This is a genomic window from Mycobacterium gordonae (assembly GCF_001417955.2).
GTDB lineage: Bacteria > Actinomycetota > Actinomycetes > Mycobacteriales > Mycobacteriaceae > Mycobacterium > Mycobacterium gordonae_B.
Map to the genome: position 1 here is coordinate 1 of NZ_LKTM01000341.1, position 41,586 is coordinate 41,586.

At 68.0% G+C, this 41,586-nt stretch carries 35 protein-coding genes and 2 pseudogenes; 15 read left to right on the plus strand and 22 right to left on the minus strand.

Annotation, left to right across the window (positions count from 1 at the left end; translation table 11 throughout):
- On the minus strand, positions 1-1,569 hold a 1,569-nt coding region (locus AO501_RS24535), incomplete at its 3' end, for an Hsp70 family protein (protein ID WP_055580188.1).
- A gap of 173 nt (positions 1,570-1,742) precedes the next feature.
- Between AO501_RS24535 and AO501_RS24540 the strand changes: the two genes are divergently transcribed.
- On the plus strand, positions 1,743-2,282 hold the full coding sequence (locus AO501_RS24540; protein WP_231752599.1) for a nuclear transport factor 2 family protein: 540 nt from the start codon (positions 1,743-1,745) through the stop codon (positions 2,280-2,282).
- A 7-nt stretch (positions 2,283-2,289) separates the two neighbouring features.
- Here the strand turns inward: AO501_RS24540 and AO501_RS24545 are convergent, their stop codons facing one another.
- Both AO501_RS24545 and AO501_RS24550 read right to left on the minus strand, forming a co-directional pair.
- The gene (locus tag AO501_RS24545) at positions 2,290-2,946 is read right to left on the minus strand and encodes a L,D-transpeptidase family protein (protein ID WP_055580190.1); all 657 of its coding nucleotides are present in this window, start codon (positions 2,944-2,946) and stop codon (positions 2,290-2,292) included.
- 43 nt (positions 2,947-2,989) lie between these two features.
- Positions 2,990-3,655, minus strand: coding sequence for a phosphatase PAP2 family protein (locus tag AO501_RS24550; protein WP_055580191.1), 666 nt, complete (start codon positions 3,653-3,655; stop codon positions 2,990-2,992).
- Between the two features lie 58 nt (positions 3,656-3,713).
- On the opposite strand from AO501_RS24550, the gene AO501_RS24555 reads away from it, so the two are divergent.
- Genes AO501_RS24555 through AO501_RS24565 form a run of 3 tightly spaced genes read left to right on the plus strand, consistent with a single transcriptional unit; the run spans position 3,714 to position 6,289 of the window.
- Entirely contained in the window at positions 3,714-4,196 is a 483-nt protein-coding gene (locus AO501_RS24555; RefSeq protein ID WP_055580192.1) for a hypothetical protein, read from the plus strand.
- A 25-nt stretch (positions 4,197-4,221) separates the two neighbouring features.
- Complete coding sequence (bluB, locus tag AO501_RS24560; RefSeq protein WP_055580193.1) at positions 4,222-4,899, plus strand: 5,6-dimethylbenzimidazole synthase; 678 nt, start codon at positions 4,222-4,224, stop codon at positions 4,897-4,899.
- Positions 4,892-6,289, plus strand: coding sequence for a sulfatase (locus AO501_RS24565; protein ID WP_055580194.1), 1,398 nt, complete (start codon positions 4,892-4,894; stop codon positions 6,287-6,289). The genes bluB and AO501_RS24565 overlap by 8 nt, the downstream gene beginning before the upstream one ends.
- On the opposite strand, the gene AO501_RS24570 is transcribed toward AO501_RS24565, so the two are convergent.
- Positions 6,278-7,060 carry a trans-aconitate 2-methyltransferase gene (locus AO501_RS24570; RefSeq protein ID WP_055580195.1) on the minus strand — a complete coding sequence of 261 codons (783 nt, stop codon included), beginning with the start codon at positions 7,058-7,060 and terminating at the stop codon, positions 6,278-6,280. The two genes, AO501_RS24565 and AO501_RS24570, sit on opposite strands and share 12 nt — an antisense overlap.
- A 154-nt stretch (positions 7,061-7,214) precedes the next feature.
- Here AO501_RS24570 and AO501_RS24575 point away from each other — a divergent pair, with 154 nt between their 5' ends.
- The gene (locus AO501_RS24575) at positions 7,215-8,429 is read left to right on the plus strand and encodes an alpha/beta hydrolase family protein (protein ID WP_055580196.1); all 1,215 of its coding nucleotides are present in this window, start codon (positions 7,215-7,217) and stop codon (positions 8,427-8,429) included.
- Here AO501_RS24575 and eccE read toward each other — a convergent pair.
- From eccE to AO501_RS24645, 14 genes are all read right to left on the minus strand, one after another.
- A complete protein-coding gene (gene eccE, locus AO501_RS24580) occupies positions 8,416-9,399 on the minus strand; it encodes a type VII secretion protein EccE (RefSeq protein WP_055580197.1) in 984 nt (327 codons plus the stop codon). The genes AO501_RS24575 and eccE overlap by 14 nt on opposite strands.
- Positions 9,396-10,760 carry a type VII secretion-associated serine protease mycosin gene (mycP, locus tag AO501_RS24585; RefSeq protein ID WP_231752600.1) on the minus strand — a complete coding sequence of 455 codons (1,365 nt, stop codon included), beginning with the start codon at positions 10,758-10,760 and terminating at the stop codon, positions 9,396-9,398. Before mycP ends, eccE begins: the two co-directional genes overlap by 4 nt.
- A gap of 44 nt (positions 10,761-10,804) precedes the next feature.
- Entirely contained in the window at positions 10,805-12,196 is a 1,392-nt protein-coding gene (gene eccD / locus AO501_RS24590) for a type VII secretion integral membrane protein EccD (RefSeq protein ID WP_156452764.1), read from the minus strand.
- 75 nt (positions 12,197-12,271) lie between these two features.
- On the minus strand, positions 12,272-13,141 hold the full coding sequence (locus AO501_RS24595; RefSeq protein WP_055580200.1) for an ESX secretion-associated protein EspG: 870 nt from the start codon (positions 13,139-13,141) through the stop codon (positions 12,272-12,274).
- 10 nt (positions 13,142-13,151) lie between these two features.
- Positions 13,152-13,442: a WXG100 family type VII secretion target gene (locus AO501_RS24600; protein ID WP_055580201.1), complete on the minus strand. Its 291-nt coding sequence runs from the start codon at positions 13,440-13,442 to the stop codon at positions 13,152-13,154.
- A 26-nt stretch (positions 13,443-13,468) separates the two neighbouring features.
- On the minus strand, positions 13,469-13,762 hold the full coding sequence (esxG, locus tag AO501_RS24605) for a type VII secretion system protein EsxG (RefSeq protein ID WP_055580202.1): 294 nt from the start codon (positions 13,760-13,762) through the stop codon (positions 13,469-13,471).
- A gap of 102 nt (positions 13,763-13,864) precedes the next feature.
- Positions 13,865-14,173, minus strand: a complete 309-nt coding sequence (locus AO501_RS24610) for a PE family protein (RefSeq protein WP_055580203.1) — start codon at positions 14,171-14,173, stop codon at positions 13,865-13,867.
- Positions 14,170-18,162: a type VII secretion protein EccCa gene (gene eccCa / locus AO501_RS24615; protein WP_055580204.1), complete on the minus strand. Its 3,993-nt coding sequence runs from the start codon at positions 18,160-18,162 to the stop codon at positions 14,170-14,172. The genes AO501_RS24610 and eccCa overlap by 4 nt, the downstream gene beginning before the upstream one ends.
- Positions 18,159-19,769: a type VII secretion protein EccB gene (eccB, locus tag AO501_RS24620; RefSeq protein WP_055580205.1), complete on the minus strand. Its 1,611-nt coding sequence runs from the start codon at positions 19,767-19,769 to the stop codon at positions 18,159-18,161. Before eccB ends, eccCa begins: the two co-directional genes overlap by 4 nt.
- Positions 19,766-21,661 (minus strand): type VII secretion AAA-ATPase EccA, encoded by a 1,896-nt coding sequence (gene eccA / locus AO501_RS24625; RefSeq protein ID WP_156452762.1) that lies wholly within the window; start codon positions 21,659-21,661, stop codon positions 19,766-19,768. The genes eccB and eccA overlap by 4 nt, the downstream gene beginning before the upstream one ends.
- Before the next feature lie 181 nt (positions 21,662-21,842).
- Complete coding sequence (locus AO501_RS24630; protein ID WP_055580207.1) at positions 21,843-23,276, minus strand: PPE family protein; 1,434 nt, start codon at positions 23,274-23,276, stop codon at positions 21,843-21,845.
- A gap of 107 nt (positions 23,277-23,383) precedes the next feature.
- Positions 23,384-24,280: a class I SAM-dependent methyltransferase gene (locus tag AO501_RS24635; RefSeq protein ID WP_055580208.1), complete on the minus strand. Its 897-nt coding sequence runs from the start codon at positions 24,278-24,280 to the stop codon at positions 23,384-23,386.
- Between the two features lie 199 nt (positions 24,281-24,479).
- Positions 24,480-26,099 carry a PPE family protein gene (locus tag AO501_RS24640; protein WP_055580221.1) on the minus strand — a complete coding sequence of 540 codons (1,620 nt, stop codon included), beginning with the start codon at positions 26,097-26,099 and terminating at the stop codon, positions 24,480-24,482.
- Positions 26,100-26,186: 87 nt separating this feature from the next.
- Positions 26,187-27,092 carry an oxygenase MpaB family protein gene (locus tag AO501_RS24645; RefSeq protein ID WP_055580209.1) on the minus strand — a complete coding sequence of 302 codons (906 nt, stop codon included), beginning with the start codon at positions 27,090-27,092 and terminating at the stop codon, positions 26,187-26,189.
- A gap of 80 nt (positions 27,093-27,172) precedes the next feature.
- On the opposite strand from AO501_RS24645, the gene AO501_RS24650 reads away from it, so the two are divergent.
- Positions 27,173-27,877, plus strand: coding sequence for a TetR/AcrR family transcriptional regulator (locus tag AO501_RS24650; protein WP_055580210.1), 705 nt, complete (start codon positions 27,173-27,175; stop codon positions 27,875-27,877).
- Here AO501_RS24650 and AO501_RS24655 read toward each other — a convergent pair.
- Positions 27,804-28,349 (minus strand): hypothetical protein, encoded by a 546-nt coding sequence (locus AO501_RS24655; RefSeq protein ID WP_055580211.1) that lies wholly within the window; start codon positions 28,347-28,349, stop codon positions 27,804-27,806. The two genes, AO501_RS24650 and AO501_RS24655, sit on opposite strands and share 74 nt — an antisense overlap.
- Positions 28,350-28,366: 17 nt before the next feature.
- Positions 28,367-28,948 carry a VOC family protein gene (locus AO501_RS24660; RefSeq protein WP_055580212.1) on the minus strand — a complete coding sequence of 194 codons (582 nt, stop codon included), beginning with the start codon at positions 28,946-28,948 and terminating at the stop codon, positions 28,367-28,369.
- 74 nt (positions 28,949-29,022) lie between these two features.
- Between AO501_RS24660 and AO501_RS24665 the strand changes: the two genes are divergently transcribed.
- The 3 genes from AO501_RS24665 (at position 29,023) to AO501_RS24675 (ending at position 33,004) form a co-directional block, all read left to right on the plus strand.
- Positions 29,023-29,649 carry a TetR/AcrR family transcriptional regulator gene (locus tag AO501_RS24665; protein WP_156452763.1) on the plus strand — a complete coding sequence of 209 codons (627 nt, stop codon included), beginning with the start codon at positions 29,023-29,025 and terminating at the stop codon, positions 29,647-29,649.
- Positions 29,646-30,761, plus strand: a complete 1,116-nt coding sequence (locus AO501_RS24670; protein WP_197419942.1) for an alpha/beta hydrolase — start codon at positions 29,646-29,648, stop codon at positions 30,759-30,761. Before AO501_RS24665 ends, AO501_RS24670 begins: the two co-directional genes overlap by 4 nt.
- Positions 30,762-30,829: 68 nt before the next feature.
- The gene (locus AO501_RS24675; RefSeq protein WP_055580214.1) at positions 30,830-33,004 is read left to right on the plus strand and encodes an acyl-CoA dehydrogenase; all 2,175 of its coding nucleotides are present in this window, start codon (positions 30,830-30,832) and stop codon (positions 33,002-33,004) included.
- A 212-nt stretch (positions 33,005-33,216) separates the two neighbouring features.
- On the opposite strand, the pseudogene fadD2 reads toward AO501_RS24675, so the two are convergent.
- Positions 33,217-34,884: pseudogene (fadD2, locus tag AO501_RS24680) on the minus strand (long-chain-fatty-acid--CoA ligase FadD2); the annotation flags it as partial.
- A 69-nt stretch (positions 34,885-34,953) separates the two neighbouring features.
- On the opposite strand from fadD2, the gene ligD reads away from it, so the two are divergent.
- The 6 genes from ligD (at position 34,954) to AO501_RS24710 (ending at position 40,945) form a co-directional block, all read left to right on the plus strand.
- A complete protein-coding gene (gene ligD, locus AO501_RS24685) occupies positions 34,954-36,201 on the plus strand; it encodes a non-homologous end-joining DNA ligase (RefSeq protein WP_055580215.1) in 1,248 nt (415 codons plus the stop codon).
- Positions 36,202-36,233: 32 nt separating this feature from the next.
- Positions 36,234-37,223 (plus strand): ABC transporter substrate-binding protein, encoded by a 990-nt coding sequence (locus AO501_RS24690; RefSeq protein ID WP_055580216.1) that lies wholly within the window; start codon positions 36,234-36,236, stop codon positions 37,221-37,223.
- Positions 37,224-37,308: 85 nt separating this feature from the next.
- Entirely contained in the window at positions 37,309-37,977 is a 669-nt protein-coding gene (locus AO501_RS24695) for a 5-oxoprolinase subunit B family protein (protein WP_055580217.1), read from the plus strand.
- A gap of 10 nt (positions 37,978-37,987) precedes the next feature.
- A complete protein-coding gene (locus tag AO501_RS24700) occupies positions 37,988-38,866 on the plus strand; it encodes a 5-oxoprolinase/urea amidolyase family protein (RefSeq protein WP_055580218.1) in 879 nt (292 codons plus the stop codon).
- Positions 38,867-38,890: 24 nt separating this feature from the next.
- Positions 38,891-39,424, plus strand: a complete 534-nt coding sequence (locus AO501_RS24705) for a GNAT family N-acetyltransferase (protein ID WP_055580219.1) — start codon at positions 38,891-38,893, stop codon at positions 39,422-39,424.
- Between the two features lie 123 nt (positions 39,425-39,547).
- Positions 39,548-40,945 carry a nitrate/nitrite transporter gene (locus AO501_RS24710; protein ID WP_055580220.1) on the plus strand — a complete coding sequence of 466 codons (1,398 nt, stop codon included), beginning with the start codon at positions 39,548-39,550 and terminating at the stop codon, positions 40,943-40,945.
- A gap of 1 nt (position 40,946) precedes the next feature.
- Here the strand turns inward: AO501_RS24710 and AO501_RS38430 are convergent.
- A pseudogene (locus AO501_RS38430) lies at positions 40,947-41,586 on the minus strand (PE family protein); the annotation flags it as partial.

Here is a 41,586-nt window from a genome sequence, read left to right on the forward strand (position 1 = left end):
GGGTGTCTCGACGCTGGTGGGCGCTGCCGCGCTGGGCGCCATCGCCTCGCTGGGCGGCGGCGGCAGCGGGCTGGGTGCCGCCGGACTGGTCGGAATCGGGTTCGGCAACTTGGCGCTGGGCGACACCGGTGGCGGCGCGACGCTGGGCACGATCGGAGCGGGATGGTGGGTGTGACGCTGCTCGACGGCGGTCAGCGTGATCGCCACCCCGCCGACCGCGGTCATCGCGACCGCGGCGCACAGGCCGATCAGCAGCTGCGACACCCGGATGCGGCGCTTCGGCGCCTTCGGGGGGTCGATGATGTTGAGCCGCATCGAGAAGCACGGGCCGTCTTCGTTGTAGGAGTCGCCCTCGAAGCGGGTCGGCACCTCGGGGAACTCGGTCTGCGACCAGGCCAGTTCGCGGTCGGTCAACGCGTCCTGGTCGATCATCAGCACGTCCCCGGCCGGCAGGTCGATGACGCCGACGCCGGACGCTCCGGCAGCGTGGGCCCCGCCGACCAGCAGCCCGACGGAGGTGCGGGTCCGCAGGTCCATCAGCTCACTGCGGGTCGCCAGCAGCAACGCACCTTTGGCGGCCGCGCTCACCGGATCGGACGCGGTCAGCACCGGCAACCGGGTGTGGAATGAAAGACGTTGGCTGACAAGCGGAATGCTGGCGCCGCCGCCGACGGTGACCACCGCTGCCAGGTCGGCGAAACTCGAATTGTTGCGCGCCAGCATGTCGTCGAAGGCGTAGATGAGACCGGTCAGCCGGTCAGCGATCAGATCGTCGAACTTCTCCCGGGTGAGTTCCAGCGCGATGCTGGTGCCCGAGAGCTCGGCCGCCAGTTCGGTGACGGCATCGGTGGACAATCGCTCCTTGGCCTCCCGGCACTGCTCGCGCAGCGTGCCGAGCTGACCCAGCATGGCGGTGCCGGTCGCATCGATGTCTGTATGGCCAAGTTCTTCGATCACGTGCAGCAGCAACGCCTGGTCGATCTGGTTTCCCGAGAAATCGTCGTAACGCATTGTGGCGCTAACGGGTTCGAACTCATCCTTGGTTTCCAGCAGGGTGACATAGGTGCCGGAGCCGCCGAAGTCCAGCAACCCCACCACGCCCCCGGTGGGAACACCCACTTCGGCGTTCACCGCCGTCAATGCCGCGAGCGCGTCCGGGACCAGGCGGGGCGGCAGACCGCTGCGGACGAACCCGACATGGGTGCGCAGTGCATTGCGCAACGCCTGCACGGCACCCGGTTTCCAGTGTGCGGGAACGGCAATCGTGATGTCCGCGGAACTCGCATCGGCGCCGGCGGCAACCACCATCGCGTCCAGGGCCTCGACCGTCAGCAGGTCCGGGTCATGCGCGGATCCGTCCGGCGAGATCAGCGCGACCGAGTCGCCGATTCGTTCCACAAAGGCACTCATCAGAGTGCCAGGATCGGCCGAATTCTCGCCGAACACACCAAGTTTCGGGGCGCAGTGCGGATACAGGGTGAGCACAGCGCGACGGATGACCGGAGAACTTCCGCTCGCCGCCGCAACCAGGTTCATGGTCCCGATCGACAACCCCAGCGGGTCGTACATATAGCCATGCTTTCGTCGATAGGGGGTCGGTAGCCAGGGATTACCTTAGCCGCCGCGTCGGTGAATATGGTTCGGCGGCAATGTCATTGGTATCCGGTCGATGCCGTGTCGTCATCGAAAAGGTATGTTGGGCACCATTGACAAATCGAGCCGGCAGGAGTGCGGCCCTGGTTTTGTCCCGGCCCTCCCGCGCCGCGGCCGGCCCGGTATGCTGCAATGAGCCGGTGAGCCTCTCCGAATACCCCGTGGCAGATGTCGAAGCGATCAAGCAAGTCAAGTACCGCTACCTGCGCGCGATGGATACCAAGCACTGGGACGACTTCGCCGAGACGATGACCGAGGACATCGTCGGGGCCTACGGCTCGTCGCTGGGCAAGGAACTGCACTTCGACAATCGCAAGGACCTGGTGGAGTACCTGAGCTCAGCCATGGGGCCCGGTGTCGTCACCGAGCACCGGGTGACTCACCCGGAGATCACCGTCAGCGGCGATACCGCTTCGGGCATCTGGTATCTGCAAGACCGGGTGATCGTCGCTGAGTTCAATTTCATGCTGATCGGTGCGGCGTTCTACCGCGACCAGTACCGGCGCACCCCGGACGGGTGGCGGATCAGCGCAACCGGCTACGACCGCACCTACGAGGCGACGATGTCGGTGGCGGATCTCAAGTTCAACGTCAAGCCCGGCCGTGCCCGTGCCGACGTGAGCGAATAGCGTTCGTCTACTTGGCGATCGCGATGACCGCGCCGGGCCGCAACCATTTGATGATCGACACCAGCGTGGCGTCATCGATTGCCACGCAGCCTTCGGTGGGCCCGCCGTCGGTGGTGTGAAAGAAGAACGCGGCGCCGCCTCCGGGGACCTTGTTCTTGTTGACGCCCATCACCACAGCATGCTTGTACTGCGGGATCTGCAGATTCTCGCTGTCGGCGGTGTTGAAGGGGCACTGGGCTTTCTGGCACACCTGCATGCTGTTGAAGGTGGGGCTGTGATCGTCACCGCTCCACCAGTGGTTCGGTCCGACCTGCGTGTACGGCAGTCCCCCACCGGGATTCGGCGCGGTGCCGAACGCCGAGTCCAGGCTGTACACCCCCATCGGAGTGGCCGGGTAGCCGCTCTTGGCCTGCGGCGCCATGCCCGCCGAGCCGACATGGGTGGGTATCCCGGTTTTGAGTGGTTGCCAGCCGGCCGCGGTGCGCTGGTAGATGTCCATCTTCGCGTTCGACCCACCGGTCGAGACCACCGAAACCACCTGTGTCGCATTGCCGACCGAGTTCGCGAACCAGGGATTACCCGCGGCCCCGGCGTCCGGTGCGAACAGGGCGGCCATCACGAACGCGCACACGACAGCACAAAGCTGAGCGAGCAGTCGGCGCATGGGTCAATCGTCAGACCCGCCGTAGCCGAGGGTCAAGTAAAGGTTAAGAACCAGTTGAGTCACGGGGCTGTGACTCGGGCCGAAAAGCCCAGAGACACACCATGAAATACACATAGCCCAGCGCCCAGCCGGCGATCACGTCAGAGGGGTGGTGCACGTTCAGCGCGACCCGGGCCACGCCGACGATGAAGACGCCGAAGGCGGCCGACACCATCGCGGCCACCCGCGCCGGCCTCCTGGTCAGCATCGGCAGGCACAAAGCCAGCAGGGCCAGCAGACTGCACATCGCCTCCAGCGCGTGCCCGGACGGAAACGACGTCTCGGTCGCATAGACAAGCGCGGTCACCGGTCGCGGGCGCCCGGCCAGATTTTTGGCAACCAGCGTGATGAACCCGTTCAGGGGTCCACAGGCCATCAGCAGCAGCCCCATCCGCACCCGCCGTCGCACCAGCGCGTACACCATCGCCGCCAGGCCCAGCAGTCGCAGGGGAATCGGGCCCAGCACGAATGACACCACGACCCAGAACCGCACCCACCCCGCATGCTTGATGCCGATCTCGTGCGCCGGGTTCAGCAACGCCCAGTCGAAGGCGTGCAGCCAGCCCCAGTGTTCCCGATGCCCCACCCACAGCAGGGCGTAGAGCGCGACCGCGGCCGCTATGAGGCCCGCAGACCACGAAAGTCGGGAGGCAATTCGTGGGCTGCTCATCGGCTACATCGATACCAGCCTCGATGCACCGAACGCCAAACCGACCCATACTGGCGTCATGCCCGTGATTCTTCGGAGATTGTTCGGCGTCGGTAGGTTGCCCGCGGAGCTACATGCCCAGGTGGAATCCGAGGGCCTGATCCACCTCGCCGAATTCGTCGCGGTCACCAGGCGGTTCAGTGGGTCCATCCCGGGCCTTCGGTCTCAGGGCAGCGTCGCCAGTTACGTGGGTTCGCTGGCGCTGACCCAGCAGCGGGTGCTGGCCACGCTGTCGGTGGTGCCCAAGTTGGCCGGGCGGGTGGTGGACGTGCGCTGGGACGAGGCGCAGGGCGGGGCGGCCACCGCGGAGATTTCCGCGACGGGATTGCAAGTCGACGTGGACACGGCCGCGGTTGACGAGCGCTTCCACGGTCACCTCTCCCTGCATTTCAAGGACACCATCGACGAGGATGTGCTGGCCCGCCTGCCGCGGCGATCGGTGTCCTTCGATGTGCCACCCGAGTACGTGTTCCGGGCGGTGGGCGTCACCTACAGCCCGTGACCGCCGCGTTTCTACGATTGACCGGATGACCGATCACGCGTACACCGCTGCCGAGCGCGGCGCCGTCTACCGCGTGATTTCGGAGCGACGGGACATGCGCCGCTTCTCCCCGGACGCCCGCGTGCCCGAGGAGGTGCTGGCGCGTCTGCTGCACGCCGCGCACGCCGCGCCGAGCGTGGGTCTGATGCAGCCTTGGCGTTTCATCCGGATCACCGACCCGGACCTGCGACGGCGTATTCACGCGCTGGTCGACGCCGAACGCCTGCTGACCGGGGCGGCCCTGGGAGCACGGGAGGCCGAATTCCTGGCACTGAAGGTCGAGGGCGTTCTCGAGTGCGCGGAGCTACTGGTGGTGGCGCTGTGTGACGACCGGGAATCGCATATCTTCGGCCGGCGCACGCTGCCGCAGATGGATCTCGCGTCGGTCTCCTGCGCGATCCAGAACCTCTGGCTGGCGGCGCGCTGCGAGGGTCTGGGCGTGGGCTGGGTGTCCCTGTTCGACCCGCACCGGTTGGCGGCGCTGCTGGGGATGCCCGACGGTGCCGAACCGGTGGCGATTCTCTGTGTGGGGCCGGTCCCGGAGTTCCCGGACCGACCCGCCCTCGAGTTGGACGGCTGGACCTCGGCGCGACCGCTGCGGGAGTTCGTCTCGGAGAATCAGTGGCAGACTCCTGGAAGCGAAAGGGACGGTGTGAATGGGTGACGCGGGAACAGCTGCGCAGAATGTCCTGCTCGTGCACTGGCACGACCTCGGGCGCTACCTCGGCGTCTACGGCCACCCGGATGTGTCGAGCCCACGGCTGGACCGCCTCGCCGCCGAGGGCATCCTGTTCACCCGGGCCCATGCCACCGCGCCGCTGTGTTCGCCGTCGCGGGGTTCGCTGTTCACCGGGCGCTACCCGCAGACCAACGGGCTGCTCGGGTTGGCCCACCACGGCTGGGAGTACCGCACCGATGTGCGCACCCTGCCTCAGTTGCTTTCCGAATCAGGCTATTACTCGGCCCTTTTCGGGATGCAGCACGAAACGTCCTATCCGAAGCGGCTGGGGTTCGACGAGTTCGACGTCTCGAATTCGTATTGCGAATACGTGGTGGAGAAGGTCGAGGAATGGCTGCAAGACAGTGCGGCTGACCTGTCCGGCCAGCCGTTCCTGCTGACCGCCGGATTCTTCGAAACGCACCGGCCCTATCCCCACGACCGCTACGAACCGGCCGACAGCGCGACCGTGCAGCTGCCGGACTACCTGCCGGACACCCCCGAGGTGCGCGGCGACCTCGCCGACTTCTACGGTTCCATCACCACCGCGGACGCAGCGGTGGGGAGGTTGCTGGACCGGCTTTCCGAGACCGGTCTGGATGCCAGCACCTGGGTGGTGTTCTTCACCGACCACGGCCCGGCGTTCCCCCGGGCGAAGTCCACTCTGTATGACGCCGGGACCGGCATCGCGCTGATCGTCCGCCCGCCGACCGGCCTCGGCATGTCGCCCCGCGTGTACGACGAGTTGTTCAGCGGCGTGGACCTGTTGCCCACGCTGCTGGGTCTGTTGGGCATCGAGGTGCCTCCCGACGTCGACGGCGTCTCGCACGCCGATGCGCTGTTCGCGCCGGAGCCGATCGCGCCGGTGCGTGACCACGTGTACACCACGAAGACCTATCACGACTCCTTCGACCCGATCCGGGCCATCCGCACCAAGGACTACAGCTACATCGAGAACTACGTGCCGCGACCGCTGTTGGACCTGCCGTGGGACATCGAGGAGAGCCCCTCGGGAATCGCCGTAGCCCCCTATGTCACAGCGCCGCGGCCGCAGCGCGAACTCTATGACCTGCGGGCCGACCCCACCGAGACCAGCAATCTGCTCGATGCCGCCACCGGGGACTCCGACGCCATTGCGGCCGATCTCGCCGTGCGGCTGCATGATTGGCGTCAGCGCACCGGCGACGTTATTCCGTCCGACTTCGCCGGCACCCGGATTGCGGTGCGCTACACCGAGACATATCTGCAGATCCACCGCGCGACGCCGACCAGCCGCTCGGCGATCGCCGTGGACCGCGGCATCGAAGAAGAGGCCGAGCCCGGGTTAACCAGCTGAACGGCGCCCGTCGACCTGCGCCACGATGAACAGCCGGCGGAACGGGAAGATCGTCGTACCGTCGGCCCGGGGCGGGTAGGCGTCGTCCAGCAGGGGAATCAGCTCCTGACGGAACTGGTCGAAGCCGTCGTCGTCGAGGCGCTCGCGCACCGGCACCAGCGCGGTCCCGGTGATCCATTCCAGCACCGGGTGCTCGCCGGTCAGCTGGTGCAGATAGGTGGTTTCCCACGCGTCGACCCGGCAGCCGGCGTCCATCAGCAGGTCCGCGTAATGCGCGGGCGGGTGCACCACGGCGCCTACGCGAAACGGTATGTCCCGCATGATTTTTGCGTAGGGCTCGCGGCGTGCCAGCGCGCGCACGGCGGCATGCGACGGCGTGTCGAAGTTGCCGGGGATCTGAACGGCGATCCACGATCCGCCGGGCAGCTGGCCGACCCACTTGAGTAGCAGGTCGGAGTGCTCGGGAACCCAGTGCAGCGCCGCGTTGCTGACCACGACGTCGGTGTCAGGCTGCGGCTTCCAGTTCCGCAGGTCTCCGGTGGCGGCGTCGATCCCGCGTTCGCGGGCCGCCGCGACCATCTCCGGAGAGCTGTCGATCGCCTCGATCACCGCCTCCGGCCAGCGCTTGGCCAGGTACCGGGTCAGGTGGCCGGGGCCGCAACCCAGGTCCACCACCCGGCGCGCCCGGTCGGCACCCACCCGCGACAACAAGTCGTAGAACGGACGGCTGCGATGATCCGCAAAAGCCAGGTAGACGTCCGGATCCCACATGTCGGTCCTCCTGATCGACACCTGAACTGGGGGTGTCATCAACAAACCGTATTACCGGACGGCCCCGCAATGCGCGTCCACCGGGTGCCAAATTATTGACGAGCCTGTCGAAAGGCCCGGCATTCGCCACAATCAGCGCGTTACCATCAAGAGGATGTCTGAGATTTCGGACCTGGTTGGTGACGCTGACCCGATCAGCCCTCCCCTGCCCATTCCCGACGTACCCGGCGGCGACGTCGGCGTCGAGGGACTGCCCGCCCGCTCCGCCCTGTCTCCCCGCCAGCGCCTGGTGGTGGAAGCCTCGGCGATCAGCGATGTCGCACTGCGCACCACCGCATCGGCGCTGCTGGCCGCCACGGTGGCGCCGGTGGTCGTCAGCAGCAACCTGCGGCGTGGTGATTCCGGCAGCGAGCGCGACAAGCTGAGGTTCTACGCCGAACTCGGCGCCGAGCGCGACCCGCGCCTGTCCTTCCCGGCTCCGCTGGAACCGCCGAAAAAGGTGACCCGGCACGCCAGTCCGCTCGCGCAGCGTGTCGCCCTGGCCACCATCGACAACATTTCGTTCCCGAGCAGCTTCCGGGCGGTCAACCCCGCCATGCGCAAGCGGTGGAGTTCGCTGTCGGCCAACAATGTGGTGCGGGCCCAACATTGGCGCCATGACGACGGGCCCCGCCCCACCCTGTGCGTGATCCACGGCTTCATGGGGTCCTCGTATCTCTTCAACGGCCTGTTCTTCTCGCTGCCCTGGTACTTCCGCTCGGGCTACGACGTGTTGTTGTACACGTTGCCGTTTCATGGCAAAAGAGCCGAAAAACATTCGCCGTTCAGCGGTTTCGGCTACTTCGCCAGCGGGCTGAGCGGTTTCGCCGAGGCGATGGCCCAGGCCGTGCACGACTTCCGGTCCGTGGTGGACTATCTGCACGGCACCGGCGTGGAACGCATTGCGCTGACCGGACTTTCACTCGGCGGGTACACATCGGCGCTGATCGCCTCCGTCGACAACCGGCTCGAGGCAGTCATCCCAAACTGTCCCGTCATCACGCCCGGCGATCTGTTCGACGAGTGGTTCCCGGCCAGCACGTTCATCAAGTTCGGCCGGTGGCTGACCAGCATCAGCAACGATGAGTTGCAGGCCGGGCTGGCCTACCACGGCCCGCTGAACTATCAGCCACTGCTGTCCAAGGATCGCCGGATGATCATCACCGGTCTCGGCGACCGGATGGCCCCACCGGAGCATGCGGTGGCCCTGTGGAAGCACTGGGACCACTGCGCGCTGCACTGGTTCCCCGGCAGCCACGTGCTGCACGTGAGCCAGTTGGACTACCTACGCCGGATGACGCCGTTCCTGCACCAGTTCATGTACGACTGAGGGTCGCTGAGGGGCCTTGCGCAGTCGGCCAGTCCAACCGCTGCAGCAGGTCCGCAGGCGCTTGCGCATGACCGTCGAGGCGGCGGGTGGACAACGGGTCCAGCGCCTGCAACGCCGGTCGCTGGTTGCCTCGCTCCAGGGTCAGGCCAGCCACCGGGGCGGTGCCGGCCGGGGCGGCGTCGGTGCGCAGCGCGCAGGCCGCCGCAACCGTGTAGTGAGTTCCCGAGTCCGCGATCTCGAGCGCGGTCCAGATCTCGCGTGCCTGCTGCGCCCGCACCTCGGCGAGTGTTTCCGGCAACCCGGAATCCGCCTTGATCCGGTATGCCGCAACGTAATCCGATTCACCCTGCTGTACCGCTCGCCACGTTTCGCGGCTGCTGTTGCCGGCCTCGATCGCCAGCACCTCCGGAACATCTTCGGCGGCAACGGTGTTTGCGTCAAAGCCGATCTCGCGCAGATGATCGGCGAGTCGGCGGGCAGCGACCTCGGCCGTCTCGTGCAACGGGATCCGGGCCGAACGGGCCTGCAGCGCGGCGAGGTTGTCCACCGCCGACAACGTCAGGCCGACCCAGCTGTCAGCGGCACCGGATCCGTCGTGGCGACTGGTGATTCGAATGCTGTCGGCGCGGATGCCGTAGCAGTCCAAGTAGCGCGCGATCACTGGCAACGGCAGTGTGCCGGTGGCCGAGGACGCCGGCCCCAGCCGCACCACCGCGGTGGTGCGGGTGTTTGCATCCGGTTCCGGAACCGGTCGCCCGCCACGGCGGACGATGGCCAGCCGACGGCGCAGGATCGTGGTGAAGTGCAGCCCGCGCCACCACCCGAAGAGCAGGATCGACGCCGCCACGGCGATGCCGATCAACCAGTAGGCCCTGGTGGACTGCCAGGGGTAGGCCATCACGGCCGGCACGACGGCCAGCAGCGCCAGGGTGATCCTGGCGGCCCCCGGTGCGGGAATCGAGTAGCTCACGAGGTGGGCTCCTTCCGGCGGCGCACTACCGCCACCGTCGCTGCGGTGATGATGACGAGCAGGGTCAGCACGCCGGCTCCGGCCAGTGCGACGTTGCGCGGTGTCGTGTCCTCGGGCGCCCGTGGCGGTGGGAGGGCGACCGGCTTCACCGATGCCGGCGCCGGTGCCCCACCGGCTGCCGCCGGTAGTTGCCAGGTCAGCGCCGCGACGGCATCCAGGGTGCCGGCCCCGATGACGTTCGACGGATCCCGCGGGCCGTTCTGGGCGGTCGCGGTGATGCGGCGCACCACCTCGGCGGCCGGCAGGTCCGGGTACTTGGCGCGGACCAGCGCCGCGACGCCGGAGACATAACCGGCCGCGTAGCTGGTGCCGCTGAGCGGGATCAGCTGCTGGTGGTCGTCGGGCAGGCCATTGGCCAGGCCGCCGCCGTCGGCGTTGCTCACCGACGCGATGTTCTCCCCGGGCGCAGCGATGCCGACCCACGGACCCGCCATGGTGAACTTCGACGGACGGCCGTCGGGAGAGACGGAAGCCGCCGACAGCACGTAAGGCTGCCACCACGACGGGACGGAGACCGACGTGACGCCGGCCCAGTTTCGCGGGTCGCTGGGGCGGCTCAGGTCGGTGAGCGGGTTGGAGTCGCACGACGTGCCACCGGCCACCGATCCGGTCGGGCCGCTGTTGCCGGCGGCGGCGACGATCACCACGTCCTTGTCCACCGCCGCATACTTGATCGCCGCTCCCAGCGCGGACTGATCGACGGTGCGGTCTGCCGGCAGGCAGGTGATCGCGGAGATGTTGATCACCCGGGCGCCGCGATCGGCAGCGTGCACGATGGCGCGGGCCAGCGCCTCGATATCGATGGCCGCCCGCGCCAGTGTCGGGTCACCGCCCGGGGTGCGCGGGGAGAACTTGGCCGACGTCACCCGCAGCGACAGCAGCCGTGCCGCGGGCGCCACACCGGAGAAGCCGTCGTCTCCGGGCTGGCCGGCCACGATGCCGGCGACCAGCGTGCCGTGCCCGTCGCAGTCGGTCAGCCCGTCGGTGGACTCCACGAAGTCACCGCCGGCATCCACGTTGTTCAGCCGCGGACCGGGGCGCACACCGGTGTCGATGATGGCCACCAATTGGCCTTCGCCACGGGAGAACTGCCACGCGGCAGGGAGATTCAGCAGGTTCTGGCTGGGGGTCGGCGTGCCCGGGTCGCTACCCGGGATGACGCCGGAGACGCTGCACGGGCCGCGCTGCTCCATCGTCTGCACCGGTCCCGGCGTCCCGCCGGGCGGTTGCGCCGCAGCGTCCACCACCGGTGGGCTGATCGCGGGCGCCGGCGGCGCCGTCGCGATCACCGGGCCCTGCATCAGCACCAGAAGCGCTGTGCAGCAGCCCAATCCAGCAACACGTCTCATCGATTGAGCACCCAGGCGAACAGACCGACCAAGAACGCCATGACCGGGATCAGTGACGCGTCGAGACCGGCCGCGACAAAACCCACCAACCGGCGCAGCGGCAGCGAGTAGGTGTCCGGCGAAGCGATCGACGGGTTCAGCGCCACCACGATCCAGGCCAGCACGAGCACCGCCAGCACCAGCACCGCGGCGAACGCGCCGGCGAAACGTCCGGTCGCGGCATAGACCACCAGCAGCACACCGGCCACCAGGAACGGCTGGGCCAGGAGCCACGCCTTGCACGCGGCCGAATCCCACACCCGCGCCCGCAGTGCGGCCGCCAGCGAGGCAGCCACCACCACATACCAGCCCGCGATGCTCAACGTCTCGGGGCGCAGCGCGATCGCGACCGATCCAACGACACTCAGCAGCACAGCCGCGGCGATGAACCCGTTCTGGTGGGCGTCGCTGATCCGGACCCGGCGGGGCAGATCCTCCAGCACGCGCATCGACGGCGCCGAAGGCGTGGGATCACCGGGCGCCGGAATCACCGGCAGTGGGAAGCGCGCCCACAGCGCCGACAGCTGAGCCGCCTGGATGGTGATCAACAGCGCTGCGACGATCAGACCGCAACCGAGCGTCAATACCGGCAGCCGCCAGAGCAGTTCGGCGCCGGCCGCCAGCGCGACGGTGAGACCGACCACCGCCGAGGCGGTGAAGAAGCCGACGGCACGCTCTCGTTCGGCGCTCGGGACGATCAGTGCGATCAACGACCAGGCGGCGACGCCGGCCGCGGCCAGCAGCACCTGCGCGGCTCCGAACCTACCCGGCACCGCCAGCGCCAGCGCCGCCGCTATCGGCACCAGCGCCGTGATCGACAATGCGACGCCGGTGCGCGCAGACCGGCCGGTGCTCAGCAACCCGGTGATCGCGACGACCGCCGCGAGCGCACTGACCGCGACCAGTCCGACGAGGGCACCCGTTACTACCCGGTGAGCGACCGACAAGCCGGTGGCCAGCAGCGTCACACCGATCACCGCGGCCAGCGCGCCACGCTGAATGTGCTTGGCATCCCAGGGGTTACGCCGCGACGCCGAGAAGATCATGGCGGCGTCGGCGATGTCCTCGACGATTCCCGGCGCGGCGGGGCCGGTCGGAACCGGCTGCAGCGCAAGCAGATCGCCGTCGACCACGCCGACGGTGTCCAGGCTCGCATCCAGACTGAACGGCGCTCCACCGATCGGGGCCAGGCTCAGGTACGGAGCGCCTTCGGCACTCTCACCGTTGCCGGCGGCGGGGACCACCAGACGCTGCACCGCGGGCAGGATCTCGCGCAGCGGCAACTCGGTGGGCAATGCCATCTCCGTCAGCCGACTGTCCGCGAGAATGGCGACGCGGACGATCGGCATGACGGTGCCGGAGGTCACTGAACCCACCAAAGCTGCTGGGGCCGTTGCTGGAACATCGTGCTCTCTTTCTGCTTGCTATGAACTCTGGGTGGAGAAGTCTCGCGATAACCGGTGGCCGGGGAACCATTCCCCACCCGGCAGCAAGGACGTGAGTTGTTCGATCGCGACGGCGGTCGCGAACGGTGTGCCGGGGCTGAATGTGGACACCCATTCGCCGTCGAACGCCCGGGAGGGACTGACCAGTACCCGCCCGGCGGTGGTGTCGATGATGCTGAGCCCGACCTCGGTGGTGGCGTGCCGGCCATCGCGGTTGCACCCGGCCACGATTTCGACATAGCTGCGCGGACCGGTGAACACGGACTCCACCACCGTGCGCGCCGAGGAGGAAATCCCCAGATAGTCAAGGACTTCCGACAGCGGCTCGCCGGCCCTCAGCCGTTCGTCGGCCCGGGCGCCCACCCGGGTCGGCATGCTGAACTCTTCGAACCGCGCCGGCGGCCGTTGCATCAGCCCGACGCCCAGCACCGGAACCAGCGCCCTGGGGTCGTCGATGTCCATCACGGTGAAGGTGACCAGCTGGGCGCTGCGCAGCGCGACCACGGTGGCGCCCGCACGCTGCGCGACAATGCCGCGCAGCATGTCGCCGGCGTCAGTCCCCGAACCGGGCCCCACGTAACGCAGGTCGAGCCACCGGTCCGGGAAGCACACGACTTTGATCCAGCCGGCGATCACCGGGTTGATGACACCGCCTGAATTGTCCGGCGTCATCACTCCCATCCGGGTCAGCTCCTCGGCCTGACGGTCGAAGAACGCGGTTCGTTCCGCGGCATCGCGGTACGGCGTGGTGATGGCGAGCACCCATGGAAAGCTGCCCGCCCCCGCGGTTTCCGCGATGAACCACGCCTGATCTACCGTCAGCTCAACGGCATTGGGCGAAGCGTCCATCTAGCTGCGGCTAACCGCCCCACTTGGCGGCTTCGGCGGCGTCCCGGGCCATCATCGACATGGTGTTGGCTTCGTGGGTGCTGGCCATCGCCTGGTAGGCACGCACCAGGTCCTCCATCGCCTGATTCCACTGCACCTGCCACGCCTGATACGTCACCCCGGTGTCACCCTGCCAGGCGTTCTGCAGCGCGGCCTGCTCGGCCGAGATATCGGCGCCCAGGCCCTGCAAGGTGCCCGCGTAGCCCGACATGTCCCCGGCGTGCGCGAGCATGGCCGGGTAGTTGTACATGATCTGCGACATGATCAATCCTTTCTTCGAAGCCGGGCTCAGAAACCGGTGTAGGACGACGCGGCCGCGGCATCGGCGGCGACGTAAGTGCCCGCGGCCTCACCCAGGTTGGCCTGCGCGATGTCCAGCAGGGTGTTGACCCGGGCCGCTACTTCCACGAAGCGGGCGTGGGCAGCCTGAAACGCTGCCGAGGACTCGCCCTGGTGGAACGCCTGCGCCGACATCGCCGCTTGCTCGGCCTGACCGATCGTGTGCCGCATCAACCCCGCCTTGGCGCTGAACGCCGACTGCGACGACACCAGTTGCGGAATGTGAGCATCCAACAAACTCATAGATCTTCCTTCCCTTGTCTTGAATCAGAATTCCCTGCTCGGCAAGTCATCTCGCTGACTTCCGGCTCCCCCTTCCTCTCGGCCCCACGTCCCGGGCGCTCATCAGCCACCGGCCATCCCGTACGTCGCCGCGGCCGCCGCGTCACCGGCGAGGTAGCTGGCACCGGCGGTACCGACGCCGACGCCGGCACGCCCCAGCTCCTCGACACCCTGAGCGGCAACGGCTGCGTGTTCCTGGCCCTGCGCGCTGAAACCGGCGGCGGTCTGCAGCGACACCGGGTCGGCAGCCGGCGGAACCACCGCGGTGATCAACGGCGCCGCGCTGGCGTGCGCGGCAGCCAGCCTCGCCGTCAGCGCCTCGACTGCGGCGCTGGCACTGGCCAGTCCCTCCGGAACCACTCGCAACGTCATGACTGACTTCCCTCCTGTTGCGTATCACCAAATAACGCGGCCGCACCGACCATCGGATTGACCAACTGCAGAAATGTCGGGGTGTCGCTGTCGGACAACAAGACTCCGCGGCCCGCCGGCAGCCGGCTGAACCGCTGACCGCGGATCTTGCCGCTGTCCTGCGGATTGCCGGCCAGCATCAGGGTGGTCGCCTGCAGGTCGTTGAATCTGCGCAGCAACGGGTTGGTCATCAACGCGTGCGCCGACCCGGACGCCCGGCCGGTGACGATCACCCGCAACCCCAGATCACTGGCCTGGCCGAGCAGGCCGATCAGCGGGGTCCAGGGGCGCTGTCCCACGTAGGGCCCGCTGACGGCGGCCGAATCCGGTACCTGGTCGACGTCGTCGATGATCAGGTAGTGCGTGTGACCCTGGTAGCTCCACCGCGACAGCTCAGCCGGTGACAGGCCCGCCGGCGGCCGGCGTGACTCGATGATGTTGGCCAGCCCCATCATCGCGGGAGTGATCCGGTCGATGTTGGCGGTGTACTCGTTGTCCGGGAACAGCGGCTCGTCGACCAGATGCAAACGACGGTCGAGCACCGTGAAGGCCACGGTGTCGGCGGTCGAGTTCTCCCGGACGGTGCGGATGATGTGGCGCAACAGGGTGGTCTTGCCGGACTTGCTGTCCCCGAACACCATCAGCAGCGGGTGCTCGGCGAAGTCGTGCACCACCGCCGCCAAATCCTCTTCGCGCTGGCCGATCACGATCTGCTCCGGGCCCCGATACAGCGCGCCAACGGCTTCCGGAGCCAGGCTGGAGGGCAGCAACCGCACCGGCGGCGCCGTCTGGCCCGGATAGCGCGCGTTGATCACGGGTATCTGGTCCAATTCCGGTTCGGCGAACAGGAAGTGCTGGGCGGCCATGGTCAGGCCGCGCCCCGGCTGGTCGTGCGGGATCGCCTCGGCGGGACGGTGCAGGGCTCCCGTCACCCGGACATTGCTGTCGCGGGCGTCGTGCAACTTGAGCTCAAGTCGCAGCCCCAGGCCGTCGCGCATCGCCAGCGGCACCTCCAGCCAACTCGGCGTGGTGATCACCACGTGGATGCCGTAGGCGAGACCGCCGTTGACAAGTTCGGTCACCCTCGCCAACAACGGGTTCCGGGTGTTGAACTGGTCGACGTTGTCGCGGCCGAAGCCGTAGAGGTTGTCGATGACCAGGAACACCTCACCGAAGCCGTCGTTGGTGACCGACCCGTTGCCGTGCCCGTTGCCTTCCCGGTCCCGGAACGCCTCCCGGCGCTGGCGGGCCAGCAGCAACTGCTCCAGCTCGCCGAACGTGCGGCGGATGCGTTCGGGCTCGAGTGCCGTTGCCACGCCGCCGACGTGCGCCAGCCCCTCCAGCGCGCGGAGCTGACCTCCGCCGTAGTCCAGGCAGTAGAACGTGACGTCGCGCGGCGAGTGCAGGCTGGCGGCAGACAGGATGAATGTCTGCAGCGCAGTCGTTTTCCCGGACTTGGGGCCACCGTGGATCACCATGTTGCCAGCCGAGGACGTGGCGTCGAACACCAACGGGTCGCGGCGCATCTCGAACGGCTTGTCCACCTCACCGAGCGGCCAGCGCCATTGCCGGGGCGGCACACCGGCGCGCGCCAGCGCCCCCGTCAACGGGATCGGCTCATCCAGCGGCGGCAGCCACAGCTGCGGCGCCCGCGGCCCGTAGCCGGCCAGCTGTTCGCCGATGGTCGCGATCAGCTTGCGTGGCGGCCCGATGGGCTCGTCCTCGTCGACTCCGGAGACAACAGTGCCCGGATCCGGCTCGACGGCTCCGGCGGGGAACAGCTTGGGCTCCGGAATGGATTGCACCACCATGGTTTTCGCAGCCTGAGGCGGTTCGTAGATGCCGTCGACGTAGGTAGACCGGAACTTGATCGGGGCCGCGCCCGGGGCCGGCACCAGGAACCCGATGCCTTTGTGCTCCTTGCCCGACTCGATGTGATAGGCATCCTCCACACCGATGATCTGGCGAGAGACGCTGGGACTGGCCACCTTCAGACCGATCCGGTAAGAGGTGTTCTTGTCGATGTCCTTGATCTTCCCGACGTCCAGCGTCTGCGAGGCGAACAGGATGTGGATGCGGAACGAGCGGCCCTTGCGGGCCACATAGTCGAACAGCTCGGCATATTCCGGATGGTCGGCGAGCATCAAGGTGAACTCGTCGGCCACCACGAAAAGCGTCGGGATGGGTGCCAGGTCATGCCCGTTGGCGATCGCGGCCTCGTACTCGGTGACCGAGTTGAAAGCGCTGCCCTGCACCTTGCGGCCGGCCTCGCGCAGCAGCATCTCGCGCCGGGCCACCTCGCCGCGCAGGGTGTCGGCGAACCGGTCGGCCAGCGACTTCTTCTCGGCCATGTTCGAGATGACGGCAACGACCTGCGGGAAGTTGCGGAAGCTGTCGGCCCCGGCCTCGCCCTTGAAGTCGGCGTAGATGACGATCAGCCGGTCTGCCGAGTGAGTGGTCAACAGCGACAACAGAATCGACATCAGGGTCTGCGACTTGCCGGAACCCGTCATACCGATCATCAGGCCGTGCGGGCCCATACCGCCCTCGGCCTCGTCCTTCAGGTCGAACATCAGCGGCTCACCGGTGGCGGTGACGCCGATCGGGACGCGCAACTCGTCGTCGCGGTTTCGTGGCGCCCACAACGCGGGCACATCCAGCTGCGACGCGTCCGAAATGCCCAGCAGCGTCGTGAAGTTGGCGCCGCGGGTAGCCGCGGACCGCAGGCCGGTGTGCGTCGGGTTGGAATCCCAGCGCGACAACCGGCGGGCCAGGTGGGCGGCCTCATGCGCGCTGAATTCGTCGGCGGCATCGATGTACGGTTGCCAGCCACCGGTCTGCCACCGTTCGATGGCGCCGCCCGTGACGCGCAGGATCGGCTTCTCCGGGTCGGAGTACTGCTCCCGGTGCGGCTCCTTGTCCGAGAACTGCACGACGGTGACGCCCGCGCGGCCCGCCCCCAGCGCCGAGACGTTCAGGTCATAGTCGGGGTCGTCCACCACGATCAGCAGGTGCCGCAACGCATCTACCGGCCGGCCGGTGAACACCGGGCGGTCGTCGAGCGCCGGCGCGAGCAGATCTGCCAATAGGTCGGCATCGTCGGTGAGATAGCGGGCCGGCCCCACACCGTCGACCTGGCCGGGGATGTCCACGTGCGGCAACCACTTCAGCCACGACCAGTCGTCGCCCTCCAGGTCGCGGGTGGCCAGCGCCACGCCGAGCACCGTCGGGTCGTGCCAGGTCACCGCCTGAGCTATCCAGGCCCGCACCGCGGCCCGCGTCCGTCCGGCGTCCCCCAGCACGGTGATGCGGGAGACCCTGGTCAGATCGATGCCGGTGGGTATGTCGCGGACCGTGCGCTGGGTGTCCAGCAGACTGCGTAATGCGCTGTGCGACACCGGTTCCAGGTCGATCTCATCGGCCGTGTCGTTGACCCGCAGCGCGGTGGCCAGGGGCGCCGAGTGGCGCCCGGCCCGCAGCACCAGGAAGTCCGGGTCGTGCGGGTCGCGCTCCCACTGGCGACGGGACCCGGGCACCGCGGACAGCGTCTCCGGCGCCGGATGCGACCACTGCGCCGCGGCGCGCTGCTCGGCCGCCTGGGCCCGGATGTTGTCCCGCACCACCGAGAGGTAGCGCAGATAGTCGGCCCGTTCGGCGTCTACCTCCTCGGTGCGCATCTTGTTGTCGTTGCCCCGGTACAGCGCGGTGGCGGCCAACAGGAGCACGAACGGGAAGAACAGCGTCTGCGGGGAGATCACCTTCATGCCGGTGGCGAACAACGCCACGATCATGCCCACGATCAGGATCCCGATCAGGTACGGCATCGCGCGCCGGAACAGCGACGGCGGAATCGCCCGCGGCAATTCCGGCGGCGCCTCGATGGTGATGGTGCCTTTCCGGGCACTCGGCGGCGTCAGCCGCCGACGGGCCTCGAAGATCAGTCTGCTCATCGGGGCTCCCCTTCGGCGGTTACCGGGTGTCCCGGCCGGCTGTCGGGCGGCAGGCCGTCATGCGCCAGCAGCGCATCGGCGCGCGACAGTGTCGGACCGGGTGCGAACAAGGACAGGATCGACCACGGAATGCCCAGCGGTGGCGACTCGAGACCAAGGGCCTCAACCGTTTTGCTCGGTCCATTAGGACCGGATCGCCCCTCGGACCGGCCGTCGGACTCGTTGTCGATTCCGTATCGGACCCCGGTGTCGGAGACCCAGAACAACGACCCGGTGGGCGGCGCGGCCGGCCCTCCGCCCACGGTCTGGGTGAAGTATCCGGTGCCCGGGGCGAGCGCGACTTTGGCTCCGCCGCTGACCAGTTCGACGGTGCGCAGCCCGTCGCGCACCGGCAGTGCCGATCCTGACAACAGGCTCAGCGAGCTGGTCGCGGCCCCGGCGGGCTTGCTCCACAACGCGCAGGTGACCGGATTGCTGGCCGGGTTGACCAGGGTCACCGGCTGGGCCGGGTAACGACCGGTGTCCAGCATCCGCGACACCGGCAGCCTGGCTATGTCGTCGGCACCCAGCCGCGGCGGCTGTTGCAGCCCATAGGAATTCGTGTTCCGCAGGACTGCCGCCAGCACAGGTGAGATCGGTTGCAGACCGTCGGGCAACACGGCGTAGTAGGTGACGGTGTCCGACGCACTGCGGTCCACCGCAAAGGACACCACCACCCCGCCGATCGGCGCGGGCGCCGCAAAGCCGGCCGGCGCGCCGGCATTGGGGATGGGCGGGGCGGCCAATGGCGGCGACTCGGGGATCGCGTTGAACAGGCCCGCCGCGACGGGCCGCGGCGCGGGCACGTCGGTACCCAAGCCCAGGGCATTGGTGACGGCGTGGTCGGCCAGATCGATCCGGCTGCGCTTGCCGTCCCACAGCAGCCAGGTGCTGTTTCCGTTATCGACCAGGACCACCTGGCCGGCACTGATCGCGGCCGCGCGCGAACCGTCACTGTAGGGCTGCCCGCCGATCACCGTCACGCCCGTGCTGCGGGCGCCGCGCCCGGGCTGGCCGCTGACCGCGTCGCACACCGTCCAGGCGGCGTCGCGAGAGGTGTTCTGCACCATGCGTTCCGGGGCACCGGGAATGCCAATCAGGTTGCCTCGCGGGAAGCGGTCCAGCTCAGCACTTTTCACCGTGGTCGGGTTGACCGGCTGGCCGGCGATCAGCCGGGCTGAAGTGAGATTGAGCACCGGGTGCAGCTGGTCCCCGACGCGGACGTACAGCGCCGCGGTGGACCGGTCGGCCAGCACCGTGTTGTTACCCACCTGCCCGTTGGGCCGGATCAACGAAAACACAAAGCAGCCAAGCAATCCGGTGACCAGCAGCAGCACACCCATCAGCACCGCGCGCGACTGGGTACGCAGCGGCTCGACCAGCATCCTGGTGTCGTGCAACGCAATTCCCGAGGCGATGCGGCGCATCACGAACCGCCAGCCGGTCACCTGATGGCGGGTGACGAAACCGCGGCGGTAGTGCACCTGCTCGGGGTTCTCGTTGACCGGCGTGCGGGAGGCGAACGAACGCCGCTCGTCCCGCTCGTCGTCGTACTCGGTCTTGCTCATGCCGGCACCGACAGTCCCAGACCGCGCAGCAGCGGGGCGACGGTGTTGCCGACATCTTGTGCGGTGATCGTCATCAGTTCCTCATCGGTGAATTCACCCGTCCCGGCCTGCTCCGAATGGTCGAGCCGGAATTCGCGCTCTTCCTCCGAGCGCTCCACCACGTTCCGGACGAACCGGCCGTTGCCGGCGATGTCGAGGTTGCGCCGCGCGATGCCGTTGCTGTCGGGCGACGACGTCTCGGCCAGGTGGGTGAACAGCCGCTGCATGTCATCGAGTGCGGCCTGCTCGAAAACGCTGTCCCGTTGCTGTGCCATCAGATTCGCGATCTCGGTGAGTTCGGACGGCTGGTAGGACGGGAAGTCGATGCTGCGGGTGAACCGGGACCGCAGCCCCTCATTGGTGTCGAGGAACTTGTCCAGGTCCGCCCGGTACCCGGCGATGATGACCACCAACCGGTCGCGGTCGTTCTCCATGCGCGCCAACAGGGTGTCGATGGCCACCAGCCCGAAGTCGTTCTTGGCTCCGGTGGCCACCAGCGCGTACGCCTCGTCCAGGAACAGCACGCCGTCCAGGGCGCTGTCTATGATGGCGTTCGTCTTGGCCTCGGTCTCGCCGATGTGCTGGCCGATCAGGTCCGCACGATGCACCTCGCGGATGTTCTCCCGCTTCAGCAGTCCCAACCCGCAGTAGATCTTCGCGACGACGCGGGCGATCGTGGTCTTGCCCGTCCCGGGCGGGCCGGCGAACACCAGGTGGTGGGTCCGCTGGGCGACGGTGAGGCCGCGCTGCTGGCGCAGCACCGCCATCGCGACGGAACTCTTCAGCCGCGACACCTGGTTCTTGACCTCGTCCAGACCGATGAAGTCGTTGAGCTGGACCTCGGCCTCGGCCAGCAGCGTGGCCTTGCGCTCGCGCGCGCCCGGGTCGACGAAATCCGCGTCGCTGGGTTCGGTTTCGGCGTCCCACGGGTCGATGCGGGCCTCGATGCGCGCCGCGGTGGTGGTGACTATCCCGAAACTCGGATCGGACAGCGCCTGCTCGATCTCCTCGTTCTCGGGGTTGGCCGCGTACAGCTCGTGCAGCACCTCGCTGGCCGCTTCCTCATCGACGTGCGCCCGCAGCGCCAGCGCCTTGGCCAGCGCACCGTCGACCGCGGCGACGGCGATCGGGCCCTCGGGCTCTTCGAGATACGACAACGCCGGAGCGAACATGCCCAGCCGGGCCAGCGCGGTGCCCAGGGTGATCTTCACCGCGTGCGCGAAGGCCTCGTCGAGATCGGGGTCATTGACGATCGGGGTGAGCAGCTTGACCACGTCCGACCAGCGCTCCGCGCGATAGTTGATCACGACGGAGATCCAGCGGGCCTCGCGCAACTTGGGGCGACGTTCGCTGATGCGGTTGACGATCTCGTCGGCCACCGCGAACTGACGTTCGCCGGCCAGTGCGGCCGCGTAGGCGAGGTGGAAGTCGTCCGGCGTGGTGGCCCGGAACTGCAGATAGAGCCCCGTGTCGTAGCGGAACCCGAGTGCCCCGGGCACCAGTTCGACCTGGCGCTGCAACACCCCGGCCGTGGCGGCCGTCCGCGACACCTGCTCGAGCACACGTTTGGACGTGTCGCCGGCGGCGGCCAGGCCCGTCCACGCGTCGCACTGCTCGTGGGCGATACGGGTGAGCGCGCTGAAGCCCGAGCGCGCCGCGCTCAGGTCCGCCGGTCGCTGCCGCTCGTAGACCGCGATACCGAGCGCGCGACAGCAGGTGGCAAACCTGCTGACGACATCCCCGTCTACCCTGCCATCTGTCCGGGATGCTCGGGGCGCTGCCGCCAGCATGCCCGCTATACCGCCGTCACCGCGTTCCACGCCTGCGCCGTCTCCTGAAGTCAAGGTCGCCATTGGCAAATTCCGCCTGAGGTTAGCCTCACGAAGTTAGCATTCCCTAAGCTAACTGTCGAGGCGGCCCATTCCGCGCGACTTATCACTCGAACTCCTGCCTTAAAGCCTTTGACCTGCGCATTTTCCACTGCCGAGAACAGCGGGGGGCCAGGGTACTGAAGCTTACTGAATATGGTTTTCATTAACAACACCGGGGGTCGGGTCGCTCTCCGTCAGGCGCCCAGGTGTGGGGCAGCATCGGCGCCACCGTTGCGCCTCCCAGCCCGCCGTCGGTCAGCTTCGCCAGACCTCCCGCGTCGGTGACAGAGCCCCGGGGCAGCGTCCCGGCGAAGCCGATGGTGCCCGCTCCAGCGGCCGCCGGCTCGGATTCCGAATCCACGAATTCGTGACGGTAACCCCGGTCCGGCAGGGTCGCCGGCCGCCGCCGGCGGGCCCGCTCCTGACCGCGCTGCGACACCGCGGCCGCTGCCGGCGCCGCGGCCGGATCCGGCGCAACCGCCGTGCGCCGGGCTATGGAACCCATCGTCGATCCGAATCCGGCGCCCGGCCCGCCGACCAGATAGGGAAATGGGGCAGGTCCTGCGCCGGGTGGTGCCGGTACGGCCGCTGCCGGTGCCGGAGTCGCGGCCGTGGGCGCTGGTGACGAGGGGGACGGCGTCGGGCTCGGAGCGGGGGCCGTGGCGGAAAGGACCGGTGAGCTCGCGACGGTGGGCAGGTTGGCGGCCGGCACAGCGGGGGCCGCGGGCACCGCAGGCGTCACCGGGGCGGGCGCGATGGCGGCCAGGCCGGCCAGCCCCGCCGTCCCGGCGAACCCGGTGCCGCCCAGCGGCGCTGCGAGCGCGAGGGGCACCAGAGTTTGCAACTGCGGAAAGGTGCTGATCACCTCACCGACGTGGTCGATCTCGTCGGCCAGCAGCAGGGGCAGGTCGTTCTCCAGCTCTGAGATCGCCGCGGACGGATTCTCGGGAAATTCCTCCAGATCCCTGGCCACCGTCTGGGTGACCTCGGTAACCCGGTTGACCCACCAGCTCGCCTGAGTCGGGTCGCCACCGTCGTTGTCGATGATCCCGTCGCCGTTGTCGCCTTCGTCGCCGTCCTCCTGGGCGACGATCGGGGGCGCCGCCTCCTCCGGTGACACCGACGCCACCGCCGAGTCGGTGACCGCCTGGTACGCGGTCATCGTGTCGGCGGCTTGAATCCACATCCGGACATAGTCGGCCTCGTTGAGCGCGATGGGAATGGTATTGATCCCGAAGAAGTTTGTCGTGACCAGCGCGGAGTGCACCACGTGGTTGGCAGCAAGTTCGGCCAGAGTCGGCATCGATGCGAGCGCCGCGGCGTAGGCGGCCGCAGCGGATTCCTGTTGTGCCGCGGCGTCGGCGCTGTGCGCGCCGGCCCGCAGCAGCCACTGCAGATACGGCAGGTGAGCAGCCACGTAGCGCGTGGCAGTCGGCCCCTCCCACGCGCCGGCCTGCACCGCACCCAGGACATTGATCAGTTCGTCAGCGGCGGAGGCGTAGTCGGCACTCAGTGAGTGCCAGGCCTGGGCCGCCGCCAGCCAGCCCCCGGGTCCAGGCCCGCTGCTGAGCTGGGCCGAATGGACCTCGGGCGGCATGGCCCCCCACGGCACTACCGGCACAGAGAATAGGTCGGACAGACATCGGGAAAAGTTCCCTATATATAGGAAGCTCTTTTGCGACTCATAGAATCGCGGCGGCGGAGCTACGGCTTGGCGGCGCTCACCAGCGTGTTACGGGCGAACATCGGCGCCGCCTCGGAGTCGGCATCGGGTATCGGCCGACCGACCTCCCGCAGGTAGTCGTTGAGCGGCGTGCCGATAGCGGTCCAGCCGTGGTCGCCGAACCATTCGGCGGCCGGGGCGCAGCGTTCGTTGTAGACCAATTGGAAGAACGGGCGCTCCTCGGCGGCAGCGCGTTCTTCTTCGACCTTGGCCTGGAACTCGTCGGCGGGCATCGGGGCACCGTCCTCGACGGCGACGTGGCTGCCAAGGCTGGCCAGCGCGTCGATGCCGGTGAACAGCTGCTCCTGCGCGGCGGCCGGCAGGTAGATCAGCAGCCCCTCGGCGATCCAGGCGGAGAACTGGGTGGGATCGAAGCCATTGTCCTGCAGAGCTGCCGACCAGTCGTCGCGGAGGTCTACGGCGATCTCGCGGCGCTGGGCACGCGGTTGCACGCCGTGCTCGGCCAGCACCTCCCTCTTGAAGTCGAGAACTTGCGGCTGATCGAGCTCGTAAACGGTGGTTCCGTCCGGCCACGGCAGCCGGTAGGCCCGCGAATCCAGCCCGGCGGCCAGGATCACCACCTGCCGCGCCCCCGCAGCCGCGGCGCGCTGGAAATACGCGTCGAAGTACTTGGTGCGGGCGGCCTGGAAGTTGACGAAGTGCCGTCCGAAGTCGTCGCTGAGCAGCTCGTGGTCTGGGGCGTTGCCGTCCAGCACATCGACCCAGGATCCGCCGACGGCCCGGCAGAACAGTTCCGCATAGGGGTCGACGACCAGCGGCTCGGGCTTCTTGGCCTCCAAGGCCCGCGCGGTGGCGACGAACAGCGCCGTCGATCCGACACTCGTTGTGATGTCCCAGCTGTCGCGTTCGCTTCGCACCCAACCGACCCTACGCGGCCCCCGGCGATCGCAAGCGCGGCGCAGCCGGGCGCCGCGGGTCGCCGCTATCAGGCCCGGCGATCGCAAGCGCGGCGCAGCCGGGCGCCGCGGGTCGCCGCCAACGGGACTCGCCGATCGCAAGCGCGGCGCAGCCGGGCGCTGGGGGCACCTCCCGCTTGCGGGGGACGGGTCGCCGCCGTCAGGACCCGGCTGTGTCCCAGGTGCTGGGCAGCATCGGCGCCTTCGGCCCGCCGCCGAACTCGTCGTCGGCCAGCGTGGTCAATCCCGCCGCATCGCCAACGGATTCTTTACGCACGGTGCCGGCGAAACCGAATCTCCCGGCACCGGCTTCCGACGCCGCCGATCCCGGGGGCGCTGCCCAGTCCGGGTCGACGCCTACGTTCATATCGGCGAACTCATCGCCATGGTCGCGGATCGCCGTGCGCCGGCGGCGGCGCGCGCGGGCCTGTTCACGTGCCTCCGCAGCAGCCGCCGCCGCGGCAAGGTCGGGCTCCGAAGCCTTCCTGCTGGCAGCGGCACTCGCGCTCATCCCGGAACCGAACCCGATACCCGGCCCACCGCCGATCAGATAGGGAAATCCGAAGCCACCGGCAGGCCCACCGGCCGGCGGCGCCGTCCCGACGCTGGTCACCGTGCTCGTCGCGGTCACCGTCGTCGGCGCCGGCGCGGCGGGGGCCGCCGAGGCCACCACGCTGGGAGCCGGTCCGGCGACTGCGAGGGCAGGTGCCGCGGCAGCGACCGGTGGCACGACCGCCGCGACCGTCGCCGGCGGTATGCCGCCGAGTCCGGCCAGCCCGGCCAGGCCACTCACCGCGCCGAGGTTCGCGACGGCGCCGCCCACCGCGAAGGACAGCAACTGCGGGGATTGCAACAGCGGCACGAGCTGGGCCAGGTGGGTGGGCCAGTCGAATTCGGCGAGTTGGACAACGTACTCGATGGCGCCTGCGGGATTGGTGAACAGCTGCTGGACGAAAGTCTCGAACTGCTGGCCGAACTCCAGGGAACGCGCAACCCACCAGATGGGCTGGGTGGCGTCGCTGATGTCGTGCATGTGGATGCCGTTCAGGGTGCCCTCAAGGGGATCCCAGTCGATCTGCCCGCCGGTCACCGCGCGCAACACGTCGGCGATCAGGTAGTCCAGCGGGGTCGGGTCCCCGTGGTCGTGGTCCTCGTGGCCGTCTTCCCCGTGGTCGTGATCGTCCCCGTGGTCGTGGTCCCCGTCTTCGTCGTGATCGTGATCGTCGTCCCCGTGGTCGTCCTCGGCCGCCACGATCTCGGGCGCGGGCGCAGTTGCCGGAACCGACGTCGCGGCGGCGCTCGACACCGCGTCGTAAGTAGCCATGGTGGTGGCCGCCTGGATCCACATCCGCGCGTAGTCGGCTTCGTTGAGGGCGATCGGGATGGTGTTGATCCCGAAGAAGTTGGTTGCGACGAGCACACCATGTATCGCGTGGTTGGCCGCCAACTCGACCAGCGTCGGCATGGCCGCCAGGGCTGTGGTGTAGGCGGCGGCCGCGGTCTCGTGTTGGACGGCGGCGTCCGCACTGATGGTGCCTGCCTGCGTCAGCCACGCCAGATACGGCTGGTGTGCGGCGACATACTGCGCCGCGGTCGGCCCCTCCCAGGCCCCACCCTGAACGGCGGCCAACAACGCCAGCAATTCGTCGGCGACCTCGGTGTATTCGACGCTGAGCGCCGACCACGCCGCGGCTCCCGCCAACCACGCGCCAGGGCCGGGCCCGCTACTCAGCAGCGTCGAGTGCACCTCTGGTGGCGCTGCCATCCACAACGTGGCCATGCCGAACACCCCTCTGCCGCCGAGCCCTGGCTTTGGAGGTTACTGATTTTGACAATCGTTTTCAATACGGCGTCCGGGCGACTCCGCTCAGACCAGCGGCTTACCGCTCTTGATCCGTCGATCGAGGTCCCACAGCATCAGGTTGAACGGGAACTGCCGAACCACCTTGGGCATCAGGCCGTTCACCGCACCGATCACCGACATCAGCCCGTCGAACTGCCGCTGCTTGGCGTCGTCCCACGGCAGCCGCATCTCGTCGCGAAACCGTTGCGGCAGGAAGCCGGTGGTGATCAGCAGCGCGACACCTTCCAGGGGAGCACGCACCCACTCCGGCAGCGGCACGCCCTTGATCCGGGCAACGGCGATCGGATACAGGAATTCCCGGACGGTTTCGTCGATGTGCACCTTCTCCAAGGACTCCTGCCAGTACTTGTCGAAAGCCGCTCGATCCGCCGGCCACATCTCCGGCGGCACCTGCAGGGTGGTGCCGATCGACATGCCTTCCCGGTAAAGGCGGTCGGCCTCTTCGTCGTCCAGCTCACCGACGAATAGGCGATAAATGTCGATACCGCCCTTGAAGATGCACGCGGCCACCCACAACTGCAGTTCCGGGTCGAACGCGTTGTAGGACACCGGGCTCTCGGGCGTGGAGTAGACCTGCGCGTGCGCACGGTTCACGGCGCGGCGAAAGGCCGCCTTCTGGGTGTCGGTGCCGGCGTTGGCGACCGCGATGTAGGTGAACGTGGTGCGGGCCCGCTTGATGGGATGGCGATCGATGCGCCCGCTCTCCACGCGGCTCTCGGCCACGCCGTGGCCGACGCCGGGGAGCGACAACTCCATGATCACGTTGGCCGGGCCGGCCAGCAGCGCCAAACCCATCAGGCTGTAGTCCTTGGCGATCCGCTGACGGCTCCTGCCCGACGGCCGCGGCGGGTCGGAGATCGGCCGCTCGACGTGAGGAACGCGGCGGCGCGCGGTCTGTTCAATCGTCATCGTCGACTCCCGGCAATTGCGCCATAATTTTGAAAACACACGTTTCCTGATATTGTCTGTTGCCGCCCCCCGATGTCAAGATGGGTGCCATGACGTCCCAGAGCGCGCGGCCGTATCGCGGCATCGAGGCAGCCGAGCGGTCGGCCGCGCGCCGCAGCCAGTTATTGCAGGCAGGACTGGACCTGCTCGGCTCTCCCGATGACCCGGAGTTGACGGTCCGCAGCGTCTGCCAGCGCGCCGGCCTGTCGGCCCGCTATTTCTACGAGAGCTTCGGCGACAAAGACGAGTTGGTCGAGCACGTCTACGACTGGGTGATCGCCAAACTCGCCACCAACATGCAGGCCGCCGCGGCTTCGGGACCGACCTATGACCAGGCCCGCGCCGGGATGGGGGTCGTGGTGGACACGGTCGCGGAAGACCCCCGAATCGGCCGTTTAGTGTTCAGCACCAAACTGGCAAACGCCGTCGTGATGCGCAAACGGGCCGAGTCCAGCGCCCTGTTTGCCTTCATTTCCGGCCAGCACGTGATGAACGTGCTGGGGGCACCGGCGAATCAGCACGTGACGGCAGCGGCGCACTTCGCCGTCGGCGGCGTCGGGCAGGCCCTCAGCGCATGGCTGGAGGGCGACGTGAAAATGACCCCCGATGAACTCGCCGACCATCTGGCCTCGCTGCTCGTCGAACTCACCGAGCCCAGCCTCTACCGGCCGGCTAAGGCATCAGCGGAACCTGCCACACCCGCATATCGGGATGCAGCCACAGACGCAACCACGTCAGGCGCATGATCCGCAGGGCCCCGGAGATCAGCAGGAACGCCATTGGCGCCTGAATCAGCATGGCGGTGACCACCGACACGGCGGCGTCCTCCGGTTTGGCGGTCATCAGGTCGAACCAGCCGTCGCAGATCAGCAGCACGCCGGTGGTGAACCCGGTGAGCACGATCAACTGCCGGCGCAAGAACCCCAGCACCGCAGTGGCCGCCATGAACCCGAGCAACAGGATGTCGAAGCCGATCCAGGTGGCGGGCCAGTTGTGGGCCACGTACTTCTGCGGCAGCGTGACCGACAGGTAGCCGATCCACGGGATCATCACGATCAGGCCGCCGACGATCAGACCGAGTCGGATGCGCCGCATCCGGGCCAGGACCTCAGGATCTTCCAGTTCGCTCAGCGGCTTTTCCAGCCGGGTGATCAACTCCCGCCGCTGCTCGGGGCTCAGCGCTTCGATCTGTTCGTCAGTGAGAATGCCCTCGGTCACCCTCAAAGTATCGGCGGCTAACGGGCCGCCGCCACCGGCGGGCGGCGATCGGCGGCGGTCCGGGGCACCGCCGGTGTGTCCGCTTCAGTGAATTCCCTTACCCAGCAGGCGAATTCCAACATAATGCCATCCGGGTCCTGGAAATAGAACGAGCGCACGTACACCCCTGGGTGCACCGTGGCGGACACCTGCATCGGACTCTCGTCGTGGTTGAGCACCGGGCCGACCCGCACGCCCTTGTCCTTCAGCCGCTGCCGGTAGGCGTCGAACTTCTCGGCCGGCACGTGGAAGGCCAGGTGATTCATGGTGCTCACCGCGCTGGTGATGTCGCCGAGGCCCGGTAGCGCACCGGGCGACGAGATTCCCGGCACCCGGTCCGCCGCTTCGGCGAACCAGAAGAACGCGACGCAGTCGCCGTTGCCGGCGTCGAAGAAGAAGTGCTGCCCCGCGCCACCAGGCAGGTCGAGGGACTTGATCAGCGGCATGCCGAGGACGTTGCTGTAGAAGTCCACGGTGCGCTCCATATCCGAGCACACCAGCGCGACGTGGTTGATTCCGCCGAGTTCGAACTCGCTGTTGGTGTTGTGCGGCTTGATCATCTTCGCGACTCCTACCTAAGATCGAAACCTGAATCTAACATCAGATTCAGGTTGGTTTCCAGGGGAAGGTGCGCGTGACGAGCACGGCAGTACCGACCGGGCGCCCCACCCACCGCGGCCGGCGCACCCAGGCCGCGATCGACGCCGCTGCCCGAAAGGTGATCGCGCGCAAGGGAATACTTGCGACGACCATCGCCGACATCGCGGCGGAGGCGGGCCGCTCGGCCGCGTCGTTTTACAACTACTACGACTCCAAAGAGGCGATGGTGCGCCAATGGGCGCTGCGTTTCCGCGACGAGGCCGGCGAGCGCGCGGCAGCGGTGACCGAGCACGGCCTGTCCGAACGCGAGCGTGCCCATCAGGCCGCCGCCGCACACTGGCAGACCTACCGGCATCGCCTCGCGGAGATGATCAGCGTCTCGCAACTGGCAATGGTCAACCCCGACTTTGCCGATCATTGGGCCGAGATGTGCTCTATTCCAATATCTTTCATCGCCGAGTCGGTCAGACGCGCCCAGCGGCAGGGTTACTGCCCCGACGACGATCCCCAGTTGCTGGCTGAGGCGATAGTCGCCATGTTCAACCAGTTCTGCTATATCCAGCTCACCCGGGACCCCGATGGCCCGGACGACCAGGCCTGCATCCGGACGCTGGCCAACATCTACTACCGGGCCATCTACAGCGAGGAGCGTCGCTCTTGACCGAGATCATCCGTGAATTCATCGGATTGCCGTCGCCGACCGCGGGACGCGCGGGGGCCGGTGGGCACCCGTGCCAGGGTCTCTATCACCACGCGGCCGGGCAGCGGCCCAAGACGGCGATGATCGCCACGCACTACCAGATCGATTTCTCCGAGCACTACATCGCCGAGTATCTGGCCGCCCGAGGCATCGGGTTCCTGGGCTGGAACACCCGCTTTCGGGGCTTCGAAAGCAGCTTTCTGCTCGATCACGCGCTGGTCGACATCGGGGTGGGCGTGCGTTGGTTGCGTGAGCAGGCGGGCGTCGAAACGGTTGTGCTGCTGGGTAATTCCGGTGGCGGCTCGTTGATGTCGGCCTATCAGTCCCAGGCCGTGGATCCGAACGTGACGCCGCTGGAGGGCATGCGTCCGGCCACCGGCGTCACCGACCTGCCCGCTGCCGACGGATACGTCGCCACCGCCGCCCACCCCGGGCGGCCCGACGTGCTCACCGCCTGGATGGACGGTGCCGTCGTCGACGAGAACGACCCCGTGGCAACCGATCCCGAACTGGACCTGTTCAACGAGAAGAACGGCCCGCCGTATTCACCGGAGTTCGTACAGCGCTACCGGGCGGCACAGCAGGCGCGTAACCACGCCATCACCGATTGGGCCGAAGCCGAACTCAAACGCGTTCGCGCCGCGGGCTTCTTCGATCGCCCATTCACCGTGATGCGCACCTGGGCCGACCCCCGCATGGTCGACCCGACCCTCGAACCCACCAAGCGGCAACCCAATTCGTGTTACGCAGGCCCGCCGGTGAAGGCCAACCGGTCCGCACTCGGGATCGCCGCCGCCTGCACGCTGCGCAGCTGGCTGGGCATGTGGAGCCTGCGGGCGGCCCAGACGAGGGCCGAGCCGCACCTGCGCCGCATCACCTGCCCCGCGCTGGTGATCAACGCCGAAGCCGACACCGGAGTCTTCCCGTCGGATGCTCTGCGCATCTACGACGCACTGGCCGGCTCCGACAAATCACAGGCCGCGATCGACACCGATCACTACTTCACCACCCCCGGCGCCCGCGACGCGCAGGCCGACACCATCGCGGCGTGGATCGGGCAACGGTGGGGCTAGCTGTCGCTGACCAACCCACTGGTTGTTAGCTTGGAAAGCGAACCCGCGAATCGATGGGAAGGCGACCAATGCCGATCGCGATCACCCCTGAACATCAAGACCTGGCCGATTCAGTGCGGTCCCTGGTGGCGCGGGTAGCGCCGTCGGAAGTTCTGCATGCCGCGCTGGAGACACCGGTGGACAATCCACCGCCGTACTGGCAGGCCGCCGCCGAGCAGGGCCTGCAGGGCGTGCATCTCGCCGAATCCGTCGGCGGGCAGGGTTTCGGCCTGCTCGAGCTGGCCATCGTGCTGGCCGAATTCGGTCACGGCGCGGTGCCCGGGCCGTTTGTGCCGTCGGCGATCGCGAGCGCGCTGATCGCGGCGCACGACCCGGACGCCAAGGTACTGGCCGAGCTGGCGTCCGGGGCGGCGATCGGCGCCTATGCGCTTGATTCGGGACTGACGGCCACCCGACAGGGTGACGTGCTCGTGATCCGCGGCGAAGTGCGCGCGGTCCCCGCCGCCGCGCAGGCCTCCGTCCTGGTGCTGCCGGTTGCCATCGACAGCGGGGAGGAGTGGGTGGTGCTGCGCGCCGAGCAGCTGGAGATAACGCCGGTGCGATGCATCGATCCGCTGCGGCCCATCGCCGACGTCTGCGCCAACGCGATCGAAGTGGGCGACGACGTGGTACTGGCCAACTTGAGCATGACGAAGGCGCACGCGCTGATGACGACGTTGCTGTCGGCCGAGGCGGTGGGGGTGGCGCGCTGGGCGACCGAAACCGCATCGGCCTACGCCAAGATCCGCGAACAGTTCGGCCGGCCGATCGGACAGTTCCAGGCCATCAAGCACAAGTGCGCCGAGATGATGGCCGACACCGAGCGGGCCACCGCCGCGGTGTGGGACGCGGCCCGCGCGTTGGACGAGGACAGCGAGCACCTGGGGTTCGCCGCTGCCGTGGCCGCGACGCTGGCACCGGCCGCTGCCCAGCGGTGCACGCAGGACTGCATTCAGGTGCACGGCGGCATCGGCTTCACCTGGGAGCACGACACCAACGTCTACTACCGCCGGGCCCTGTTGCTGGCGGCCTGTTTCGGCCGCGCCTCGGAATACCCGCAACGGGTGGTCGACACCGCCACCACCACCGGGATGCGCGCGGTCGACATCGATCTGGATCCCGCCACCGAGAAGCTGCGCGCCGAGATCCGCGCCGAGGTGGCGGCGTTCAAGGACATGGATCGCGCCGAGCGCACCGTCGCGATCGCCGAGGCCGGGTGGGTGCTGCCGTATCTGCCCAAGCCGTGGGGCCGGGCGTCGAGTCCCGTCGAGCAGGTGATCATCTCCCAGGAATTCACCGCCGGGCGGGTCAAGCGCCCGCAGGTCGGCATCGCCGCCTGGATCATCCCGTCCATCGTCGCGTTCGGCACCGAGGAGCAGCAACAGCGTTTCCTGCCTCCGACGTTCCGGGGCGAAATGATCTGGTGCCAACTGTTTTCCGAGCCCGGAGCCGGATCCGACTTGGCCGGCCTGTCCACCAAGGCGACCAAGGTGGACGGCGGCTGGCGCATCACCGGGCAGAAGATCTGGACCACGGCCGCGCAGTTCTCGCAGTGGGGTGCACTGCTGGCCAGAACGGATCCCAACGCTCCTAAACACAACGGCATCACCTACTTCCTGCTCGACATGAAGAGCGAGGGCGTGACGGTCAAGCCGCTGCGCGAACTCACCGGGCAGGAGTTCTTCAACACCGTCTACATCGACGACGTGTTCGTGCCGGACGAATATGTGCTGGGCGAGGTGAACCGGGGGTGGGAGGTCAGCCGCAATACCCTTACCGCCGAACGGGTTTCGATCGGCGGTAGCGACCTGAACTTCCTGGCGAGCCTGCCGCAGTTCGTCGAGTTTGTCCGGGACGGCCATTTCGACCAGGTCGCCCGGCACCGCGCCGGCCAGTTGATCGCCGAGGGCCACGCCGCCAAGGTGCTCAACCTGCGTTCCACGCTGTTGACCCTGGCCGGCGGCGACGCGATGCCGTCGGCGGCCATCTCCAAGCTGCTGTCGATGCGCACCGGGCAGGGCTACGCCGAGTTCGCGGTGTCGTCCTTCGGAACGGACGCCGTGATCGGCGACCCCGACACCCCGCAGGGCAAGTGGGGCGACTATCTACTGTCCAGCCGGGCCACCACCATCTACGGCGGCACCTCGGAGGTGCAACTCAACATCATCGCCGAGCGGCTGCTGGGACTGCCCCGCGACCCGTAAGCCAAGGCCTCCTCGAGCGTGAACCTGTGGCGGTATTTCCGCGATTTTCCCGCCGTAGGTTCACGCTCGACGCGAAAGGTTCACTCGACCTTCTCGTCGGCTTTTTCGTCGGCCTTGTCGTCGGCCTTCTTTTCGCCCTTGTCGCCCTTCTTCTCGGCGTCTTTGGCGAGGTCCTTGGCCTTGTCCGCGGCCTTGTCCTTGTCGTCGACATCCAACTCGCGCAGTTCGCGCTTGAGGATCTTGCCGGTCGGGTTGCGCGGCAACTCGTCGAGGAAGATGACCTCGCGCGGCACCTTGTAGCGGGCCAGCTCTTCCTTCACGTGCTTCTTCAGGGTGTCCTCGTCGACGTCGGAGCCGTCCTTCTTGACCACGAAGGCACGCAGCCGGTGACCCCAGTCCTTGTCCTCGACGCCGATCGCGGTGGCCTCCACCACTTCGGGATGCCCGCTGAGGCAGTCCTCGACCTCGGCCGGGAACACGTTCTCGCCCCCGGAGACGATCATCTCGTCATCGCGTCCGGAGACGTAGAGCAGACCGTCCTCGTCGAAATAGCCGACGTCACCCGAGGACATCAGACCGTCGATGATCTGCTTGTGACCGCCGCCGGTGTAACCCTCGAAGGGGAAGGCGTTTCCGACGAAGATCCGGCCCACCTCGCCCTGCGGCTTCTCCTTGCCGTTGTCGTCGAGTATCTTGACCTTGACGCCCTTGACCACGGGTCCGACCGTCGCGGCGTTCTTCTCCAGGTCCTTGGGTCCGGCGATGGTCGCGAACGCGATCTCGGTGGAGCCGTACATGTTGTAGATGACCGGTCCGAAGTCCTTGAGCGCCCGCGTCGCCAGCTCGGCGCCCAGCTGCGACCCGGACACGAAGATGATCTTCAAGTGCGACAGGTCGGGCTTCTTGTCCATCTTCTCGATGGCGTCCAGGAGACGCGACAGCATCACCGGCACCACCACCATGGCGGTCGCCTTGTGCTTCTCGAGGTCTTCGAGCACCAGCGGCGGCTTGAACTTGCGGCGCAGCACCAGCGTCGAGCCCAGGAACATCGCGATGGTGGCGTGCAGGTAGCCCAGCGCGTGGAACATCGGCGCCGGCAGCGAGGTGATCTCGTTGGCCTTGAACGGCACGTGCGACAAGATGCCGCCGACCGGCGCCAGCGTAGGCGGAGTGCTGCGGTTGGCGCCCTTCGGCGTGCCGGTGGTTCCGCTGGTCAGAATGATGATCGACGCGTGCTTGCTGGCCTTGGGCGCCGGTTCTTTGCTGCTGCGCTTGATCAGGTCGGCCAGCGTCTCGTCCTTGCTGCCCGAATCCTCGTCACTGTCCGGGTTGGTGCCCAGCGCCCGCAGCTTGCCCAGCTCCGGCTCGGCCTTGCTGACCACCTTGGTGTACTCGTCGTCATAGATGATCACCTTGGCGCCCTCGCGCTCGGAGACCTCTTTGACCTGCGGACCGGAGAATTCGCTGTTCAGCAGGATGATGCGGGCACCGGCCCGGGCGGCGCCGTAGTTGGCGATGACGAACCACCGGGTGTTGCGGGCCAGGATGGCCACCCCGTCGCCACCCTTGACGCCCATCTCGATCAGGCCGTTGGCGACGGCGTGGGCGGCCTCGTCGAGCTCCTGGTAGGTGAGCTCGCCTTCCTCGTCGATGACTGCCCGGGCATCGGGATGGCGCCGCGCGTTCAGCGACGGCAGCATGCCGAATTCGCCCCACTTGGCGATATCGGCCGCCATCGCCGCGGTTTTGAGGGGCGACTCGATCTTGAATGCGCCCGCTTCAAAGATCTTGCGCACATAGTGCAGTTCGGCAGCGCCGCGTTCGACGTACTGCTGAATCTTGGCAGGGATCTGCCCGGGCAGGTCGCTGAGATTAGGCATGTTCCTCACCATATGTGACGGAGGTCGCAAAGCGATCGGTAGGTTTCCCCCGAATTACCATCGAGTTCTATGACCAAACCCGTGTCGCTGGACGTGACCGGCCGCGAGGTCACCATCACGCATCCGGACAAGGTTGTTTTCCCTGATCAGGGCATCACCAAGCTCGACCTGGTGCGTTACTACCTCAGCGTCGCCGACGGCGCGCTGCGCGGGGTGGCGGAACGGCCGATGATCCTCAAACGCTTCGTCAAGGGCATCACCGAGGAGGCGGTGTTCCAGAAGCGCGCGCCGGCCAACCGGCCGGACTTTGTGGACGTCGCCACGCTGCGCTACGCGTCGGGCACCTACGCCGACGAGGCCGTCATCCACGATGCCGCCGGACTGGTCTGGGTGATCAACACGGGTTGCGTCGACCTGAACCCACATCCGGTGCGCGCCAACGATCTCGAGCACCCCGACGAGCTGCGGGTCGACCTGGACCCGATGCCCGGTGTGGACTGGCGGCGCATCGTCGACGTTGCCCTGGTGGCCCGGGAGGTTCTCGAGGACTACGGCCTGACCCCCTGGCCCAAGACGTCGGGGTCACGCGGGTTCCATGTCTATGCCCGGATCGCCCCGCACTGGCCGTTCGCCAAAGTGCGCCTCGCCGCGCAGACCGTCGCACGCGAGGTCGAACGGCGCGCACCCGACCTGGCGACCAGCCGGTGGTGGAAGGAGGAACGCGAGGGCGTCTTCGTCGACTTCAACCAGAATGCGAAGGACCGCACCGTCGCGTCGGCCTACTCGGTGCGCGCCACCCCCGACGCCCGGGTTTCCACACCGCTGCGCTGGGATGAGGTACCCGGGTGCCGGCCCGAGGAGTTCACCATCACCACGGTGCCTGACCGGTTCGCCGAGCTGGGCGACCCGTGGGCCGGGATGGACGACGTGAGCGGCAGCCTCGATCAATTGCTGGGACTGGCCGACGAACTGGGTCCCCCGGAGAAGGCGCCGCGCGGCGCCAAGAAGTCCGCCGATGGCCGGCGGCAATCGGTGATGCCGTTGATCGAGGTGGCCCGCACCAAGACCAAAGACGAGGCGATGTCCGCACTGGACGCCTGGCGGGAGCGGCATCCCGCGGCGGCCGCACTGCTGCAGCCGGTCGACGTGCTGGTCGACGGCATGCGCGGGCCCAGTTCGATCTGGTACCGGATCCGGATCAACCTGCAGCACGTACCCGCCGACCAGCGTCCGCCCCAGGAAGACCTGATCGCCGATTACTCCCCTTGGGTGGGCTACACACCAAAGCCGAGCCCTGGAAAGAAGCCACGTAACTGACGGTTCGGTAAGACACGCGATACTCTCTCGCTGTGCACCAGGGATGGAGTCGGCGGGGGTTTCTGCAGGCCGCCGGGGTGACGGGGGTCGCCGGGCTGATTGCTGCGTGCTCCGACCCCAAGCCGGCGTCCGGATCGGCCGGCGGCGGTTCGGTGACGGTCACGCACCTGTTCGGCCAGACCGTCGTGAAACAGCCGCCGAAGCGGGTGGTGAGCGCCGGCTACACCGAACAGGACGACCTGCTGGCCGTGGGCGTGGTGCCGATCGCGGTGACCAACTGGTTCGGCGACCAGCCGTTCGGGGTATGGCCCTGGGCGCAGCCGAAACTTGCTGCGGCACAACCGGTTCTGCTGAACCTGGACAACGGGATACAGGTGGATCAGATCGCCGGCCTCAAGCCGGACCTGATCGTGGCGACCAACGCCGGCCTGGACTCCGACACGTACCAGAAGCTCTCCGCGATTGCCCCGACCATCGCCCAGTCCGACGGCGACGCGTTCTTCGAGCCATGGAAGGACCAGGCCGCCGCGATCGGCCAGGCGGTGTTCCAGGCCGATCAGATGAAGACCCTGGTCAACGCCGTCGACGGCAGGTTCACCGATGTAGGGCAGAAGAATCCGTCCTGGAAGGGTCGCAAGGCGCTGCTGATGCAGGGCCGCATCTGGCAGGGCACGATCGTGGCAACCGTGGCCGGCTGGCGCACCGATTTTCTGAACCAGATGGGGCTGGTGGTCGCCGACAGCATCAAGCCCTACGCCGCCGACCACCGGGCGGTGATCCCCCGCGATCACATCAAAGACGTGCTGGACGCCGCCGACGTGGTGATCTGGTCGACGGAGAGCCCTGAGGAGGAGCAGGCGCTGCTGGCCGACCCCGAGGTGGCAGCGGCGCAGGCGACCGCGCAGAAGCGCCATATCTTCACGGGGAAAGACCTGGCCGGAGCAATCGCATTCGCATCGCCGCTGAGCTATCCCCTGGTCGCCGATCAGCTGCCTCCGCAGCTTGCCAAGATCCTGGGCTGATGACGCTCTGAGCGTTTGCTAAGGCACCTCTGGCAGTGCTCGAATTCGCTCGCAAGGCGTTGGTGGCCAGAGCTACCGTCGAAAGATGAGTGTGACGGAGATCACCGAGTTCTCGGGGGGCCTCGACTTGGCAACCACCGTGGTCGACTACGGCGACCAAGCACTGATCCTGCAGTGTGACAGCACCGCCGAGGTTTTGGCGTGGACGCAGACGCTACGGGCGGCGCGCTTACCCGGCGTCGTGGACATCGTCCCGGCCTCGGTCACGGTCCTGGTGAAACTCGAGGGACCGCGTTTCCAGGGCGTCACCAGGCAGCGCATCAGAAGGTTGCGGGTGGTCGCCGACGCGGCGCACCCCAGCCCCGGCGATCCGGCTGACGACATCGTGATCGACGTCGTCTACGACGGCCCTGATCTGGCCCACGTCGCCGGTCACACCGGCCTGAGTCCCGCGCAGGTCATCAACGCACACACCGCCACCCGGTGGCGGGTGGGGTTCGGTGGCTTCGCCCCGGGCTTCGCCTACCTGATCGGCGGCGACGAGCGGCTTCGCGTGCCGCGTCGATCCGAGCCCCGAACCTCGGTGCCGGCCGGCGCGGTGGCCCTGGCCGGCGAATTCAGCGCGGTCTATCCGCGGCAGTCACCGGGCGGCTGGCAGATCATCGGCCACACCGACGCGGTGTTGTGGGACATCGATCGACCCGAACCCGCGCTGCTCACGCAGGGCCGGTGGGTCCGGTTCCGGGCCGGTTAGGGAGCCGGTCATGACCCCCACTCTGGAAATCCTGCGCACCGGGCCGCTGGCGATCGTTCAGGACCTCGGCCGCTCCGGACTCGCCCACCTGGGCGTCGGCCCGTCCGGCGCCGCCGACCGCCGCTCGCACACGCTGGCCAACCGACTGGTCGCCAACCCCGACGACCGGGCCACCGTCGAGGTGACGTTCGGCGGTCTGACCGCCCGGGTTCGTGGCGGCGACCTGGACATCGCGGTGACGGGCGCCGACACCGATCCCACCGTCAACGGAGTCATGTTCGGCACCAACAGCATTCACCATGTCCGTGACGGACAGGTGATATCGCTGGGCACCCCGCGGGCCGGGCTGCGGACGTATCTGGCGGTGCGCGGCGGCATCTGCGTGACGCCGGTGCTCGGCTCGCGCAGCTACGACGTGATGTCGGCGATCGGCCCCTTGCCGTTACAGGCCGGCGACGTGCTGCCGATCGGCGACCACACCGACGACTACCCCGAACTGGACCAGGCCCCGGTGGCCGCCATCACCACGGACGCCGTCGAGCTGCTGGCGATACCCGGGCCGCGCGACGACTGGTTCGTCGACCCCGACATCCTGGTCCGCACCGACTGGGTGGCCTCCGACCGCAGCGACCGGGTGGGCATGCGCCTGGTCGGGCGTCCGCTGCAGCACCGCGAGCCGGACCGGCAGCTACCCAGCGAGGGCGCGACGCGCGGCGCCATTCAGGTGCCCCCCAACGGCCTGCCGGTGATTCTGGGGCCCGATCACCCGGTCACCGGCGGATATCCGGTGATCGGTGTGGTGGTCGACGAGGACATCGACAAGGCCGCCCAGGTGCGGCCCGGACAGCACGTGCGGCTGCACTGGGCACGGCCACGGCGAGCGGGATAGGCCGGGCCTGGTAGAACAAGCACCGTGCACACCGCACGGTTGGTCCACACCGCCGATCTGGACACTCACACGCGCCAGAGCATCTATCAGATGGTCACCACAGCGTTCGCCGATGACTTCACCGACACCGACTGGGAACACACCCTGGGCGGGATGCACGCACTGGTCTGGCACCACGGCGCGATCATCGCGCACGCCGCGGTGGTGCAGCGGCGACTGATCTACCATGACCGGGCGCTGCGTTGTGGGTACGTGGAAGGTGTTGCGGTACGCGAGGATTGGCGCGGGCAGGGGTTGGTTCGCGCGCTCCTGGACGGGGCCGAGCAGGTGATGCGTGGCGCCTACCAACTCGGTGCGCTCAGCTCGACGGTGGACGCCCGCGGGTTGTATGCGGCCCGGGGCTGGCTGCCCTGGCTCGGCCCGACGTCGGTGCTGGCTCCCACCGGCCCGGCCCGCACTCCCGATGACGACGGTTCGATATTCGTCCTGCCGGTGAGCGTGACCCTGGACACCTCCGCGGAGTTGATGTGCGACTGGCGCGACGGAGACGTCTGGTAAGCCTCACACCACGGTGGTCGGCGGGGTGATCGGAAGTTCACACACCCGGGTCGGTGACGGAAGCGATCGGGCAACAATGGATTTCTAGCGTGATCGGCAAGTTCGATGACGTTAGGAGTCTTCATGCTGGCCCGCCGTTCGCACGTTATCTCCGACTGGGATCCCGAAGATGTGGTCGCGTGGGAGGCGGGCAACAAGGACATCGCCCGGCGCAACCTGATCTGGTCGGTGGCCGCCGAACACGTCGGATTCTCCGTCTGGTCGATCTGGTCGGTGATGGTGCTGTTCATGCCGGCGTCGGTGTACGGGTTCTCCGCCGGAGACAAATTCCTGCTGGGCGCCACGGCGACGCTGGTGGGCGGCTGCCTGCGGTTCCCCTACACCTTCGCGACCGCGAAGTTCGGCGGCCGCAACTGGACCGTCTTCTCGGCGGTGGTGCTGCTTGTCCCGACCGTCGGAACCATTGTGCTGCTGGCCAATCCGGGCCTGCCGCGGTGGCCGTATCTGGTGTGCGCCGCGCTCGCCGGACTCGGCGGCGGCAACTTCGCCTCCTCCATGACGAACATCAACGCGTTCTATCCGCAACGGCTCAAAGGCTGGGCGCTGGCACTCAACGCCGGTGGCGGCAACCTCGGAGTGCCGATGATCCAGCTGGTCGGCCTGCTGGTGATCGCCACCGCCGGCGACCGCAGGCCGTACTGGGTCTGCGCGGTGTACCTGGTGCTGCTGGCAGTGGCCGGTATCGGCGCGGCGTTGTACATGGACAACCTCAAGCAGTACCGCATCGAGATGCACACCATGCGCAAGGTGCTGTCCGAGCCGCACACCTGGGTGATCTCAACGCTTTACATCGGCACCTTCGGCTCGTTCATCGGATTCTCGTTCGCGTTCGGCCAGGTGTTGCAGATCAACTTCATCGCGGGCGGGCAGAGCACGGGGCAAGCCGCCCTGCATGCTGCCCAGATCGCCTTTCTGGGACCGCTGCTGGGTTCGCTGTCGCGGGTGTACGGGGGCCGGCTGGCCGACCGGATCGGCGGTGGGCGGGTCACCCTGGGCGTGTTCTGCGCGATGATCCTCGCGGCCGGAATACTGGTCAGCGTAAGTACTTTCGGCGATCACCGCACCGGCCCCGCACCGGCCTCCACGATGATCGGTTACGTGGTGGGCTTTGTGGCGTTGTTCATCCTGTCCGGGATCGGCAACGGCTCTGTGTACAAGATGATCCCGTCGATCTTCGAAGCCCGCAGCCATTCACTGCCGGTGAGTGAGGCCGAACGACGGCAGTGGTCGCGTTCGATGTCCGGCGCACTGATCGGGTTCGCCGGGGCCGTCGGCGCGCTGGGCGGCGTCGGCGTCAATCTCGCTCTGCGACAGTCTTATTCGAGCTACGGTACCGCGACGTCGGCGTTCTGGGTCTTTGTCGGGTTCTACATCGCCGCCTCGGTACTGACGTGGGCGATCTACGTGCGCAGGCCGCTTGGCGCAACCGCGGCCGGCCGCACCGGCCTGGCATACGTGTAGATCACGCGCGCTTGACTGTCGGGCCGGGGTAGCCGGCAGTGCCCGGGGTCCCGTCGAAGTCCGGGCTGCTCAGTCCGTCGGCTCCGGCCAGGCCGTCGTAGCCAGTAGACCCCAGGCCGAGCCCGGCCGCGCCGCCGGTGCCGGCGTCACCCCGGGAGCCACCGGCTCCCCCCGCTCCGCCGTCACCGAAGCCGCCGCCCGCGCCGTCCCACCCGATCAGTCCGCCGCGTCCGCCGGTCCCGCCGGTACCCGCGTTGCCCCCGTTGCCTCCGTCACCGCCGCGGCCGGCGTCACCGCCGGCGCCGCCGAAGCCGCCGAACGCGGTTCCGGAGGGGGCGCCGGCGTTGCCGCCGGCGGCACCGTTGCCACCGTGGCCACCCAGACCGCCGCTGCCCCCGGCACCACCGGCCCCGCCGAAGCCACCTGCTCCGCCGTTACCGGCCAGCATCCCGCCGGCCCCGGCGTTTCCGCCCGCGCCACCGGCGCCACCCTGGCCTCCGTGGCCGCCCTCGCCGCCGCCGCCGCCCCGTCCGCCGTTGCCGCCGAACGAGTTTCCGCCTGAGCTGTAGGCGGCGTTGGTGGACGACGAATCGATGTAGTAGTGCCCGCCGCCGGAACCACCACTGCCGCCGGCGGAACCG

Bases quoted from the DNA above. Each gene is read 5' to 3' on its own strand.
- AO501_RS24545 (WP_055580190.1), bottom strand. From the start codon at position 2,946: ATGCGCCGACTGCTCGCTCAGCTTTGTGCTGTCGTGTGCGCGTTCGTG.
- AO501_RS24550 (WP_055580191.1), bottom strand. From the start codon at position 3,655: ATGAGCAGCCCACGAATTGCCTCCCGACTTTCGTGGTCTGCGGGCCTC.
- AO501_RS24555 (WP_055580192.1), top strand. From the start codon at position 3,714: ATGCCCGTGATTCTTCGGAGATTGTTCGGCGTCGGTAGGTTGCCCGCG.
- bluB (WP_055580193.1), top strand. From the start codon at position 4,222: ATGACCGATCACGCGTACACCGCTGCCGAGCGCGGCGCCGTCTACCGC.
- AO501_RS24565 (WP_055580194.1), top strand. From the start codon at position 4,892: ATGGGTGACGCGGGAACAGCTGCGCAGAATGTCCTGCTCGTGCACTGG.
- AO501_RS24570 (WP_055580195.1), bottom strand. From the start codon at position 7,060: ATGTGGGATCCGGACGTCTACCTGGCTTTTGCGGATCATCGCAGCCGT.
- AO501_RS24575 (WP_055580196.1), top strand. From the start codon at position 7,215: ATGTCTGAGATTTCGGACCTGGTTGGTGACGCTGACCCGATCAGCCCT.
- mycP (WP_231752600.1), bottom strand. From the start codon at position 10,760: ATGCAGGGCCCGGTGATCGCGACGGCGCCGCCGGCGCCCGCGATCAGC.
- eccD (WP_156452764.1), bottom strand. From the start codon at position 12,196: ATGCCGATCGTCCGCGTCGCCATTCTCGCGGACAGTCGGCTGACGGAG.
- AO501_RS24595 (WP_055580200.1), bottom strand. From the start codon at position 13,141: ATGGACGCTTCGCCCAATGCCGTTGAGCTGACGGTAGATCAGGCGTGG.
- AO501_RS24600 (WP_055580201.1), bottom strand. From the start codon at position 13,442: ATGTCGCAGATCATGTACAACTACCCGGCCATGCTCGCGCACGCCGGG.
- esxG (WP_055580202.1), bottom strand. From the start codon at position 13,762: ATGAGTTTGTTGGATGCTCACATTCCGCAACTGGTGTCGTCGCAGTCG.
- AO501_RS24610 (WP_055580203.1), bottom strand. From the start codon at position 14,173: ATGACGTTGCGAGTGGTTCCGGAGGGACTGGCCAGTGCCAGCGCCGCA.
- eccCa (WP_055580204.1), bottom strand. From the start codon at position 18,162: ATGAGCAGACTGATCTTCGAGGCCCGTCGGCGGCTGACGCCGCCGAGT.
- eccB (WP_055580205.1), bottom strand. From the start codon at position 19,769: ATGAGCAAGACCGAGTACGACGACGAGCGGGACGAGCGGCGTTCGTTC.
- eccA (WP_156452762.1), bottom strand. From the start codon at position 21,661: ATGGCGACCTTGACTTCAGGAGACGGCGCAGGCGTGGAACGCGGTGAC.
- AO501_RS24630 (WP_055580207.1), bottom strand. From the start codon at position 23,276: ATGCCGCCCGAGGTCCATTCGGCCCAGCTCAGCAGCGGGCCTGGACCC.
- AO501_RS24640 (WP_055580221.1), bottom strand. From the start codon at position 26,099: ATGGCCACGTTGTGGATGGCAGCGCCACCAGAGGTGCACTCGACGCTG.
- AO501_RS24645 (WP_055580209.1), bottom strand. From the start codon at position 27,092: ATGACGATTGAACAGACCGCGCGCCGCCGCGTTCCTCACGTCGAGCGG.
- AO501_RS24650 (WP_055580210.1), top strand. From the start codon at position 27,173: ATGGGTGCCATGACGTCCCAGAGCGCGCGGCCGTATCGCGGCATCGAG.
- AO501_RS24660 (WP_055580212.1), bottom strand. From the start codon at position 28,948: ATGATCAAGCCGCACAACACCAACAGCGAGTTCGAACTCGGCGGAATC.
- AO501_RS24675 (WP_055580214.1), top strand. From the start codon at position 30,830: ATGCCGATCGCGATCACCCCTGAACATCAAGACCTGGCCGATTCAGTG.
- ligD (WP_055580215.1), top strand. From the start codon at position 34,954: ATGACCAAACCCGTGTCGCTGGACGTGACCGGCCGCGAGGTCACCATC.
- AO501_RS24695 (WP_055580217.1), top strand. From the start codon at position 37,309: ATGAGTGTGACGGAGATCACCGAGTTCTCGGGGGGCCTCGACTTGGCA.
- AO501_RS24700 (WP_055580218.1), top strand. From the start codon at position 37,988: ATGACCCCCACTCTGGAAATCCTGCGCACCGGGCCGCTGGCGATCGTT.
- AO501_RS24710 (WP_055580220.1), top strand. From the start codon at position 39,548: ATGCTGGCCCGCCGTTCGCACGTTATCTCCGACTGGGATCCCGAAGAT.